This is a genomic window from Glaciecola sp. 1036 (assembly GCF_050306235.1).
Taxonomy (GTDB): Bacteria; Pseudomonadota; Gammaproteobacteria; order Enterobacterales; family Alteromonadaceae; genus Glaciecola.
This window is the reverse complement of the sequence record NZ_JBLWFH010000019.1, coordinates 1-57,671: the sequence shown is the minus strand read 5'-3', so window position 1 is coordinate 57,671 and position 57,671 is coordinate 1. Positions and strand designations below refer to the sequence as shown.

50 protein-coding genes (1 of these 50 running past the window's edge) are annotated in these 57,671 nt (G+C 39.9%); 25 read left to right on the top strand and 25 right to left on the bottom strand.

Annotation, left to right across the window (positions count from 1 at the left end; all coding sequences use genetic code 11):
- The 3 genes from trpS to ACNKW3_RS18500 form a co-directional block, all read right to left on the bottom strand.
- On the bottom strand, window positions 1-722 hold the 5' portion of the coding sequence (trpS, locus tag ACNKW3_RS18510) for a tryptophan--tRNA ligase (protein WP_427400823.1). The gene continues 298 nt to the left of window position 1, outside the view; the window shows 722 of its 1,020 coding nt (coding positions 1-722); it begins with the start codon at window positions 720-722; its stop codon lies off the left edge, out of view.
- A gap of 235 nt (window positions 723-957) precedes the next feature.
- Window positions 958-1,308: a VOC family protein gene (locus ACNKW3_RS18505; protein ID WP_427400822.1), complete on the bottom strand. Its 351-nt coding sequence runs from the start codon at window positions 1,306-1,308 to the stop codon at window positions 958-960.
- The gene (locus ACNKW3_RS18500; RefSeq protein ID WP_427400821.1) at window positions 1,305-1,724 is read right to left on the bottom strand and encodes a PH domain-containing protein; all 420 of its coding nucleotides are present in this window, start codon (window positions 1,722-1,724) and stop codon (window positions 1,305-1,307) included. The genes ACNKW3_RS18505 and ACNKW3_RS18500 overlap by 4 nt, the downstream gene beginning before the upstream one ends.
- A 203-nt stretch (window positions 1,725-1,927) precedes the next feature.
- Here ACNKW3_RS18500 and ACNKW3_RS18495 point away from each other — a divergent pair, with 203 nt between their 5' ends.
- Entirely contained in the window at window positions 1,928-2,779 is an 852-nt protein-coding gene (locus ACNKW3_RS18495) for a delta-class carbonic anhydrase (protein ID WP_427400820.1), read from the top strand.
- 84 nt (window positions 2,780-2,863) lie between these two features.
- Here the strand turns inward: ACNKW3_RS18495 and ACNKW3_RS18490 are convergent, their stop codons facing one another.
- The 6 genes from ACNKW3_RS18490 to ssb all read right to left on the bottom strand — a co-directional run bounded on the left by ACNKW3_RS18490 (window position 2,864) and on the right by ssb (window position 10,498).
- A complete protein-coding gene (locus tag ACNKW3_RS18490) occupies window positions 2,864-4,840 on the bottom strand; it encodes an alpha/beta hydrolase family protein (RefSeq protein ID WP_427400819.1) in 1,977 nt (658 codons plus the stop codon).
- A gap of 124 nt (window positions 4,841-4,964) precedes the next feature.
- On the bottom strand, window positions 4,965-5,645 hold the full coding sequence (locus tag ACNKW3_RS18485) for a response regulator transcription factor (protein ID WP_427400818.1): 681 nt from the start codon (window positions 5,643-5,645) through the stop codon (window positions 4,965-4,967).
- Window positions 5,642-7,201, bottom strand: a complete 1,560-nt coding sequence (locus tag ACNKW3_RS18480; protein WP_427400817.1) for an ATP-binding protein — start codon at window positions 7,199-7,201, stop codon at window positions 5,642-5,644. The genes ACNKW3_RS18485 and ACNKW3_RS18480 overlap by 4 nt, the downstream gene beginning before the upstream one ends.
- Before the next feature lie 158 nt (window positions 7,202-7,359).
- Window positions 7,360-8,544: a mannonate dehydratase gene (gene uxuA / locus ACNKW3_RS18475; protein WP_427400816.1), complete on the bottom strand. Its 1,185-nt coding sequence runs from the start codon at window positions 8,542-8,544 to the stop codon at window positions 7,360-7,362.
- Window positions 8,545-8,858: 314 nt separating this feature from the next.
- Window positions 8,859-9,689, bottom strand: coding sequence for a choice-of-anchor L domain-containing protein (locus tag ACNKW3_RS18470; RefSeq protein ID WP_427400815.1), 831 nt, complete (start codon window positions 9,687-9,689; stop codon window positions 8,859-8,861).
- 290 nt (window positions 9,690-9,979) lie between these two features.
- On the bottom strand, window positions 9,980-10,498 hold the full coding sequence (gene ssb, locus ACNKW3_RS18465; protein WP_427400814.1) for a single-stranded DNA-binding protein: 519 nt from the start codon (window positions 10,496-10,498) through the stop codon (window positions 9,980-9,982).
- Window positions 10,499-10,895: 397 nt separating this feature from the next.
- Between ssb and ACNKW3_RS18460 the strand changes: the two genes are divergently transcribed.
- From ACNKW3_RS18460 to ACNKW3_RS18430, 7 genes are all read left to right on the top strand, one after another.
- Window positions 10,896-11,879, top strand: coding sequence for a cupredoxin domain-containing protein (locus tag ACNKW3_RS18460; RefSeq protein WP_427400813.1), 984 nt, complete (start codon window positions 10,896-10,898; stop codon window positions 11,877-11,879).
- A gap of 37 nt (window positions 11,880-11,916) precedes the next feature.
- Window positions 11,917-13,998: a protein kinase domain-containing protein gene (locus ACNKW3_RS18455; RefSeq protein WP_427400812.1), complete on the top strand. Its 2,082-nt coding sequence runs from the start codon at window positions 11,917-11,919 to the stop codon at window positions 13,996-13,998.
- A 261-nt stretch (window positions 13,999-14,259) separates the two neighbouring features.
- Window positions 14,260-16,611, top strand: a complete 2,352-nt coding sequence (locus ACNKW3_RS18450; protein WP_427400811.1) for a sensor histidine kinase — start codon at window positions 14,260-14,262, stop codon at window positions 16,609-16,611.
- 17 nt (window positions 16,612-16,628) lie between these two features.
- Window positions 16,629-17,264 (top strand): LuxR C-terminal-related transcriptional regulator, encoded by a 636-nt coding sequence (locus ACNKW3_RS18445; RefSeq protein WP_427400810.1) that lies wholly within the window; start codon window positions 16,629-16,631, stop codon window positions 17,262-17,264.
- An 81-nt stretch (window positions 17,265-17,345) separates the two neighbouring features.
- A complete protein-coding gene (locus ACNKW3_RS18440) occupies window positions 17,346-18,938 on the top strand; it encodes an alpha/beta fold hydrolase (RefSeq protein WP_427400809.1) in 1,593 nt (530 codons plus the stop codon).
- A 137-nt stretch (window positions 18,939-19,075) separates the two neighbouring features.
- Complete coding sequence (locus ACNKW3_RS18435; RefSeq protein ID WP_427400808.1) at window positions 19,076-20,251, top strand: M35 family metallo-endopeptidase; 1,176 nt, start codon at window positions 19,076-19,078, stop codon at window positions 20,249-20,251.
- Between the two features lie 163 nt (window positions 20,252-20,414).
- Window positions 20,415-20,753, top strand: coding sequence for a hypothetical protein (locus ACNKW3_RS18430; protein WP_427400807.1), 339 nt, complete (start codon window positions 20,415-20,417; stop codon window positions 20,751-20,753).
- A 49-nt stretch (window positions 20,754-20,802) separates the two neighbouring features.
- Here ACNKW3_RS18430 and tssH read toward each other — a convergent pair whose 3' ends face one another.
- The 13 genes from tssH to ACNKW3_RS18365 form a co-directional block, all read right to left on the bottom strand.
- The gene (gene tssH / locus ACNKW3_RS18425) at window positions 20,803-23,487 is read right to left on the bottom strand and encodes a type VI secretion system ATPase TssH (protein ID WP_427400806.1); all 2,685 of its coding nucleotides are present in this window, start codon (window positions 23,485-23,487) and stop codon (window positions 20,803-20,805) included.
- Between the two features lie 34 nt (window positions 23,488-23,521).
- The gene (gene tssG / locus ACNKW3_RS18420) at window positions 23,522-24,568 is read right to left on the bottom strand and encodes a type VI secretion system baseplate subunit TssG (RefSeq protein ID WP_427400805.1); all 1,047 of its coding nucleotides are present in this window, start codon (window positions 24,566-24,568) and stop codon (window positions 23,522-23,524) included.
- Complete coding sequence (tssF, locus tag ACNKW3_RS18415; protein WP_427400804.1) at window positions 24,532-26,472, bottom strand: type VI secretion system baseplate subunit TssF; 1,941 nt, start codon at window positions 26,470-26,472, stop codon at window positions 24,532-24,534. The genes tssG and tssF overlap by 37 nt, the downstream gene beginning before the upstream one ends.
- 3 nt (window positions 26,473-26,475) lie before the next feature.
- On the bottom strand, window positions 26,476-26,976 hold the full coding sequence (gene tssE / locus ACNKW3_RS18410) for a type VI secretion system baseplate subunit TssE (protein WP_427400803.1): 501 nt from the start codon (window positions 26,974-26,976) through the stop codon (window positions 26,476-26,478).
- Between the two features lie 57 nt (window positions 26,977-27,033).
- Entirely contained in the window at window positions 27,034-27,516 is a 483-nt protein-coding gene (locus ACNKW3_RS18405; RefSeq protein WP_427400802.1) for an Hcp family type VI secretion system effector, read from the bottom strand.
- A 51-nt stretch (window positions 27,517-27,567) separates the two neighbouring features.
- Window positions 27,568-29,061, bottom strand: a complete 1,494-nt coding sequence (gene tssC / locus ACNKW3_RS18400) for a type VI secretion system contractile sheath large subunit (protein ID WP_427400801.1) — start codon at window positions 29,059-29,061, stop codon at window positions 27,568-27,570.
- A 2-nt stretch (window positions 29,062-29,063) separates the two neighbouring features.
- Window positions 29,064-29,582, bottom strand: a complete 519-nt coding sequence (gene tssB / locus ACNKW3_RS18395; protein WP_427400800.1) for a type VI secretion system contractile sheath small subunit — start codon at window positions 29,580-29,582, stop codon at window positions 29,064-29,066.
- An 88-nt stretch (window positions 29,583-29,670) separates the two neighbouring features.
- Window positions 29,671-30,756 (bottom strand): type VI secretion system protein TssA, encoded by a 1,086-nt coding sequence (gene tssA / locus ACNKW3_RS18390; RefSeq protein WP_427400799.1) that lies wholly within the window; start codon window positions 30,754-30,756, stop codon window positions 29,671-29,673.
- 105 nt (window positions 30,757-30,861) lie between these two features.
- A complete protein-coding gene (locus ACNKW3_RS18385; protein ID WP_427400798.1) occupies window positions 30,862-31,608 on the bottom strand; it encodes a DUF6090 family protein in 747 nt (248 codons plus the stop codon).
- A gap of 145 nt (window positions 31,609-31,753) precedes the next feature.
- Window positions 31,754-31,984: a DUF1272 domain-containing protein gene (locus ACNKW3_RS18380; protein WP_427400797.1), complete on the bottom strand. Its 231-nt coding sequence runs from the start codon at window positions 31,982-31,984 to the stop codon at window positions 31,754-31,756.
- A 511-nt stretch (window positions 31,985-32,495) separates the two neighbouring features.
- Window positions 32,496-32,948 (bottom strand): GNAT family N-acetyltransferase, encoded by a 453-nt coding sequence (locus ACNKW3_RS18375; RefSeq protein WP_427400796.1) that lies wholly within the window; start codon window positions 32,946-32,948, stop codon window positions 32,496-32,498.
- 98 nt (window positions 32,949-33,046) lie between these two features.
- Window positions 33,047-33,802 carry a type 1 glutamine amidotransferase domain-containing protein gene (locus tag ACNKW3_RS18370; protein WP_427400795.1) on the bottom strand — a complete coding sequence of 252 codons (756 nt, stop codon included), beginning with the start codon at window positions 33,800-33,802 and terminating at the stop codon, window positions 33,047-33,049.
- 114 nt (window positions 33,803-33,916) lie between these two features.
- Complete coding sequence (locus ACNKW3_RS18365) at window positions 33,917-34,639, bottom strand: polysaccharide deacetylase family protein (protein ID WP_427400794.1); 723 nt, start codon at window positions 34,637-34,639, stop codon at window positions 33,917-33,919.
- Window positions 34,640-34,876: 237 nt separating this feature from the next.
- On the opposite strand from ACNKW3_RS18365, the gene ACNKW3_RS18360 reads away from it, so the two are divergent.
- The 13 genes from ACNKW3_RS18360 to tagF all read left to right on the top strand — a co-directional run bounded on the left by ACNKW3_RS18360 (window position 34,877) and on the right by tagF (window position 50,530).
- The gene (locus ACNKW3_RS18360; protein WP_427400793.1) at window positions 34,877-36,868 is read left to right on the top strand and encodes a type VI secretion system Vgr family protein; all 1,992 of its coding nucleotides are present in this window, start codon (window positions 34,877-34,879) and stop codon (window positions 36,866-36,868) included.
- An 18-nt stretch (window positions 36,869-36,886) separates the two neighbouring features.
- Window positions 36,887-37,993, top strand: a complete 1,107-nt coding sequence (locus ACNKW3_RS18355) for a hypothetical protein (RefSeq protein WP_427400792.1) — start codon at window positions 36,887-36,889, stop codon at window positions 37,991-37,993.
- Window positions 37,994-38,032: 39 nt separating this feature from the next.
- Window positions 38,033-38,680, top strand: coding sequence for a peptidoglycan-binding domain-containing protein (locus ACNKW3_RS18350; protein WP_427400791.1), 648 nt, complete (start codon window positions 38,033-38,035; stop codon window positions 38,678-38,680).
- Between the two features lie 44 nt (window positions 38,681-38,724).
- Window positions 38,725-39,219, top strand: a complete 495-nt coding sequence (locus ACNKW3_RS18345; RefSeq protein WP_427400790.1) for a peptidoglycan-binding domain-containing protein — start codon at window positions 38,725-38,727, stop codon at window positions 39,217-39,219.
- A gap of 2 nt (window positions 39,220-39,221) precedes the next feature.
- Window positions 39,222-40,364, top strand: a complete 1,143-nt coding sequence (locus ACNKW3_RS18340; protein WP_427400789.1) for a hypothetical protein — start codon at window positions 39,222-39,224, stop codon at window positions 40,362-40,364.
- Between the two features lie 27 nt (window positions 40,365-40,391).
- Window positions 40,392-41,228 carry a hypothetical protein gene (locus tag ACNKW3_RS18335; RefSeq protein ID WP_427400788.1) on the top strand — a complete coding sequence of 279 codons (837 nt, stop codon included), beginning with the start codon at window positions 40,392-40,394 and terminating at the stop codon, window positions 41,226-41,228.
- A gap of 11 nt (window positions 41,229-41,239) precedes the next feature.
- Window positions 41,240-41,629 (top strand): DUF4280 domain-containing protein, encoded by a 390-nt coding sequence (locus ACNKW3_RS18330; protein WP_427400787.1) that lies wholly within the window; start codon window positions 41,240-41,242, stop codon window positions 41,627-41,629.
- A gap of 128 nt (window positions 41,630-41,757) precedes the next feature.
- The gene (gene tagH, locus ACNKW3_RS18325; RefSeq protein ID WP_427400786.1) at window positions 41,758-43,149 is read left to right on the top strand and encodes a type VI secretion system-associated FHA domain protein TagH; all 1,392 of its coding nucleotides are present in this window, start codon (window positions 41,758-41,760) and stop codon (window positions 43,147-43,149) included.
- Window positions 43,150-43,156: 7 nt separating this feature from the next.
- On the top strand, window positions 43,157-43,651 hold the full coding sequence (gene tssJ, locus ACNKW3_RS18320) for a type VI secretion system lipoprotein TssJ (RefSeq protein WP_427400785.1): 495 nt from the start codon (window positions 43,157-43,159) through the stop codon (window positions 43,649-43,651).
- Window positions 43,652-43,676: 25 nt separating this feature from the next.
- The gene (gene tssK / locus ACNKW3_RS18315) at window positions 43,677-45,005 is read left to right on the top strand and encodes a type VI secretion system baseplate subunit TssK (protein ID WP_427400784.1); all 1,329 of its coding nucleotides are present in this window, start codon (window positions 43,677-43,679) and stop codon (window positions 45,003-45,005) included.
- 5 nt (window positions 45,006-45,010) lie between these two features.
- Entirely contained in the window at window positions 45,011-46,363 is a 1,353-nt protein-coding gene (gene icmH, locus ACNKW3_RS18310; RefSeq protein ID WP_427400783.1) for a type IVB secretion system protein IcmH/DotU, read from the top strand.
- Between the two features lies 1 nt (window position 46,364).
- Window positions 46,365-49,829, top strand: a complete 3,465-nt coding sequence (gene tssM, locus ACNKW3_RS18305) for a type VI secretion system membrane subunit TssM (RefSeq protein WP_427400782.1) — start codon at window positions 46,365-46,367, stop codon at window positions 49,827-49,829.
- A 14-nt stretch (window positions 49,830-49,843) separates the two neighbouring features.
- Window positions 49,844-50,530, top strand: a complete 687-nt coding sequence (tagF, locus tag ACNKW3_RS18300; protein ID WP_427400781.1) for a type VI secretion system-associated protein TagF — start codon at window positions 49,844-49,846, stop codon at window positions 50,528-50,530.
- 32 nt (window positions 50,531-50,562) lie between these two features.
- On the opposite strand, the gene ACNKW3_RS18295 is transcribed toward tagF, so the two are convergent.
- On the bottom strand, window positions 50,563-51,342 hold the full coding sequence (locus tag ACNKW3_RS18295) for a PP2C family protein-serine/threonine phosphatase (RefSeq protein WP_427400780.1): 780 nt from the start codon (window positions 51,340-51,342) through the stop codon (window positions 50,563-50,565).
- Between the two features lie 190 nt (window positions 51,343-51,532).
- Between ACNKW3_RS18295 and ACNKW3_RS18290 the strand changes: the two genes are divergently transcribed.
- From ACNKW3_RS18290 to ACNKW3_RS18280, 3 genes are all read left to right on the top strand, one after another.
- Window positions 51,533-53,452 (top strand): protein kinase domain-containing protein, encoded by a 1,920-nt coding sequence (locus ACNKW3_RS18290; protein ID WP_427400779.1) that lies wholly within the window; start codon window positions 51,533-51,535, stop codon window positions 53,450-53,452.
- Between the two features lie 4 nt (window positions 53,453-53,456).
- Window positions 53,457-54,449 carry a polysaccharide deacetylase family protein gene (locus tag ACNKW3_RS18285; RefSeq protein ID WP_427400778.1) on the top strand — a complete coding sequence of 331 codons (993 nt, stop codon included), beginning with the start codon at window positions 53,457-53,459 and terminating at the stop codon, window positions 54,447-54,449.
- Window positions 54,450-54,565: 116 nt separating this feature from the next.
- Complete coding sequence (locus ACNKW3_RS18280; RefSeq protein WP_427400777.1) at window positions 54,566-55,360, top strand: hypothetical protein; 795 nt, start codon at window positions 54,566-54,568, stop codon at window positions 55,358-55,360.
- Window positions 55,361-55,629: 269 nt separating this feature from the next.
- On the opposite strand, the gene ACNKW3_RS18275 is transcribed toward ACNKW3_RS18280, so the two are convergent.
- Entirely contained in the window at window positions 55,630-56,589 is a 960-nt protein-coding gene (locus tag ACNKW3_RS18275; protein ID WP_427400776.1) for an integron integrase, read from the bottom strand.
- A 381-nt stretch (window positions 56,590-56,970) separates the two neighbouring features.
- Here ACNKW3_RS18275 and ACNKW3_RS18270 point away from each other — a divergent pair, with 381 nt between their 5' ends.
- Window positions 56,971-57,237, top strand: a complete 267-nt coding sequence (locus ACNKW3_RS18270) for a hypothetical protein (protein WP_427400775.1) — start codon at window positions 56,971-56,973, stop codon at window positions 57,235-57,237.
- A gap of 74 nt (window positions 57,238-57,311) precedes the next feature.
- On the opposite strand, the gene ACNKW3_RS18265 is transcribed toward ACNKW3_RS18270, so the two are convergent.
- The coding region (locus tag ACNKW3_RS18265) for a group II intron maturase-specific domain-containing protein (protein WP_427400774.1) at window positions 57,312-57,671 on the bottom strand (360 nt) is incomplete at its 5' end.

The window sequence follows — 57,671 nt, the reverse complement described above, 5'->3', positions numbered from 1 at the left end:
CCAGGATCTTCAACTCTCAAGTGGTTTGGGTCTGTGTACATACTGCGAACAGCATCTCTTATCTCTTTCTCAGAAGCGCCAAGGTTGATGGCATTGCCCATTGTTTTACTCATTTTGTTTTTACCGTCCGTGCTTGGTAAACGCGAAGCATTGCTCAATAAAGGTTTGCATTCATTAAGCACGTGTTTACCTGCCAATGAATTTACCTTTCTGACTATTTCATTTGTTTGTTCAAGCATTGGAAGCTGATCATCGCCTACAGGAATCAGCGTAGCATTAAATGCGGTAATATCAGCCGCTTGAGATATAGGATAAGTTAAAAAGCCTGCGGGGACAGAACGTTCAAATCCTTTGCTTTTTATTTCGCTTTTAACTGTTGGATTGCGCTCAAGTCTCGCGATTGTAACTAAGTTACTGTAATACATGGTCAGCTCAGCAAGGGCTGGGAGCTGAGATTGTAGGCATATAGTAGTTTTGTTCGGATCTATACCTACCGCTAAATAATCAGCAACTACGTTGAGAATATTGGATGACACTTTTGCAGGGTTGTTTGCGTTATCTGTCAGCCCTTGCATATCAGCTACAAGTATCGTTTGCTCATGCTTGTCTTGTAAGGAAACCCGTTGCTTTAGCGAACCAACGTAATGGCCAAGATGGAGTGGCCCCGTTGCTCTATCGCCAGTGAGAATAATTTCTTTTTCTGTGGTTGTTTTATTGCTCATGATATATCTCTAAGTGAATGAAGATTGCCACTGGAGATATAAAGAATTTACAAACTTAGCTACCTTCCAGCAGCAAAAGAATGTACGAATTCAGTGCCGCTCAGAGTGAGCGCCACCAGTTAAAAGAAGTAGTTTCAAGAAATGTCTTTTTCATGCTCGTAAACCTATCAAAATAATTAGTAAGCCTCAACTACTAAGGAGGAAATTCTCAAAGATTTATTGCTACAGCAGTTAATTAGCCATTTAATTCTGTAACGTGCCAAAGTTCTCCAGAAGGGCCCCACAAATAGAAAACTTTCCCCCAGCGTTCATGATTGATTTCACTATATTTAACGCCACTATCACAGTTGTTTGAGATTGTTGCAAAAGCATCTTCAATATCATTAACTATCAACTGAAACATAAGACTATTCGCCATTTCTTCATTATAAAAATGGTTTTGCAGAAATAAAGTACAGTCATCTTTAATCAAAAGCGTCAATTCTTCACCTGCACTCTCACTTTTAAAGCCTAAGGCTTGATAAAAAGCGATAGACTTTTGATAGTCTTTACAGGGAATGAAGGCGCGAATTTCACTTATGTTCATAATTCAATTCCTGTTCGCTTTTGAAGCTCAGACAGAAACTCCACTTTATTTTTTGGCGATATTAGCAGGGAAGAATTTTGCTTATATTCGATGCATAATCTATCAAGGGATAAGGCTGGACTTGAAATTGGGTTTCTGGAAGCTGTTATTTTCGTAATTGTTTTTAGATCAATTTTCCAAACAAAGGGACCCGATTTCACCACCAGCTTATCTACCGTTATCGCATAGTAAGTACTTACAAAACACCACACAATAAAGGCGCTTGTTAAAACTGTTATCCCAGAGATGATAAGAATTTCAACCAAGCTCTCTGTAAAAAAAGCAAAAACACAAGCCACTAAACAACTACCAATGGCAAACAACAACACTAGGACTAGCCAGGTGTCCATTTTCGATTTAAAGACTACTTTTGACATATTCTGCATCAGACCCTCTGTAATTTTTGCTTAGTGCCAATTATTCCAAATTTTCCCGAGAGACAAGTCATCATACGCTTTTCTAATTTTATTCATAAACTTTTAATGTTCTGCTTATGAATATTTAATTTTCTAGTTAAGTCTTATTAAATTTGACTGTTTACACTTCTAGGTTAATAGAACTAACCAAAGTGAATGTCATAATGATAAAAAAAATAAGCTGTTTAAGCGCTATAGCTAGTATTACGATTTCAATGAGTATTTACGCTGAAGAAAAAACTGTAAGTAACAGCGTAATTGCGCAACAAAAAAGTGCTTTAGCTCAAAACACCAAAGGTAAAGGATTTGGACCGCAATCTCCTCGAGATATAGACCAAACCTACGGTACCAATGAAAGGGAGTTTTCTCTGGCTCCAAATAGAAGTGAGCTGAATTTGTGTAATATTCATTTCCATAAAGGTGCTGAACACAAAGGTGGCGATTTTACTACTTATGCCGGCAATGGTGATGGACAAGGTAAAAACTCGGGTTATCTATATAATCACCCACTAAGTAAAGCCGAGCAATCAAAATACACAGGCAAAGTATGTCCTGCTAAAGGTAAAAGTCTTGAGGTAGGCGATACTTTGGAGGTTCATTATGTATTTTCTTCAGCCCAAATAAGCCCGGGACCAACCCTAGGCGCTTGCTTATCTGATTCGACTATGAATCCACAACTTCGTGTAGAAGCACAGGTGATAGTATTAACCAATGACGGCAATGGTCGAGATTTTGAGGACATGACGGAAATTGAAGTGATACAAGGCTATTATCAAGCGCCGAATATTCCGTCAAATACAGGTATTCCAGTGCAGTATTTAGGTTCAACTACAGGACCTAGTTACAATGAAAAAGGCTCGCCATTACAAGTTAGCTGGTCGGTTAGGCCTCAGGTTACCAAGGTCGATATAAGTTCAGTCGCGGAGTGGTGTGAGGACAATGAATTTAATGAAGATCATGCTCATGGCGTTAGAAACTTAGTAACCAATCCAATGTTGCTTTCCCCTATCCAATAGAAATTAAAGTACAGTCTTCTCACCGTCGAAAGAAATGACGGTGAGAAGCAATTGAATATTTTTGAGCTCAGATCCAGTCTAAACTTACCTTAAATTTGCATCCAGAAAATCCAACAAACCCTGATACATTTCCTGGCGATCTTCCTCATCAAATACGCCATGTCCAGCTTGAGAATATTGCAAATACACAGGTGGATTATTTACTTTTTTAAGCCGCTCGGCCAAGGCTTCAGAGTTAATCTCTGGAACACGTCTATCTTTAGAACCATGAATCAACATGACTTTGGCTTTAATTTTATCAACATGATTGATAGGCGAAAACTCATCCAACTTTTGCTTATCCGTGCCCAGTACTCTTTCTAGATAGGCTTGACCACCCCAGTTGTTGGGAATATCACTTTCGGTATACATGAAATCTAGGTCATAAATCCCAACGTAGCCGATGGTACAACGGTATAAATTAGGCGCCCTTACAACAGACATTAGAGCCGCATATCCGCCGTAACTATCGCCGTATGAACATACTTTGTTACCATCCACCAAACCTTGATCAATGGTCCATTTAACTGAGTCGTTGATATCTTTAATCATGGCGCCACCCCATTCGCGATAACCTAATTTCTCAAAGCGTTTTCCATAACCGTCACTGCCTCTGAAATTGACCCTCAACACAGCGTAACCTCGGTTAGCTAACAGTTGTGTTTCGGCATCATAATTCCAAAAATCTCGGGTACCAGCTTGGTGAGGTCCACCGTGGATCCTAACAACCAAAGGCGGTTTCTTACCTGATTCGCTTCCTTTTGGTAGTGTGAGATAACCGTGAATAGTTTCTCCGTCTTCAGTTGGAATCGCAACAGGCTGCATAGGAGCAAGCGTGCGGGGATCTATCCAAGAGCTATTCGCCCAGATAAACCGGGCATTGAGAGTTTCACTGTCAAACAAGAAATATTCTCCTGGATTAACATCACTTGAAACATGCACAAGCAAGGTTTTCCAATCTTTAGTGGTACTTTCTATGTCAACGGTTTGTCCTTTAAATGCCTTTGCTAGCTTTTTATGAATACTACTAATTCTGGATTCATTTTTCGCGTAAACATAATGAGACTTGTCAGGGTAAGTAATCCCAACGGCAGGCATGCCATTACTATCAAAAATGCTTTTTTCAATGTCTGTGGCATGGTCAGGAAAAATTCGATTATATTCGCCAGTTTCTAAATCTAAAATATAGTAAGTATAAACACCTTCTTCCCCATATAGGCCTGACAAATAGACCGATTTATTATCTTCGCTAATTCCCATAGGGTACAAGCCATCTACTTGTTCGAACGCTTCGTCTAGCGGGATCCATTCTGCATCATTGTTTTCACGATAAGCGGAATGAGAATAGCCTTCTTCGTCTCTCCAAACCATAAACCTAACCTGACCTTCTTTGGTTGCTAGTGCTCGACTGGAGCCATGTGGTAGACTATCTATTCTGCGCTTTCTACCACTGTAAATATTTAACTTACTGATTATTGGAGGCTTTTCTCTTTTATCGTAATACTTCCCATTTTGCATACTCCATGGATATTCAATTATGAGAATAAAATCGTCGTCATTTTGCATTAAACTTAGAATTTCTTGGCTTGCGAGAGTATCTTCTTTACTCGATATACGGGACCCTGCTTTCTGATCTCCAGCCCTATAACCATAAAGCAGTTCGTTTTTAGAGCCATCAATATTCATGGCGTAGAGTTCGCCAGTGGGAATTGGGCTATCGTAATAGAATTGCTTTTCAGCGTATTCATACATAATACGCTCGTTATTTACCCAAGTGGCACTATGAATGATGTCGTTATTCATAGGTCTTGCTCCGCCAACGACTTTCATAGTTTCCGAATCCATGATTGCAAGAAAAACTTTTCCATCGTATAAAATACGGGCAGCCAAGTGCTTACCGTCTGGAGATAAACTTAAATCTAAGTAGTCACCGTGTTTAATGAAATATTGTAATGGGAGTTGTTGCGCTGAAGCTGCTACAGTAACTACGAGTAAGCACAGTGAGAACAAGATCCTTTTCATGAGATTCCTTTTATTTATCATATCTACGACGTTTCACTACTAAAGTATAAAGCAAGGGAGGTAGTGAAAACAATTCTTGCAACTTGTATAAATCTGTATTTAAACCATTATTAACGCAATAGTTTTATGAAGCATTGATTAATCTATAACCATTGCCTCTTAAGGTTTGTATTTCTATGTCTGAGTTTGAAGGTAGTTTTTGCCGCAACCGACTCACATAAACATCCACTATGTTTGTCTGAGGATCACTATAGGTCTGCCAAACCCGACTTAAAATGCGTTCTCTAGATAACACCTTATTAGGGTTTTCTATAAAGTACAAACATAAATCATATTCTAACTTAGTTAATTGAAGCTCTATCCCTTGTACACTTGCAATACGCGACTCTTTATCCAAGGTGATATTGGCAAATGAAATCTCATTTATCGCTTTGTTATGACCCACATCTATACGACGACCTAATACTGTAATTCTGGCCAATAATTCGTCGAAATCAAAAGGCTTACATAAATAATCATCTGCACCTTTTTGTAGTCCGGACACGCGTTCTGACACTTCATCCACTGCCGTTAATAGCAATACCATTGGCGGATCAGGTAAGTGCTTGATTAATGGTACAATTTCTACACTATCTTGCTCTTCAAACATTCGATCCAATACCACGACTTGCGGCTTTACTTTTTTAATCAGGGTGATGACATCCTGCAAAACATTGGTTTTATAGCATTCGAAGCCCTCAGCTTGTAATCCTCGAAACAGAAAACTTAATAAAGGAATTTCATCGTCAGCTAATAAAACCTTCATTTGTTTTCTCCCAAAGGTAACTGCAGGGTAAAAGTGGAGCCTTCATTTGCTGTTGATGTTGCGATCACATCGCCGTTATGAGCATGCATAATGACTTTAGCGATTGATAACCCCAACCCAAAGCCCTCACTTCTATGTTTAAATCGTACAAAACGCTCAAAAATATGTTCCAGTTCTGCTGGTGCAATTCCATCGCCATGATCTCTTACTTCAATATGACAATGAGTACTATGGACTCGAAGTCTAACTTCTATTGGGCTGTCCTGTTTAGAGTATTTAATTGCATTGTCCATTAAAATGGAAAGTGCTTGTGATATTTTCTGGGCATCACATTTAATGTACAAGTCATCAAGTGCCTGCTCACAAAAATAATCAATCCGTCTTTCTGGATGTTGTCTTTGCCACTGAGTATGATTATTTTCAACCAAGTCTTTCATATTTTCTAAATTGAGCTGCAGACTCATTTGGTCTATCTCAGCTCTAGCAAGTAACAACAAGTCCTCTACTAACCGGCTCAACCCTATTGCTTGATTTAGAATGACTTTCAGCGAATCCCTGTACTCAGATTCTTTACCTTGCTTTTGCCGCAAGGTGACCTGTGCTTCACCTCGAATGATTGTAAGGGGTGTTCTAAACTCATGTGAAACATCGGCAATAAATTGGCGACGCTTTGAATCAATTTGCGTAAGTTGCAAATTGGCTTGTCTTAATTCTTGAGTTCGCCGCTCCACTTCAAATTCCAACTGCTTTCGAGATTCGGCTTGCATGTTTTCGTGCTCAGCAAGTTGAATCGCTAACTTATTTAATGCTTGAACTATGGTCTGAAACTCCTTGTCCATAGATTCAGGTAATCTATATTGATAGTTTCCTGTTGCAATAGTTTCAGTGCCGCTTTGTATAATGCTTAACGGTTGATAAAGTTGACTAAACAACCAATAACAACCCACCAAAATACTAGGCGCAGCAATTAATCCTATCATTACCGCAAACCACATTATCGTAGTATTTAAGGTGTCGATTCTTGCATTAGTGGCAGAAACTACGCGACTTTGTCTTGAAACTGCGGAATTAATTGCTTCTCTAAACTGATTGTCAATTGTCACTTCTAATAGGCGTTGCAGCCTCTCTTGCTGTCGCAGAGGTGTTGAATCATTGAGCGCAATTATCGCTTTAAATTCGGTAATAATTTCATCTATCAAACTTTCCAATTCGTCAGTATCTTCCACTGTTCCTTGGGTCTCTGCTTCACCTAAAGCTTCACGTTGACTTATCTCCAATTGACGAATTTTGGCCAGTGATATGGTAATTAATTGTCTTTTATTTCGAACTTCAGCTTGGTTTGCGTTCTGTCCAAAAATGAGTTCATCTGTTAATTGCTTAAATAGTCTATAAGAAATGCTCGAAAGTTGTTGGTGCTCCGAGAGCAGAGTTTGCGCGGTGGTACTTTGTTGCAAATTTGTACGGGTAATTTGAGCAGCTACGGCGGTACAAATGAGCGCTATCATCAAAATAGCAACAGAAATTACGCCAAACGCGTAGAGTTTATTCTTATACATGTGTCTTTAATTCAGTTACTTACTTTCGTCATGTTAAAGCATAATGCTTTTGAACTCACCCTTTGCCTTTACAACGACTGCATTCAACTTTACATATTAATTCAATTGATGGCTAAATTAAGACTAAATATCTTATGCACACCTCTTTTCGTCTACGCCTAATTGCGCTCACGCATATAAGACAAGGCATGAATCACGCCGCGTAATTCAGCAAGGCCTTTTAACCGGCCTAAATAGGAGTAGCCAGGTTTTACGTTTTGCTGACTAGCCTCATCGTCTAGCAAGTGCCCGTGATCGGGACGCATTGGAATAGGTTGATTCAAGCCAGCATCTGAGCGTTTTGCTTCCTCATTTAACAATGCATTGATCAAACCAACCATGTCGTTATCACCGTTTAAATGTTCAGCTTCATAAAAGGAACCGTCCTGTTCACGTACCACGTTACGCAAATGCACAAAGAATATCTTAGGTCCAAATTCTTCCACCATACTCACGAGGTTATTATCACCTCGCGCACCAAAAGAACCAGCGCACAAAGTCAAACCATTTGAACTACTATCAACAGTATTAAGGATCCTTCTTACATCCTGCTGAGTAGATACCACTCGGGGTAATCCAAACAATGAAAACGGCGGATCATCTGGATGGATACACATACTTACGCCCACTGATTCGGCCACTGGAATGACGTCAGTTAAAAATTGTAAAAGGTTAGATCTTAGGCCTTCTTCACCCAACGCAATAAATTCTTCTATGGTGATTTTGATAGACTCTCGAGTATAAGAGCCTTCGCCGCCAGGCAATCCCGCAATGATATTACTTTCTAGTACATCAATTTGCTCTGCGGTCATAGCGCCAACTTTTTCCTGAGCTTTGGCCACTAGTTCATCAGGATAGCTAGCAGAGGCATTAGTGCGTTCTAACACAAATACGTCGTAAGCAACAAAATCCACCATATCAAAGCGTAATGCTGAGCCAGTATTTTCCAGCAAGTAATCAAGATTGGTTCGAGTCCAGTCGACGACTGGCATGAAGTTATAACACACATATTTAATGCCAGCCTTACCGACATTTTCAATGGAAGTCTTATAATTTTCTATGAGCTGTTGGTAGTTGCCTTTTCGCGTTTTTATATCATTATGTACTGGGATACTTTCAATTACGTCCCAAGAAAGACCAGCTTGTTCGATCATGGCTTTACGCTCAAGTAAATTTTCCAATGGCCAAACTTCACCGGTTGGAATTTCGGTCAACGAACTGACAATACCAGTCGCACCTGCTTGGGCAATTTTCTTTAATGTAATTGAATCATTGGGATCAAACCAACGCCATGTTTCTAACATCTAACTACCTATCTTTGATTCAGTGCGGCGCTTAAAGAGTGACTAAAGTGCGCGACAAATTGAGTCCTGATTAAAGGACCGATAAGTATTAGAGGTTAGCATGAAAATCCGATCTGATGTAAAAGCCAATAGCGACATTAATTAAATAAATAAACAGAAAATCAGTCTTCGTAATCTTATTAAGCAGAGATGCTGATAAGGAGGGTTCACAACTTGATCAAAATACTTAAATCAATACAAGATAGGGCCTAAAACAATTATCAAAGGCCCCACTATCAACTTATCAATACCAGATGTATTTTTTGCTATAGGATTTATATTTTCCTTTTTGGAAATACAAAGGCGAGCGCTAACAATATAAGGATAAATATCGCCGGAGCGGGAACAGGCCTTGGGTTAACGCCACTAAATGAACCTGCTTCTATGAAGACAGCACTATCCAGTTCATCGTCAGTGGCATCACTAATAGCAATTTTCATTGTATGGGTTCCTGCACCTAAACCGGTAATCATGGCGGTGAACACATCAGTAAAACCATCGTATTCTATATCGAATAATCCTAAATCATTATTATTAAAGAAACTGCAATTAGGCCCCGTAATATCTACGCCAGATTCGCCGCAGTTTACCGTACTAACAGCAATGGCTTGTCCATCTGGCGCTAAGGCATAATTGACACCGTCTACAAATAATCCAAAAGGGTCTACAAAGTCCAAAAACTCGTTGTACTCCTCTGATGCAAACACAAAATCAAAAAATAAATCTCCTGTAGGTGTGGTAAATTCAAATTCTAAAATATTAGCATCGAAGGTTGCTACTCCAGCTACCAGATCGGAAAGATCACTGTCGCCCCCCGCCCCTAGTTCAGTAGTCGTTGAAGTACTCGTATTTGGTCCTGCAGCGTCAGCTGCTGTTCCACTGGTTAAAATAATCCCGGCGTCAATACCAATTCCAGACGCAATTCCCCCTGTAAAAGTCCCTGCTTGTGAACTACTTCCTACATAGTTGATAGACGAAAAATCTATTGATACGTCAGATCCCTCAATATTACTCGCAAGTGTGCTGCCATCATCCACACTGGTAATCACAATGGCATTAGCGTGTGTACAAATCAGCAGAGCCAGACAAGCATAAAGCTTTTTCATGTTAATCTTCCTTTTAATTTTTGCTGCGATAATCCACACAACTGCCGTGGCAATAATCCCAAAAGCAAATTTTATTCCTAAAAACTATACTTTTGTTTAATATGGTTTTTTCTATTATTTTTGCTGTTTCTATTTTTGAATAGCGCACAAACGGGGCAATGGCTGCACATTTTTTGAGCAGCTATTGGTGACTTGGAAAATAAAAAACCCAGCATTTAGCTGGGTTTGATAGTTGCTCAGTGTTAACAGATTTTATGTAAGCACTTATAAAAGTGTTGTTTCCTCAGAAATTAAAAGGGAATATCGTCATCATAGTCAAAGTTTGGCTCAGACATTTTCGGTGGCTGTTGCGCAGGTCTTTGCTGTTGTGGAGGTTGTTGATAACCTTGGTTAGGCTGTTGCTGATAGCCACCTTGTTGAGGTTGTTGTTGACCGCCTGACGGTTGATAACCGCCTTGATTGTCGCCTCTAGCGCCACCACCTAGCATTTGCATCTGGTCTGCAATTATTTCTGTGGTATATCTGTCATTCCCTTGCTGATCTTGCCACTTACGGGTTTGTAATTTACCTTCGAGATAAATTTGTGAGCCTTTTTTCAAGTACTCACCAGCAATTTCTGCAAGTCGACGATACATGGTAACGCGATGCCACTCTGTGCGCTCTTGTTGTTGCCCTTGTTGGTCTTTCCAACTTTCACTGGTCGCAATGCTTAAATTAGCTACTGCGCCGCCATTTGGCATATATCGTACTTCTGGATCATTACCCAGATTGCCAACTAAAATGACTTTGTTTACACCTCTAGAGGCCATGTTTATCTATCCTTTTCTATTACTTTTCAGATCCATTCCCAGACAGCCCAGGCACTGACAACACCAGGCGGCGTAAGAAATCAATATTCGGGAGGGAAAGAACTGCTTTATCGCTATTTATTTTTATAGGTAAAGTGTAACGCGATTCCCCCTAATTTTACCAGTGAAAACACAAGCTTTACTTTAGATAAGTTTTAACTACCAGATTAATCATAATTTTTATTCTCCTGATCAGCTACTGATCTTTGGGTAAGTCAATCTTAAACATACTCACTTGCATCTATTCTTGTTTTCGAGGTGCAACTTCCGACAGAAACAAATCGTAATGTTGAAAAAGACGCTGTGCTTGAGCTTTAAGCATCAAACTTACCTAAAAGATTGAAGGTGAATACTAACCATGCAAAAAAACGCACATTTCGCTATTAAAGCATCCATGATTTTTATAACGATAAGCATGGTGGGTTGTGCTTCAGTATACGGACTAAGAGATAAAATTCCCGGTCTGGATCGCATAATAAGTAGCTTTAGCTCCGCCCAAGTCGGCGCCGTAAAAGATGACCAAGGAAAGGTAATAGAGGGCACGCAAACCGGATTTGACGTTGAACCAAGTTTATCGGAGCCCGAGCAAGCCTCTAATCAAATACCTGCGGCTGAGCAAACACCTAGATTACCTCAAGAACCTATAATTTCTAATCGTACAGAAGCCGCAAAAGAGGTCATTACAACCCCTAATGTTCCTGTGGCCACCCAACCTAAATTAGGTGCTTTGTCAGGCAAGATTAGCGTGATTACAAATCAGGGGAATCTGTCGGCTGAAGGCATTATTGTCAGTGTAATGCGAACGGATGGAAAATCTCTCTCAAGTGCTCAAAACAACGCTGTGCATGACGTGGATATGGTCAATAAAGTCTATACACCTGGCAACATGGTCATTCGCAAAGGTGATGTGATTAATTTTGTGAATCAAGATGAAATTCAACATAACGTTTTCTCTACTACCGGTGAAAATGCCTTTGATTTAGGTACCTTTGGTGGCGGATTACAGCGAGCGGTTAAACTGAATAAAGAAGGTATTGTAAAAGTGTATTGCAATATTCATCCTGGAATGGCGGCTTATATTGCAATCGATGACAAGGGCAAATCGCAAATCATCGATTCTGAAGACGGTTCATTTGAGTTTACTGAATTACCAGAGGGGGAATATAGCCTAAATTTATGGAGTATTAGAGGTGAACAAAGCCAAAATTTCACGATTAAAGACAAACAAGTTGAAACCCTGAATCTTATCTTCGATACACGCCAATTCAAAGCCATTGAACGGCGCAATAAGTTCGGCGAAACCTACCCGCAAAAAGCAAAAAAACAAGGTGATTATTTTTAAATTGTTCAACATCAAAGGCTAAGTTTGGAGTATCAAGATGAAGTGGTTATTTAGCATTAGAACCAAGCTGTTCTCTTTTGTGTTTATCGCATTTTTACTCTTTGTCGGTATTATATATTGGCAAATTGAAAACAAAGCCAGCAGTATTTCTCAAGAAGTTATTGATCGTTCGTTAAATCAATCAAGTCGCATATTAGATACTCGAATCGATAGTCGTTATCGTTTCATTCAAGAGTTAGCAAATGGCATTGCACGAGATGTGCGCGTCTTGCCTTTAGTCGCGGACCAAGACACTCTAACCTTACAAGATCTTAGTCTTGAATACGTCAGAACATACGACTTTGATGTGTTGTTTTTCATGGATCAATTTGGCAATGTGCTTGCTAGAGCTGACCAACCTGATGCCATCGGTATCAATTTAGCTGGGCGAAGCTCCTTACTAGATGAAGCTTTAAGCGGTCAAATTAGTTCAGGCTTTTTCTCCAGTAATGGAAAATTAATGCAAGCCATAGCTGCCCCTATCTTTGATAATGTGGCAAAAGATCTGGTAAAGGGAGCTGTCGTTCTCGCCTATGAATTATCAAAGCAAACCGCCCAAGAAATAGTTGCCCTTACCCAAAGCCAAATCGGCATATTTACCTTTACACGAGATGCCAATGGTGAAGTTACAGGCATAGAGCTTAACTATATGTCAGATCTAGGATTATCTGAGTCTAAACTGTCTTACTTTTCAGACCATCCAGAACTTTGGAAATCAGTGTTAACGTCCCCAGATGCGCTGATAAAAAATCAATTTACTGTTAACTCTCAAATACAGCACACAGTTTTTCGCCGTATTGATAGCAATGATAATAATCCACTAGGGTTTGTGGTCGCTATGCGCTCTGCTGAAGACTTGCAGCGCCCCTTTAAAGACATTCAGCAAGCACTTTTGCTTACAGGCGCATTTTGTTTAATTTTAGCGTCGTTAATTGCTTTATTCATGGCGATAACCATGAGTCGCCCAATTATTCGATTGGTGGAAATAACCAAACAAATTCAGGCAGGGTTATATCCAGAAATAAGTGCTAAAAAACACCCAAAAGATGAAATTGGACGCCTAGAAAAAGCCTTGCTACAAATGAGCACGGATTTAAAAGAAAAGGCAGAATTTGAAGCCTATCTTGCAGAACTTTCAAGCGAATTAGAAAATGATGATAGCCAACATTTAAAAAATAATGCGGTTTTGGATCTAGAATCAGATCCGTTATCTCAACCTAACTCTCAGGCAGATCATATCATTGATAACCGATATAAAGTCATTTCAGAACTTGGCTCGGGAACTATGGGAACTGTATTTTTAGCCCAAGATCTTGAGTTAAATGACAAGGTCGCTATAAAAGTAATGCAAAAATCATTTTTTGAAGATATCCAAGGCTTGAACGTAAAAGAAGAAATTCGACTTGCCAGAAAAATTACCCACCGTAATGTAGTGCGCACATTCGATTTTGGTGTAAATGAGAGTGAGTTGTTTATTACCATGGAATACGTCCACGGCTATGATTTAGGTCAGTTGATCAAGAAAAAAGGCGCTTTGGATATTGCCACTGGAGTGGCAATTATGAAGCAAATTTGTTCTGCCATGATAGCTGCTCACCAACTGGGTGTTATTCATCGAGATTTAAAACCTGGCAATATGATTATCAATCGCCAAGGGATTCTTAAAGTCATGGATTTCGGATTAGCTATGCAGGTTGAATCGGCATTTTTAACCTCAGACGACGAGGCGGATGAAACAAAAATTTTGACGGAACCAGAAAGACCTATTATGGGAACCCCCAGATTTATGGCACCTGAACAGTTTAGTGCATCTGGAATTCTGGATGAACGAACAGATATCTACGCCATTGGGGTTATCATGTACAGTATTTTTAATGGAAAGCCGCCTTTTTCTGGCACAAACTTTCAGCAACTGGCCCTTAAGCACTGTCATTCAGAAGTGCCCCAGATGACAGCTAGAAAAGAACCTTTACCGGAAAATATTAATTCCATCATTCTAAAAGCACTGGCCAAATCTCCTGAAGATAGATATCAAAGCGTGAGAGAAATGTTTGATAAGCTGCTATTAATTTCATATTAAACGAACCTCTAATAGATTTAGCAAATGTAATCCATAAACTTAGCAAGTTTGTGTTTATTTTCTGCCACTTCCGTATAGAATGATGTCTGATAGCTGAAAGCTAATAAAACTAGCATTTCGAGAATTATACCTACTGATGTCGGCATGATTGCTGCAGAATTACCACATAACGGTAACTTTAATGCAACCTAACTTCAGCAAATTGAATTGGAAATTGTCTTGTTAAAAAAGAGTCTCATTATTTTAAGTTTGCTGTTGGGAATGTATTTTTTAACTGCAGTTTTGCTCGACCTAAGTGCCCAAGAGACGGTAGCTAGGGAACATGAGCAATCCTTAATATTGGATAATGAGCAAACCATATATCACCTCAACTCTGCCATCCAAACCACTGGCTTTTTCCCGATACCCGAAGAAATTCAAGCGCCAGCTATGTTTGAATATGCTAGCTCTGTTAAAAATAGCGTACTTTCCAAAAAACCTAAAACCGAACTTTCCACACGCCCGGATTTTTCAAAGTCTACTCGTTATGGAATGCTAGTAACCCTGAATAATCAAACTAATAATCAAGATTGGCGGGTCCATGTTAGCCACTACATGGTGAATGACATTCAAATTTATACTCGCTCGGGGCCTCATCTAGCTCACACAGCAATTATTCCCAATGAGTCACAATCACCTTCATATAGCGTCAACATGTTGGGCAGATCCTCGCCAATTCAAATAAGTTCAGGTGAATCTGCAGAGTTGATCATTGTATTAAAAGAAGTAAAAACTCGGAACCCACTTTATATAGGGTTAATGACTGAGCAAAAGTATCAGTCTTGGACCCGAGACATGGATTTTGTTTTTATTATTGCCATAGGCATAGTGCTAGGTTTCGTCATGCTAGCACTCACCAGTTTTTTGCTAACGTTTGACCAAACCTTCCTTTGGTTTGCTTTGTCCACTAGCTTTTTACTAACTATTTCCCTACTGCGTTCTCCATTTGCTGTTTTTGTCATAGAGGGTCAAGCAGGCATCCCCTATTGGCTGTGGCTAGTAGTTGGCGGCATGCAGTTAACTATTTTGCTGTTTGTCTATTCATTTTTTTCCCCTGAAAAAAGCAGCAAGACTGGGCGAGTTTATCAATTAGTTATATTGCTAGTAGTAATGTCAATGCTAGGCAGTTTGTTTGTTGATGCAAATACCAATGGGTCTATTTTTTCTATTTCAAGCCTACTCGTTATTATTTTGGTAATTACTACCAGTATTGTAAAAGCTTATTCTCATGGCGCACTGAATCTCATTTTTATGCTAGGGTGGATACCTCTGCTGTACTCTATTGCCACTACTATACATCTTCAATATTCAGTGCCAGAACCAAACCAAATCACCTTGCAATATGGCAATTTAATGAGCCCCTATTTTCAAGTGTTGCACTTTTTTATTCATTTCGTGGTGTTGGTGCTTAGGGTGTTAGAGATCAAACGAGAAAAAATTGCGGCAGAAACTGCGAGCGATGCAAAAACGTCTTTTCTGGCCCAATTAAGTCACGATTTAAAACAGCCATTGGACGCAATGGGACTCACTTTGGCGCATTTAAAAGATAACAATAAGGACAAAGATAACGAATTGTTGATTAACAATGCTCAGAATATTCAAAAAAATATGCAAGATACCTTTAGCGCCTTGCTCGATCTGGGGCAATTACAAACAGGTAAGATAAAGCCGGTAAAAAGTCTGGTTAAATTAAATAAACTTATAGACGAATTAGCGACCACCCATTCTGCCAACTTCGATAATAAAAATTTAAAATTCAAACTGTATTCCCAAGATGTAACCATTGAAACCGATAAGACATTATTGCAAAGAATCCTCAACAATCTTATTCATAATGCACTGAAATTCACCGAAAACGGTGGCGTATTAGTGTCCTGTCGAGCCCGTAAAGCAGGCATCCTTATTCAAGTTTGGGACACGGGTTGCGGCATTACCGATGAACAACAAAAACGTATTTGGAGCATACTCAAACAAAGCAGCAAAAGACTGCATACCAACTCTCCTGAACAGGCGTTAATACAACAATTGGGTCATGGCATAGGGTTATCATCTGTGCAGTATTTATGTAGTTTGATGGGATACGCGATTAGCTTTAGTTCGGAACAAGGCAAAGGAAGCGTATTTAATTTACATATCCCCTTATTAACTTCTCCCTCAAATCGACCCGCTCAAACGAAAAAGCCAAACGAAGCAAAAAAACAAGTAAATATATTTTGTGCTATAGATGATGTGAAACTTGCACAAGCACTCCAAGGCTACCTAGATCAATGGTCTTATCCATATCAACCTATCAGTCTAGGTCATAATGATTGTTTTTCGGTAGACGATACTGAAAAAAGACTTATTTTAATCGAGGCCGAGGACATAGAAGATTTACGCAACAAAATACGTGATCTGAAAATTCAAAAGCCTGAAAATCTCAATTCCAATTTGGTGTTGGCTTGTTTTTGCATTACTAACGAAAATTTAAAAAGTACTATTCAAATAGGTACATTCAAAGATATTCTGCTCTTGGCAAACCCAATAAAGCCGGCACAGTTAAGATCCTTGCTAAATTTCATTGAAATAAAATAAGCGGTTCAACAATTATTATGTCTACCCTCACCCCAATAACATTATCGACGATTTTAGTGGCAGAAGACCACGAACTCTTTGGCGATGGGATTAATTGGCTACTCATTGAATTGTTTCCCGGAACCCGCATTATTCGCGCAATGGATTTTGACCAAGCCTGGATTACTTTGCAGAATAACAATGACATAGATTTAATTCTGATGGATCTCAAAATGCCAGGTACCAAGGGATTAAATGGCATTAAAGCGGTGAAAAATTCATTTCCTTGCCATACATTAATTATCCTTTCTTCCTTGGATTCAACCATAACCGTGAATCAAGTGATGGCACTTGGTGTAAACGGGTTCATTTCGAAAAGTACGCCAAAGGTGAGAATCAAAACAGCCCTGTTTGACGTGCTCGACGGCAAGAATGTTATTGAATCCCCCAATTACGATGAAAACACTCATCCACTTTCAACTCGCCTACAACAGACGCTGCAATTAATGTCTGAAGGGAAAAGTAACAAAGAAATTGCTAAAGAGATGAATCTGTCGCCTTACACAGTAAAAGAATATGTCTCAAGTGTAATCAAAGAGTTAGAAGTTGAAAACCGAACTCAAGCTGTGCAAAAAGCCGAGCAATTGGGTTTATTATTTGATTCTGACTATTAATTCCCCCCATGTGAGGGGTATGTAAAGCTCAAATACCAAGCTATTCTTACTGCTAACGGAACTCAACTTTTAATTTTCGACATGACGTTAGAAATTAACCTGTTAGGCGAATTATCCCTAACATTGGATGGAAAAGCACTTTCGCTGGTAAAGTCGAAGCGTACTCGTGCGTTATTGTCCTATATGGCAATGACTAGCAGACCACAACGCCGAGAAAGCCTGTGTGATTTTCTATGGGATGAGCACAATGATCCAAAAGGCGCGCTGCGCTGGTCATTAAGTAAAATCCGGCGCTTAGTCAACGAGCGTAATGCTCAGCGGTTAATTTCAGATCGTGAACGTGTCATGTTGCTAACTAATGACATTGTGATTGACGTTCATCACTTAAAAAATAGACTCGACGCAGATCTTTTAACCATAGAAGAACTAAAGCAACACCTGAATAAACTTGAAGAACCTTTCCTTGCAGGCATTGATATCCCAGATCAACACAGCTTTCAGCGTTGGTTAACCGCAGAACGTCTTGAAATCGATAGGCTTTATTTACAAGTGTTGGAAAAATTGTGGGAACACCCTCATACAAGTCCTGATGACAAACTCAAGTACATGAAAATTGGGCTAGCCAAAGAGCCATACAACATGGGGCTTTGTCATGGCTTAATTAGACAACTTGATACTATGGGTTTTATTGCGGATAAACAAAAAACCGAGAAATTGTTTAAACAACGATTTCAAGATGCAGGTATCAAATGGCAAGATTCTCTACCTAATTCAATATTTACCAGTGACCCACAGCATCCCAGTAAAGAAGAAGAAAAAAGTCGAGATTTGCTTAACCGCCAGCAAGTACGATTTTGTAAAACCAAAGACAATACACGAATTGCATACGCTAGCGTCGGCGAAGGTTATCCCATCGTTAAAGCGGCCAATTGGTTAACTCACTTAGAGTATGACTGGAATGCGCCTATTTGGAGTCCTTTGTTTAGACAATTGGCTCAAGATCATAGAGTAATTCGCTATGATGAACGAGGAAACGGTCTTTCAGATTGGCAAGTCAAAGACCTGTCGTTTAATGCTTTTGTGGATGATTTAGAAGCAGTTGTTCAACAGACAAACCTAGAAAAATTTGCACTTTTAGGGATTTCTCAAGGCGCTTCAGTTTCCATTGATTATGCCATCAAACATCCAGACAAAGTCAGCCACTTAATTTTATTTGGCGCTTATGCCTCAGGTTGGCGAATTAACGCTACGCCAGATGAAATAAAACGTCGAGAAGCCGTTATTACGCTTACCGAAAGCGGCTGGGGACAAGACAATCCGGCTTATCGACAAATATTTTCTAGTACTTTTATGCCCAGTGCGAATAAAGAAGAGCTCGATTGGTTCAATGAATTCCAACGACAAACCACAAGCCCAGAAAACGCAGCTAGGTATTTGTCCACTTTTGGCGATATTGATGTAAGAGATAAACTTGCCCACATTAAGGTGCCCACTTTGGTTATTCATTCCTTGGGAGATCAGCGTATTCCACTTGAAATAGGCCAAGATATAGCTGCACAGATTCCAAATGCTGAATTTGTAGGGTTAGAAAGTGATGGGCATTTATTGTTAGGAAGAGAAGTAGCTTCCGATGTATTTGTGAATACAGTTAAAGACTTTATTGCTCGAAACTAAACATCTTAATTCTCTCTGAAAATATTTACACTTGCGCCATTATCAGGTGCAACTTATCCCTATTGCCTGCCGTAAGCTTCTTATAACGCAAACTCAGTTTAGCCTAGTAAAAGTCATTGTTCGGCGGAAACCTATTTATGTCACACCTTTTTGATCATTATTCATTTTCGAAAGAATACAAAAAAAATCAGCGTGTATTGAGCCACCCTTTCACTCAATATGACGCTCCTTTGACTCATACCATGAATTTTCTCAAAAGTATCATGGGTGACAGTGGATTTGATCGAAAATATGGTGTAATGCTGGGCAGTCTTAGACACATTTTAAAAGGTAAAGAAGCTCAGGCCATTCTTGATGCTGTGGGCTTTTCCGACGAGTCTGTGACTACCAGTGATAGACATGGCATGCGAGTTAATTATTTAAGTGATGAGCAAATTAAACGCGCTGCCGCAATCAAGTTACTCAGGCATGTGTATATGGTTCACGTACAAGGTAGTACGGATATTTGGGTCGTATCAACACCCAAAAGCTACCAGCGTTTTATCTCAAAAGAGCTTGAGAAAACCAGTTCTTTGTCGCTTATGCAGCGGGCAAAATTGGAAGATGTAAATGAACACTTTAGTGAACATCAACGCAAACTAATAGGAGCATCTACCAATGAAGCCAGGCGACTAGTTGCAAAAACAATAATGTTATTGTGTATGGATAGAAATAACGCGAATTCCCGTATTCACAGAATAGTTAGACGATGGTTTTCAGGAGAGAGTGTAAGTGCAGCCAGTGTTAAAAGTGATATGAATAAAATTTTGGCTGGCTTGAAAAAAATAGAGAACGTTATCAATTCCAATAAATTGATTTTTACCGACATGCCTTATCTACGCACCGGAAATAGAAAAGACGATCAATATTTTTATAATTCTATCGCCTTTGTGTTCGGATCAATGGCAGAAAAAATACCTATCATTTACGTGGAAGATGCCTTTTTTAACGCTTCACATACTATTCTTGGCGACAGTTTGCACTGGACCAATACCATTATTCATGAAATTAGCCATTTGATTTTAGGCACTAAAGACCATAGATATCGGTTTGAAGGATTATCTCCAGACCACCATTTAATGCCTCATGAAGCCATGAATAACGCTGATACTTGGAGCATTTTTTGTCTGGATGCATGTAATATGATGACTCAATATCAAAAGGCTTATTTCAACTTCGGTCGTAGCTTACGTCCACCAGTAGCGCCTCCAGTGCCACCGAAAATTCCCAAAGTGGCGAAAATTCCGAAAATTAGTAGTAAACCAGGCCCTTAATCGGGCCCAACTATTAATGAGAACAGCAACTTTGTGGATTATCAAGTTTGTTGTAAGCTACTATTTAATGTTCTGTGTAGCACAGTGTAGCTTTGCAAACCCCAGCCTTTTTAGACTAAGAATTGAAACCAATTACACAGCTACCAGCAAAGAGAATAGCAATATGAATACTCCCAAACCCAACCGGTTACCACCACCCTATATAGAGCCGGTTACTATAGATGAAATTCGCTACTATTTAGACAATATTAGAAATTCGGAAGTATCTTTTTCAATTACGTATTTGTTCGCTGTAGATGCTAACTATGATGAAATATGGCGGATACCAGTTTATGTTACTAAGTTCGACACGAGCATAGAAACAGATGTACAAGAAGTTTACCCCATCAGCTTAGATTACAATCGAGACAAACATTCTTTTGTGATAGAAAATGAAGCCGGCGATATTTACACCTTTGATCTTTCGAGCATGGAAGTGCAAAAGGCCGAAATTATTAAATAGTAGATAGCACTAAAATGGCGCTTCTGTACTAAGCGCCCATGCCTATTTATTAGGAAAATTGGTAAGCAAACTCATTGTCAGCGATATCAACTTGAATAGCATTAAGCGTTTCTTGCTTCAGCATTCGATTTAATATTTGGGTACTCAATTCTGGCAGTAGAGTATGCGTTAATATGCTATCAATCATACGACCGCCACTTTCGAGCTGTTTGCATCTCGCCACCACCTGCTGAACCACATCTTCACTGTAGTTAAACTGAATATCTCTTTGTGTTTCGATACGCTTTTTAATGCGTTCCAAGTGTAATTTGGTAATGTTGCTTAACATCTGCGGCGAAAGCGGAAAATATGGAATAGACACTATGCGACCCAAAAGCGCTGCTGGAAACACATTCAGTTGGGGTTGACGTAATGCTTCAGTGATCACCTCTATATGCGGTATCGCATTAGGATCAGCGCAAAGAGTCATAACTTCTTCACTACCAACGTTTGACGTAAGTAGAATTAGGGTATTTTTAAAATCGATTTGACGTCCTTCCCCATCTTCCATAATGCCTTTATCAAACACTTGAAAGAATATCTCATGTACATCGGGATGGGCTTTTTCAACTTCATCCAATAATACGATTGAATGAGGGTTGCGTCTTACTGCTTCGGTTAACACACCGCCTTCCCCATAACCAACATAACCTGGAGGTGCACCTTTTAATGTCGATACTGTATGAGCCTCTTGAAATTCGCTCATATTGATGGTGATCACATTTTGTTCGCCACCATACAGACTTTCCGCCAGCGTCAAAGCAGTTTCGGTTTTTCCAGTACCGGAAGGACCACAAAGCATAAATACCCCTACAGGTTTGTTTGGATTATCTAAACCAGCCCGAGATGTTTGAATACGTTTTGCTATGGCTTCCATAGCATGGTCTTGACCGATCACACGCTGTTTCATCGTATCTGCCAAGTTTAACACCGCGGCTATTTCGTCATTTACCATCTTGCCAAGAGGTATACCTGTCCAATCTGAAACCACAGCCGCCACCGCTTGTTCATCACACTCAGGTAAAATCAATGGAGACTCCCCTTGAATAGCGCTTAATTGCTCTCGTTTTTGGCTTAACGATTGTTGCATGTCAGATAACGAAGAGGCATGGGTTTCTGATTGAGGGTCTTGATCTTTTTCACTATTGACCGATGATTTAATTTTGCCGTTCAGCGCGATAATTTCATCTACTAGCGTTTTCTCCTGTTCCCAAGTTTCTTCTAGTTGTAGTTTAAGAGAAGTGGCCTCTGCAAGTTCTTGTTCTATAGTGGTAATGCGTTTTAGGTGATTTCCACCGGTGATAGTTTCATCCTGCAAAATAGCCAACTCTTTTTGTAAATTTGCCAGCTGCTGCACACAATTTTCCAGTTTTGCTGGTGTAGCATATTGGCTAACGGCCACGCGAGCAGCCGCTGTATCTAATAAACTCACGGCCTTGTCTGGTAGTTGTCGGGCTGGAATATAGCGGTGGGATAGCTTTACAGCGGCTTCTATTGCATTATCGAGTACAGTCACTTTATGATGTTTTTGCAGAATATCACCGATATTGCGCAGCATAAGAATGGCTTTTTCGGGACTTGGCTCTTCTACTTTTACGACTTGGAAACGTCGAGTTAGCGCAGGATCTTTTTCGATGTGTTTTTTATATTCCGCCCAAGTAGTGGCGCCTATAGTGCGGAGCTCCCCTCTTGCCAATGCCGGTTTAAGCAAATTTGCAGCATCGCCAGTACCAGCACTACCACCAGCCCCAACAAGCGTATGGGTTTCATCGACGAACATGATGATAGGTTTAGGCGAAGCTTTCACTTCTTCGATCACTTGTTTGAGTCGGTTTTCAAATTCTCCTTTCATACTAGCGCCAGCTTGCAACAAGCCTATATCCAAACTTAATAAACGCACGTTTTGCAAAGAAGGCGGCACATCTCCCTTATTTATACGGTGTGCAAATCCTTCTACGACAGCAGTTTTTCCAACCCCAGCTTCACCGGTTAAAATGGGATTATTTTGTCTTCGTCGCATTAGAATATCGATCAATTGTCGAATTTCATCATCCCGTCCAATAATGGGATCAAGCTTGCCTTGAGCCGCCTGTTCCGTCAGGTCTGTGGTAAATTGTGATAACGCTTGTTGTTTGCCCATGGTGGCTGGTGACATGGCTTGGCTAGCTTCCCCAGGCTCTGTTGAAGTTGAGCTTCCATTACTAGCACTAAGACCATCCTCGCTAGAACCTTCGATAATCTCGTGAAGCTTGTCACTCAGGGTTTCCAATTTAATTTTGCCGAATTCCGGTGACATTTTAAGTAATACATTTTTCAGCGGCTTAGTATGTAACATGCCTAATATCACATAAGCCATGCGTACTTTGTTATCCCCGTAGGCCAGTGAGCCATATACCCATGCACGCTCCACGGCATCTTCGATGTGGCTAGATAAATCAGAGATCGAAGTAGCGCCCTTAGGAAGCGACTCAAGCGCCGTACTCATATCCCTTGCTATCAGGGAGCTATCCAGCCCAAAATAGCGGATAATTTTGTGTAAATCAGAATCCTGTAATTGCAGAATTTGTTGAAACCAGTGTGCAAGTTCCACATAGGGATTACCGCGTAATTTGCAAAACACGGTTGCACTTTCAATGGCTTTGTAACTCAAGGTATTGAGCTTACCAAATAAATTCACTCTGCTGATTTCAGCCATTTCATTCTTCCTCTTTAAAATCTTGGTTATTTAGTCAATCACAGGCATATTCGTATGCCACAACAGGCGGATTTACTTGCTGATGAGGCTGTAAATTGCCCTCCAAAGGGCCCGCCAACCAAGCGTTTGTTCCTAAACGGCTAGGTGTTGTTTGCTTGTTATTGCTTTGAGGGTCACTACCAGACGCTCCCAAGCGCGCAGTTTGAAAGACGTTTGCATGTAATAACAATTTAATGCTTAAGTTAAATTCACTCCCTGTATGGCGAACGGCCAATTTCTGGATTTGTTTGAAAATATCGGGATTTTGAATAAAACAGAGATAGTCTTGGTACTTTAATGGACCAATTAAGACAGAATAGGAAAACCCTCTTTCAAAAGTACTGTCACCAATCAGACAATCCATGCCTAATTGCGAATTAGCACAACCAAGTTTGTTTTTATGGGCTTCTGGCAAAGAGTACCATTTACCTTCAAATTGACTAATGGATACTCGTTGATGCAGATGCTGAGACAATAATTGAGCTAAAACATCGGCACTTTTGTTTTTGTGGCTCAATAAGCCAGCCAGATAACATTGTTGCTGCACGTCAGCGCCGCTTAAGCTAGAGATGCGTTTAGCAAATGTATCTTTATCTGGTCTGTCGTGACTCACGGCGGGTTGAGATTCAGCCCATGCACGATAAAAAAGCGAAATAAATCTATGATGAAAAATATCACAAAAAGCGGCTAGGGTTTGATCTTGATGGCGATATTTTCTTTCAATGGCATATTCGGTTAAATGTAAAGGCAGAGGACCGTTAACCCCAAACATTCCCCAATACACATTATTAAGTTTGTACAGACCAATTTCTTTTAACAAGCGCAAATCCGAAAATGCGGACGCATGAAAATGCATGATAGGTTTTTGTCCGAACCTAATGGGGTCTTGTTTTAGAGATACTGAATAACCAAGTCGCTCATACAGGGGAGAATTTGCATCCACATAACGCAATAAAGACTCAAAGCCCTCTTCATAAAGAGCTTTGCTGTCCTTTGATAAATCGCTTAAATAGCGCTGTGCGTGCCGGTTCGGATAGGCCATTGATGGATCTCTTGACCGTCATTGGTCATTAGCACTAATTGAGAAAAGGAATTTATTCCAACAAATTGCGCAAAAAAAGCATCTAAAACTACGCCAAGTAAGAATGGGCTGCTCCCTTCATATGCGGTTTCGTCCAAGGTAATAGTGATCTTTACACCTCGAACAAAGCATATAGGGCCTTCTACTGGCAAGCGCCCTGTGGTTGCATCTATCCGCATGTCCACTATGCCGTCTATCTGTTTTGATTGTGCTTGCTTATTCCTGTCACTCATTAAACTAAGCAGCTTTTTAAGCGCAACTAAGGCTTGCTCATTTTCATCCCGGGTAAAACCAAGAAAGTTTATCGATAATAAATTAATCAAATCCCAGGCAATATCACCATTATTCAAAGGCGGAGAAGGACGAGTTGGCTCGCCAACACAACGCACAGCGGCACATGGCAAACCCACTTCGATACTAAAATCAGTTTTGCCTTTTCCTAAGGGCATCATTAGCGGTAAATCACGGTTGCTACACATGGTATCTACCGCCAATTGCTGCAACTCCTCGGAATAAGGCGCGGCTTTAGGGTCCACTAAAGAAATAAAAACTTCACTGCCAATGTAACTTGATCTGTGGCCAAATTTACGTTCGTTTACACTTAATGTGCGGCTGGTTCGCTTACTCGTAAAAAAGCCTGAGTGTTTTGTAACGCTAGAAGCAAAACTAAATGGATTTTCAGTGGGTTGAGCAAACAAACCGCCTTGGGAGAAGCTTTGGCTTTGAGCATGTTCTTGGCTATATAGCGGTAAAATTTGATGCTGCGCATCAATACTGTTGCCAATACCTTTGACCCCCTTAATCGAACAGACCTCAAAATCAAGGGGACGTAATTTATCTGGAACAACATGAAACTCAGTTAACTTTTTGTCCAGTTGAATACGTTCTGCTCTTTTAGGAAATAAATTTATACAGGGCGCGCAATGCAGTGCGAAATGCTCTTTACTTAGCACCTTCTCCAATTTGCTATTGGTTTCATCTAACAAAAAAACCAATTCAAGCTTGTGGTGATTGCACAGGCTTATGCTCGGATTAAGCTGGTCAATATCAAGAAAAAGAAAACGCTGTTGAAAAACAAAAAACTCGCGGAGTAACCTAAATCCATCAAATTGACGATTATTATAGGGGAGTAAGGCATCTTGTTGATTAAAGCCCACAGGCGAGAGTTTTACCGGTGATTGCGCATGTCTCCACAATGAATCCCCGGTTTTATAGAGCATACCCGAAAAATGTTTGAACAGAGTTTCAAACACGTAAGTAGGAAAAGATTCTGTTCCACGAAAATGCAGCCTTAGCTTGTCCATGGACAATGCAGAAAAAGTCATCCCTGGCGGCGTTTCCAGCACCAGTTTTATCCCAGCTTTTGATGAATACTGACTGCTCATCTCATTGGTAAGACCAATTAATTCTTGCCCATTTAGATATTCAGCGTGGGTTAGGCTGATTGGCCAAATCTGAGTATCTTGAACAGTTTTATATTCGCATGGAGTTTGTTCGTCTTTGCCTAATTGGCTGATGAGCGACGTGTCTCTGTCTACATTAACCCCAGATACTAGACTACCTTCATCAAAATCTGGATGAAACTGTACAATCAAACATGAAGGAATAGGCTGCAAAAATGTGGGAAACAGCAAGTTTAAAAGATGCTGGGTAAATTCTGGATAAGCAGCGTCTAGTTTTCGATGTACTCGTGCCGACATGAAGGCAAAGCCTTCTAATAAGCGCTCCACGTATGGATCTGCACAATCGAAGCCCTCCAGTCCTAATCTACCCGCTATTTTAGGATACTCTTTGGCAAACTCTGCCCCAGACTCACGAATAAATTTGAGCTCCTGATTGTAAAGCTGTAAAAATTTAGAATCCATAATCTAATGCCATTGATTAACAGTCACGATGCCGTTTTCAATATCGATATCCGTTTGCAAATACAACTGCAATGGCAGTGGCTGGGCCCAAAGGTCTGCATGAATGGTGACAGATAATGTATTGCCACTCATTTGTTCAGATGCCACCTTTACGTCTACTTGTAACGTCTTAGGAATGATGCGCGATTCAAATCGTTTTATTGCTGACACAACTTCTCGTTCTAAAGAACGGGTATTTAATGACTTAACATTAGAACCTGACAAATCTGGAATACCGTAATTTAGGGTAGAGTTTTTAATGTAAGGGTAATCATCAAAATTGTTTGTAGTTTGCGATGCTACCGCATTTAACAACCACGCCAAATCACGTTGAACTAACTCTTTTAAACGGGACACAGTTATCACTCGCTTGCTACGCGATTCACTTTTTTTGTCCGGCTCATCGTCGGTCAATCTGTCTAATAATGACAGTTGCAAACGCTCTTTTTGTGATAATTCAGGCATGGTGTTGAACTTCTAAAAGTGGATATCATGGCGCCTTTTAGACGCCATGATTATTGCTTAGATTTTCTTGTTTTCAGGAATATTGAAACCAAAATCAATTTTTGCGCCACCAGAACCATCTGGTTTTTGCGGCACGTAAGTGAGTTTTACTTCGGCAAAATTCAAGGTGATGGTTTCAGTAAGTAAATCTTCACCTCCAGAACCACCTACAGAAATAGAACTTACTAAAATATGCTTAAATTCCATTACAATGTATTCCAGTGGCTTGCCGCCAGCTTTTCGAACTACCAACTTACCCTTATCAATGTGTTTACCTGTGGCAACATATTCCATTAGGGTTACAGATGATTTATCTGTATATTTGGTAATGCTAATGTCTTGAAAGTTGGCTTTTCCGATTCCACTTCCAGTGCTGACATGGGTACTTCCCGACTGAGATAAGCCCCAGCTCCAGGTGATAATATCAATATCTTCTTTATGATCTTTATCTCGGGCTTCGCCCTTGATTTTGTCTAACTCTAAAAACATATCTACAGCCATGATCTTCTCCTTTTGAGGTTAATGGCAAAATTTAAACTAAACTGCGAAATCCTAGCCATTTCCGGCTGGTAACTTAGAAACCAAGCGCAAGGAGGCAGTTAATCCTTCCAGTTGGTAATGTGGTTTTAGGAAGAACTTAGCGCTGTAATAGCCCGGCTGTCCTTCTACTTCATCTACCGCAACATCAGCCCCAGCCAATGGTTTACGAGATTTAGTTTCATCACTTGATGTGGTGGGTGCACCATCCACATAGTCATCAATCCAACCTTGTAACCATTGCTGCATATCTTGTTTTTCTTTAAACGAACCCACCTTGTCACGCACAATACACTTGAGGTAGTGAGCAAAACGGGTAGTCGCGAACAGATAAGGCAAACGGGCCGCTAAGGCAGCATTTGCTGTAGCGTCCGGATTGTCATATATGGCTGGCTTTTGTAAGGTTTGCGCGCCTATGAAAGCTGCCATGTCGCTGTTTTTGCGGTGAATCAGTGGCATCAAACCACAGGCTGAAAGTTCAGCTTCGCGACGGTCACTGATAGCAACTTCGGTAGGGCACTTCATATCAACTCCACCATCGTCACTGGGGAAGGTATGCACAGGTAAACCTTCCACTGCACCACCCGATTCAATCCCGCGAATACGTGAACACCAACCGTATTCTTTAAATGAACGGTTAATATTTACCGCTAAGGAATATGCAGCATTGGTCCAAGCATATTTGGATTCATCAGGACCACTTACGTCTTCCTCAAAATCAAAGGCTTCTACTGGATCTGTGTCTGCGCCGTATGGTAAGCGTGACAAAACTCTTGGCATGGTCAGTGAAATGTATTTTGCATCTTCTGTTTCTCTTAGTGAGCGGAAAGATGCATAGTCAGGGGTAGAAAATACCTTGGTTAAATCTCGGGGATTGGTTAATTCATTCCAACTATCCATTTGTAATAAGCCAGGCGATGCTGCACTTAAAAATGGTGAATGAGATGCCGCACAAACCTTGGACATTTCAGTAAGTAAGTTTACGTCTGCTGGGCTATTGTCAAAATAATAGTCGCCAACAATTGCGCCAAAGGGTTCGCCGCCAAACTGACCATATTCCTCTTCATAGAACTTTTTGAACACTGGACTTTGATCCCATGCTGTTCCGGCAAACTTTTTAAGGTTCTTACCGAGTTCTTTCTTCGAGATATTGAAGACTTTGACCTTCAAATATTCGTCCGTTTCCGTGTTATTCACTAAGTAATGAAGTCCACGCCAAGTACCTTCTAATTTTTGATAGTCTTGATGATGCAGAATTTCATTGATTTGCTCACTAAGCTTTTTATCAATTTCAGCAATAATAGATTCAATGGAATTCACTGTGTCTTCAGAAATCTTATTAGCGTCTTGCAACGCAAAACCCGCTAATGTAGTTACTGCTTTTTCTACTTCCGATTTGGCATGATCAGACTTAGGTTTGAATTCTTTTTGCAACAAAGACGCAAAAGAATCACCGTCTAGCTCTGACAATCCAGTTTCTACATTAATGTCAACTTGACTCTCAGCCATGGTTATTGCTCCTCTTCAGCATTGTCAGATGCGGCAGCTTTAGGCGCCGCGCTTAGGGTTTCAAGCAATGCTGGATCTGCAAGTACTTTTGCAATTAGCTGCTCGGCGCCTTCCTTTCCATCCATATAGGTCACCAAGTTGGCTAATTGCGTGCGAGCTTCCAATAATTGGCGTAAGCCGTCTGTTTTCTTAGCAATTGCCTCGGGAGAAAAGTCATCCATACTTTCAAAGTCCATTTCCACCGATAAATTTCCTTCACCTGTTAAGGTGTTTGGAACGGTAAATTGCACTCGCGGTTTAGCAGCCTTCAAACGATCATCAAAGTTATCAACATCAATCTCTGTAATCTTACGTTCTGAAAGCGGCGCAAGCGGCTCAGTAGGCTTTCCACTTAAATCAGCCATTACTCCCATAACAAAAGGTAATTGGACTTTTTTCTGGGCGCCGTACAATTCCACGTCGTATTCAATTTGCACTCTAGGTGCTCTGTTTTTTGCTACAAATTTTTGACCGCTTGACACTTTGCTTCTCCTTCTGAACAGCCTCTTTATTTACTTACTAATTGCAGCGTTTTCACACTGCTTAATCTGTTTGAGTCTGGTTGCTTTGCTACCAGTCATCATCTTTTTCTGTTTCTTCGTCACTCATGCCAGCTAGACTTTGCACTGTTGCCAAAGCATCCGGATAAATGTCTTGCACTATGGCCATGAAATCTTTGTGTACTAACTTCAATGCCCGGTTTACCAACACAGGAATAGGGCTCGAAGGCTCGTAGTTCGCGTAATACGCGTTGATTAAACCTAAACACCACTCAACATCTGCTCTTGAATGAATTTGGTTTGGCACTTGACCACCTTCTGTTTTTCCTTTCATTCCAACGTTTTGCGATTCACTATCTCGCTGGCTCTGTTTTTCTGCATCTTCCGTTTCAACGTATTGATCGTCGTCGCTCGAAATATCATCTAAAGCTTCGGAATCCATTTGCGCATACTTCTCTAAAGATGCTTTAAGTCGATGTAATACAGATTCCAAAGCAGAGAAATCTAACGCGTATTCATAACCAGAGTTGTCAATGAAGCATTGATTAATCTGCTGCAAACTTTCTAAGCTATACGCCAAGGCATCATAGAAAAGTTGCACCTCGTCAGAATTTAATTCCCCAAAAACCCCTTTTATTTGGCTTAGGCTGAATTTTGCGTCTTCACTGTCGTTTTCTGCTGCTTCAATGTCTGCCAAGGTGATATTGCCGGCTCCTTTGGCACTGGCCAAAGACATTGACTTTAAGGGGGTAGTAATAAATGGCGTTGATAAAAAGGATAGACCTGCGACTCTTTCTAGAGGGTCTCCGTCGTCTTCATCCAGTAGGGGATAAATATCTTGCCAATAGTCTGAAACTAAATCTGCAATTGCTTTCACACACTGAGAAAATGCAATCAGACCTTTAGTATTCAGTAGGCTTTGGCTATAAACACTGATTAATTTGAGATCTTTGGTTTGCTGTAAAAATACCGCAGCTTCTTTTTCTACTTGGCGCCAATCCGGTGGCTCAGCGGCCAGTGTATTACTGCCATCAAACCTTTCCGGCGTCCCTTGGGCCATAAAGAAAAAGTTTTGAAATGCTGCATCATCTTCAAGGTTTTCACCACAAGGTGAATCCTCTGAAATAGGTTCAAGCAGTTTTTCTGTGTAATCCATCCGAATACTTCCTTAGCGGTTAATGTGTATAGCACATCAACACATGATCTCTTAGTGACCATTACGGCATGAGATCTTTGGAAGTTGCGGTGGAAAGTAAATATTTTATTGCGTAAGTTTATCTAACTCTTTTTGAAGTTCTTGTTTTACTGGAATTGCATTTCTTTCTACTTGAGAAGAAAAATAGGCACTGCCACGCCATGGTAGAGAGATTCTTGAAAAACGGTTTATAAACACAGGATGCGCCGCCATTGCGTCAAAATCGAACTTATTGGTTACTTTTAAAATAACAGGATCTACGTAAGATCTTACATATTTATCAAAAAGAGAAAGTTCTTCATAAACGCCTTCTCCCAAGGTTTTATAAATAGAGGCAACGACAAAAAGATAACTATTAAACTCGGCAAGATTATTTCTTAAGCTGATAGAATAAATTAAGTCTAATTCGCCATTGCTTTTCATTTCTTCCCAAGTGGGTAGTTCTGGTTGTTGATAGTTAAATCTTGAAAACCTTAACAGTGCACTATCAAGGTCTGCTTGATTTTGTTGAGTCGCTATCTCGCCTTTCTCAAGTACAGCAACTGAATTGGTAATCGCGGTAAGTGTTGTGTTAGCTCTTTCGTTTAAGGTTTTAGCTCGTTCAATCACTCTATCGACGTCTTCTATCAATCTGGTATGGAACACAATAGACTTTTGCTTATCCTGAAGATTGTTGTTCCAAGTATTAATTTGCAAGGCGATTAATATTCCAATCACAACGAGTATGATTTCACCCAAGGCATATTTTAGATAGTTGGCAACTTTACCTTCTTCAATTAGTTTTTTTCGAAGTTTACGATAAAAGTTAATCATCTTGCTTTAGACTTTTTGCAGATTTTTTAAGCTATTTATTAGCTTGATAACACAGTCTAGCTGCATTTAACACCCAAAATTCATCATACGCTTAGAGCTAACAGCATTTTCAGCTTAATTTGAATATTTCAAATGGAGTTAAAAGCTAATGCCCTTTAACAACTCGAACCTTTGAGGCTGGGTGATGCAACAGTTTTTCGGCGGGGCGTATGGGTCGTTGTACCAAATTGCCGCCACAATTCGGGCAAATATTGTTGAATCTTTGAGTTGCGCAGTCTAAGCAGAAAGTGCATTCAAAGCTACAAATGAGCGCAGAAGTTGACTCTGGTGGTAAATCAACATTGCAGCATTCACAATTTGGGCGAAGTTCTAACATTATTTGGGGCTCCGAATGTCAAAAAATAACAGTTAGAGCACTATATTGAGGTTTATTAAAGTTGAATACGGATAAATCTGCCAACTTTCAGGAAAATACTGCAAAAGGCTATTTGCTGTCTATTAAGATGCGTTTTTTATTTCTTTTAGTTGATAAAACAACGCCGAGTAGCCCGACAACAAAAATATAATGGGCAAACAAATAACAAACCATGGTGAGGTTTCGGCGATATAAAATTCTGGTTTGTAGTAATAAAAAGTTACTACTATATACCCAGTATTGACTATACCTATCAAAACAAATGAAGCGCTAGTTAGCCCTTTTGTTATCAATCTGGAAAGATAATAGTTAAACAGCGAAAAAATAAACCCTGGAACAAAAATTATTAGGCTTGGAATAACCAGCAGTAAAGAAATAGCCTCATAAACTTTAACCATCTTATTGATTTCATATTTAGAAGACTGGGAACGCTTGTTTTGCAACGCGTTAGAGAGACGATCAAAGGGGCCATTCATGGTGATGTTTTTATCTCCATAGGTTGAAATGAAACCCCGTTCTTAGTCGCTTTTTCGCCACAAATTATAAATCCTAATTTCTGATACACAGGCACAGCATACACTGAAGAACGCACAGTTGTTGGCGTTGATTTACTTAAAAATGGGGATAAAGACGTCCATAACATACGTGCTATGCCCCTTCCGTGAAAATTCTTATCCACAAACAAATGATAAAGATGACTTTTTTCTTTTAGTGCAATATAACCCACAATTTTATTATCGATAACACATACCAAATTGACATAGTTATCATCTGTTAATCGCCTTTCAAATGCTGAAGTAGTCAAGGTTTCGGCCAACCATAAAGGCAAATTATCGGTATCTTGGTCTATATAAAAGTGAGCAAGTGACCTGACCAAACTGGCTAGATTTTCTGCGTCTTCTAAAGTTGCGGCGCGAACTTTCATTTAATATCCAATTTATAAATTAGTGTTTAAATATTAAGACCTAGTTAGCCAATCGAAAATAACAGCATTTTTATCAGATCATGGGGTTGAACCCTAGTCTACTTATTCTGCTCCATCAGTAATATCATTTCTTTTGCAACCAAAGCTGCCGAAGGTAAAAACATGGTAGACACTATTCTATTATCAATCACCACTTGGTGTTTGTCGCTTAAGGTTTCTTTATTTTCTGCAATCGCCCCATTTTTTTTCAATTGGCTTTCAATTAAAAATGGAAGCAAGGTACCCTGTTTAGCCCAAGGTTTGCTGGTTTCAGTTGAATTGGGAAAGCCTGCTATTCTTTTGTCTTTTACCAAGTATTCTCCGTTGGGAAGTTTTACATTGATAATGCTTGCAGTGCCGTGTCCACCAGCTCCAACTATCCCCTGATTTTGGTAAATCTGCCCAATGATAGCTTGAATCTTTGCATCTTTTGCCACGTCAAACATCACCCCATAACCGCCGCCAGTGAACACCCCTGAATATTTTGAAGGGTCTACTTCTTCAGGTGTTAAGGTATTTGCGGTTTTGTCGAGAAAACCTTCATACTTAATTGTGTAACTAGAAATGCCCAAAGGTTCACGCATAAATTCCACTTTGCCACCTAGGGGAGAAACAAAGTCTACTTCATAACCATGGCTGACAAAGACATGGTACGGCGGCGCAAATTCAAACAAATCGTTTCTCGCTTCATGCTTTTCAGGATCGCCCATATCCAGCATATTGGATGCGATAATAAGTACACCTTTGTTGGTTTCCCCTGATGCTTCAAACGCAACGCCGAGAGCAAAAATCACTACTATAAGCAATACACGCATAATTTATCTCCTAATGTAGAAAAGCCTATAAAGTCGCAATCAAAGTACAAAAGGTTTACACATTGATAGTAGTTTTTTTATTTAAGAAACAAATTGAGGATTTTGAAAATAGCGTCAACTAACTGTCGAAGATGTCTTTTTGCCCAGTAATTCACTTAGCGTCACAAATCGAAAACCTTTTGCTCTAAGCCCCTCAACTATAGGTTTAAGTGCTTCTCGAGCCTGAGAGTTTCCACTACCAAGGACATGCAAAAGAATAATTGAACCTGGTACTGCGTTCTCAATCACAGTGTTAGATATATAGGAACTCGTTTGACCAGCCCCATCGAATGTTTCTGGCGCCAGATCCCAAGTAACTGTTGTGATGTCATGTTGTTTTAGATAGTAAGGCAAAACAAACAATTTGCTACCGTATGGTGGTCGAAAGTAGATGTCATTCTCATAGCCAATTTCGCGTATTAATGCATTTGTACTTTCAATTTCATTTTTTACCGTATCAAAACCTTTGAACACAAGGCGTTGGTGCGAGTATCCATGATTACCAATTTGATGTCCCGCTAACACCAAATTTTTAGCCGCATCAAAATTCTGTTCAATGCCTCTGCCGTTCAAGAAAAATGTCGCCTTAACATTTAAGCTATCAAGGGTTTGAATCACATCTGTGGTGTATTTTATATTCCACGGCCCATCATCAAAGGTTATCGCAACAATCTTTTCAGTTGTATCGACGCTTGCCACAATTTCCCCAAACAGTTGGAAGCTTGTCGATCTACTGATTTGCCATAAGCTATAGGTTGCTAAAATAAGCAATAGACCTATGGTGATATACTTTTTCAAATTACTATTTCCCTTTCTTTTATGGGCTATTGCCCTAATTTGTTTTAATTCCCTAAAACAGCGATCTTCTTCACATTATCCAGCAAACCTATACAACACAAATTCATCTGAACTTGCAACCTCTAGTAAATCGAGAACTTCATCAGTTAGTAAAAAACTCATCATCAGGTGCAACATAAGTTGAGCTTGCGTCGTAAGGGTAGAAAAAGAGAATCAATTCTTATTGTTGGTGAGAAAATGCCCGTTCAAAAAAGACTTGTCAGTATGAGTACGCCGTTGCGAGACGATACTTTAGTGCTCCGCCAAGCAAAATTTAAAGAAGCCTTAGGTCAACCTTTCACCCTAGAAGTTGAAATGGTGAGCAACGACGAGTCGTTAAATTTCACCGATATATTAGGCAAAACACTGACTGTTCACTTAGAAACAGAAAAGCATACACGTCACATCAATGGCGTTGTTACATCCTTTGAGCAAAAAGAGAACATCAAACAAAACGCAGCCTATGTTGCTGTCATAAGACCTTGGATTTATTTATTAAATCTGAGTAAAAAGTGCCGTATTTTTCAACAAAAATCCTATCCCGAGATCATAAAAACTGTATTTGACGAATTGGGCTTTTCAGACTACGAAGACAAGCTTTCGCAGAAATATGCTAAACAAGATTATGTGGTGCAATTTGGCGAAACAGACTTTGATTTTATTAGCCGCATCATGCAACAAGAAGGTATTTTCTACACGTTTTCCCACACAAAAAGTAAACATAGCCTTATTCTGCATGACGATAACGCCCGACTACAAGACATAGGCAAGATTCCATATTTTGAATTGGTTGAGCAGAACAAACACCTTGGCGTAGAAGGCATAAAGCAGTGGGAAAATAAGCAACAAGTAAAAAGCGGTAGCTTTAGCCTTTCCAGTTATGATTTTGAATTGCCGAATAAAAATCTACAAGCCAGCACTAAGGATCCTAAAGTAAAGCAACTGTCCCATTTTGAACGCTCGGAATATCAACTAGGTTACAACGAACGTAAAACTGGTGAACACTACAGTAAAGTTCTAATGGAAAGGGAAAATACATCGTTTTCGCAAACTTGGTTTTCCGGCGACATACGAACCCTTGAATCTGGGGTCAAATTTACTTTAAAAGACCATATGCGAGAAGACCAAAATGCGCAGCATTTAGTGACTAGCATCGAGTGTGTTATTCGTTCGGATGAGTTGTTTGAGCAAGATGAGCTTAATCAGCACTCATTATTCGAATTTTCCGCAACTGCCATGCCCGCCCGTTTAAGCTTTAGGCCACCAGTAACAATACCTTCGCCAATTATGCGCGGCCCACAAACGGCTACTGTAGTGGGTAAAAACAAAGAAGAAATCTGGACCGATAAATACGGCAGAATCAAAGTTCAGTTTCATTGGGATCAGTACACTAAAGGCAATGAAAACAGTTCTTGCTGGATTCGTGTTGCACAATCCATGGCCGGTAAAAATTGGGGAAGTGTGTATATTCCCAGAGTTGGGCAAGAAGTTCTTGTAGACTTTTTACAAGGAGATCCCAATCAACCCATAGTTGTGGCCTGTATTTACAATGGCAGTAACTTACCTCCTTATCCTCTACCGCAGCATTCCACAATGTCAGGTTTTCGCTCTCGCACTACTGGCAATGCAGGTACGTTTAGTGAGATTCGCTTTGAGGATAAAAAAGGCGATGAACAATTATTTATTCATGCAGCTAAGAATCAAGACATCTCCATAACTCAAGATTGTTTTGAAACCGTTGGTGGCGATCGCCATCTGACGGTTAAGAAAAATCAACATTCCAAGGTTCATAATAATAGATTTGACAGTATTGATGGCGATAGTACCCAGAAAGTGGGTAAAGACTTCAATCTTTCGATTGAAGGTAAGGAAGCCAAAGAAGTTGGCCAGTCTATTTCTTTGAGTGTTGGGAGCAATGGAAGTTATGACTATGCGGGGAATCTGTCGATTAATTCGGACAAAGACAGTTATTTAAAAGCAAAAAATATCTGCTTAGAGGCTAGCAGCAATATCACATTGAAAGTGGGTAACTCTTTTATTGCCATTGAAAGGGGCGGGATCAGCATTAGTACATCGGGCAATATAAGTTTAGATGCCAAAGGCAAACTGAGCGCTAAAGCCAGTAGTGCTGCCGATATCAAAGCGGGCGGCCCAGTTAGCATTAAAGGCGCAACGGTAAAAATTAACTAAAAATGGACATCGATAATCATGCAAGCTAAAACAGGACAATTGATTAAAACCATATTACCTGCTTTTCCAGAGCAAGTGTTTGATGCTGATAGTCATATTTTAAAGCAAGCCTTGGAAAATAAAGCGCAACAGATTGCGCAAAAGATAGGTAAATACGGTAGCGCCAAACTGACACAAGTTAATCCTGAAGAGCTACTAGCACTGGCGTCTACCACCGCACCTACTGTTCCCAATTTGGAAATACCTGCTGTGGATTTAGAGCTAAGTGCGCAGCAAGCCTTATTTGCCAAAGGCATGCAGGATTTAGCATTAAATGAAGAAGTATTATCCACCGCAGCACTCAGTGAAAAATTATCTAACGTTGGAATATCCCCTGAGCAAATTAACAACATGCGCGGCATGTCACCGTCTCAATTAACAGCGGGATTGGATATTACACCTCAGCATTTAGCTGCTTTGGGAATTAACGCTTCAGCGTTTGCCAGTTTAATCAAGCTTAGTCCTGAGCAAATGCAGATAAGCGCTAACGTTTCGCCTGAAAAATTAGAAGCTATAGGCATAACTCAAGCTCAGCTTTCAACCTTAGCCAGTGCGTCGCCAGAACAGGTTATAGCGGCAACGGAAGTATCTTACGAACAGTTAACCGATGCTGCAGTAACGCCTGAGCAATTGCTGATAGTGGCTAATTCAAAAAGCGCGCAAGCAGAACTGCTCGCTACCCAATCTTCAGAGCAATTTAATAATGTCGGCGCTAACGATGAAACAGCACAAGCAGAGACCAATGCAAACATTGAATCTTTGAATGCGCTAATTAACACCCAACAATCAAAGACATCGCTAACGACAGCAGAAACCTTGGTCACAGGTGCAGCAATACCGTCTTTAAAAATGCCAAAACAAAATGAAAAATCATCCAGTGATGGCACATCTAAGGCAACACCAATATCAATCCTAGTACAAGACCAAGCTGGGCACCCCCTGTGTGGGCAAGTGTATGAAGTCGTATTACCTGACGGTCGATGCATTAAAGGGACTACGGATGAAAAAGGACAAGCATTTTTACCCGCTTTAGACACAGACGAATGTTCTATCACATTGCCAAATTTGGAGGCAGACGCATGGTAATTTGGCAATGTATTAGGTGTTCATTAGGGGTTATGTGCAATGCATAAAGTGATCGTCAAATCAGGCGACTGCTGCGCAAGTTTAGCAAAGCAGTTTGGCTACAAAGATCCAACTAGCATTTACCAAAATCAGGCAAATGAAAAGTTACGCAATTTGCGGCCTAATATGCACTTGTTGCAAACCGGAGACGTGGTTTTCTTACCAGAAAAAAAACCAAAGTCTATGCCTATTGATAAAAGTGGAAAAGTACAGATTACTGTTAAAGGTCAAGTCACTCAATTTAAGACTCTGATTCAAGATAATTTAGGTAACCCGTTGGCAAATAAACCTTTTGAGATAGAAATAAAAAACCAAACCATTAATGGTCTTACCAATTCTATTGGGGAGATAAAGGTAAATATTGACGCATCCGCAAAAACCGGAATTTTGCGCATTTTTCTAGACAGTGTAAAAAAGAATACGTTGACATGGCCTTTGGAATTTGGCGCTCTGCCGCCCCATGATTCAATTATTGGTGCTCAAGCCAGATTAAACAACTTGGGATTTTATTGTGCTAATGAAGCAGGAGAAATAGACCAGTCAACTCAGGATGCAATTTGTTCGTTCAAAACAAGCCAAGGGTTAAACCCTGATAGCAACCTCGATGAGCATTTTTTCAATGCATTACTCGAGATTTATGGATTTTAATATGGATAATAATTTGCTCGTGGCAGCTAAAAAGGATTTTAAAAATGGCTAAAGTTGCTCGTTCTAGCGGTAGTATAAGCAATGTCAATACCTTGGTATTCCATCGTTTTAAACTACATTTTCAAACCCATCCCGGTCATTGGGGTGATGCCCAATCTCGACATATATCGAGTTTATCTGCCACCGATTCTAGCGCTGATATTGAATATACATTACGTATTAACCAAGAATTTGCTCAATCAGGACAATTAAATTCAGACGGAAGCCTTGAGCTTTTGGTTGCAGCAGGACATAAAGCAGAACTGGATGTTCTTGGCACAATCTATGAACTTAACAGTTTGCCAAGTATGGCATCTATACACACTCTAGTTGGTATTCAGCAACGCTTACAGCGACTAGGTTATTTGTCAAATACCAAGAGTTCCGTATGGGATGAAAGCTGTGGTAGCGCTCTACTTAGCTTCCAAGCAGATCATGATATTACGCCAACGGGTGAAGTCTGTGACAAAACCAAACAGATGCTTGAGTCGGAGGACTAGGTTTGAAAATCCAATTGTCCATCAAAGATAGCATTCGTTTGGTACCCGTGCATTTTGAACGAGGGATTAAAGGCCCTGCGGATGCCCAATATCCCGAAGTTGATAATTATGGATTTAGGGGCCGAATAGCTGGACTAGAAAATATTAGTTCTCAAGGCTTGGCGTGTGCAGCATTGAGCTTATCGGAAAATAGCCAAGGTACGATAAACTTAGTTCGCGATAATATTGGATTACAAGCACCTCTGTTCGTAATTTCTACAGAACCAAACTTATTGGAAGTAGTATCAGCCAATCCATGTAAACCCGCTCCCACCGTACCTATTCAGCTGAGAACTAAAAGTACTCAAGGCAAGCACATGCTTCAGTGTAATTTACAAGTACGATTTGGCAGCGAAAGCGGGCCTGTTATTGCTAATCTGCTGGTTTGCGTGATGCAAAGCCTTATTGTAAAAATACAGCCTCATATAGTGCAAATAGACAGCAAAACTGGCAACGCTGGCGAAATACCGCACCTTGAAATGCAGAGCCTGTTTAAACAAGTACAGGCCATTTGGCATCATGCTGGAATACATTTACTTCTAGCCAAACCTACAGCAATAAAAGCGAATTTACATCAAGCTAATTTAATGGCTTGTAACGCTGAACTTAACGAAATGAATCAAATAACCTCTCTAAGATGGGAGGCTGAAAGAATAAATATCTATTTTCTACAGTGTGTTGAAGGCAATAAAGATTACTGTATCAACGCACAAGCTCATAAGCTTATTGGCCTTAATCATCCTGGGATATTTGTCCCTTTGAATATTAATACTCATGCGCGGACGCTAGATGTAAACCAATTTTCGAACAACATCGCCCATGCCATCGGTCAATTTTTTAGCCTAAAAACACTAAAAGGCGCCGCTTCAATGGCTGATACCTGGTCTATGGGCAATCTGATGTATCCCCAAAATCCAGTCGTTATTACGAATAATGAAAACAAAACCTTGGTGCCAAAAGATTTAGGCTATGGGCTAAATGCGCAAGAGCAAGCTTACAGAGGTGCTTTTATTCCATTAAAAACGCCTATGAATGTCCAAACTTCAGGGCCACTGATTGCTGCTCGACGTTACATCAGTAAAGGCTTTAAGTACTTGTACTCATAATTACATCAACATCGGAATGTGAAACCTATGACAGTTCAACTTAGCCAAGCGATTATTTCCAAACAGCCTTTTGCAGCTGACATCGCAATAAGCATGGGAAAGCCTGCTATTGCAGAATTAGCCGCGCTCACCCAACATTCCCAAACCAGCATTCGCATGGATGCCCTCAGAATCTTACAAAATTTTGATCTTCAAGATAGCTACAACATCGTTTTTGCAGCGTTAGAAGAACAGGATATCAATATCGTACACACTGGGTTATCGATTATAGAAAAACATCAAAGCCAAGTTTCCAGCACAATTTTAGCTGCTTTACTGGAAAAGTTGCATTTCGAATCGGCAAAAATTAGCGTACTTCTTATGTTGGGAACTAAACTAGAAAATACACCCGACGCCCAACACCTAAACGAACGTCAAATAATGCAGCAATATTGCAGCATTGAACATGGAGAAAACTTGGCGTTACATGCTGTAACGGCATTAGCAAAAGCTGGCGATAAGCGACGAAGACAGCAATTTTCAGCCTATGTAAATTCCTTGCACAGTAGTCTACAGCAATTAGCCAGTGTAATGTCCCTAATCGACTATATTCGACAACCGTGGTTGCTTCCAACCTTGCGCCAATTGCTGCAAAATAAAAAATGCTTACATGCGCTTGAGCCCTCTATACCAGGAACTCCCAAAGAACTGCGAGTTTGTGATCTTGCTGTATTAGCAATTAGCCAAATCTGTCATCAAGCTTTTAGTTTTACTCCTCATCCGCTAAAGAATTTTAGCGATGTGCAACTTGAGGAGGCAGCTAAAGTCGCTAGCCAAATGGGTAGCAAACTTTACGCCCATAACGTCAATCAAACCAGTATCTAACGAGGTCTAGTATGCCACTTCAAGTTACCATGGGAGCTAATTTAATGTGTTCACAAGGATTAGCACCCAGTACCCTCATAGTTCCGCCGTTAAAGCGAGTTTTGGTTGAAGGTATGCCGGCGGCAACTATCATGGACAAAATTCCTATGGTAAATATCCCGCCCTTCGGAATGTGCCGCTCAATGGCTAATCCACAAGTCGCTGCAGCCACTTCGGCGGCCATGGGCGTTTTAACGCCCATGCCATGTATTCCCGTTTTACCAGGTCCATGGCAGCCCGGCGCTAAAAAATCCACCCTAGGTGGACTTCCCTGTTTGACTCAAAACTCAAAATGCATTTGTGCTTGGGGCGGCTCAATATCCATTACCAAACCTGGGGCAACAAAAACTCAAGTAAGCTAAATATTTCAACCTTGCTGCAACTTTCCAATTTTTTCCGCGTAATCCTCAGTAATACACGACTTAATCAGCATTAAACATGCAAATAAACTGGTTAAGTGATTATTTTTATTGAATTTTGGTGAGATTTTATGGCGAGTTTGCAACTCACATTGTTAGAGGGAAACGCACTCAATGAGCGCTCCGTTTTTACGGTTTCGCATACGGGGGCTACTGTCGGTCGCTCGAGAGATTGTGATTGGGTATTGCTCGATAATGACCGCTTTATCTCTAATAAACATATGCTGATTTCTTTCCGAGAAAATCAATTTTATATCAACGATTTAAGCAGTAATGGGGTATTTGTAAACGGTAGTCAAGACGCCATTGGTAAAGGTAACAGTAAGGTTGTTGAAACTAACGATATCATTACCTTGGGTAAGTTTCGTATTTTAATCAGCGATATTGAATTGGAAAAAGCGGCTGATGCCTATCCTAGGGTAAGTTCAAATTACAATTATCATCAACAGCAAGCGCCTTCAACTGGCTATGATCAAAATAATAACGCGCAAGACAATGACAGTGCTGTTGGTTTGTTTGATATTCTGAACAACACTCCCGCTGAAGAGCAATCAAGTCAATCTCAGCAAGACGTTTTTGAGGCACAGTTCGATAATTCAGAAAAAGGCCAAGAGCAAAAACAAGCTTCAAATTATCAACAGACCATACCTGACGATTGGGATTTTTTAGATCTAGCGCCCTCTGAATCGGACCATGATGATTCGCCAATGCAAACTTCGCGCAGTGCTAATTTCGAACCTTCGCAGCAGTCTGAGCACGCAGTTGAAGCTAAGGTGGAAATCGCACCTGAAGTGACAAAACAACTTACGTCGAATAACTCAGATAAAGCTGCACCTGAGAAGACCCACAACAAAACCCTAGAAAATCAGAGCGATGATTTCTTTGATTATTTATATCGAGCATTAGGGTTGCCTAAAGAATACAAACATAGTGTTGATAAACACACCTTTGCAGATGATTTGGTTTCTATCTTGCTCACCAGCACTCAAGGCATTATGGCTTTACTCGCTGGCCGTTCCTTGTTCAAACAAGAATCTCGACTTAATTTGACTATGATAAAACCTCAGTCAAATAACCCCATAAAGTTCTCGTTAGATCCTACTGACACCCTTGAAATGTTATTAGTGAAGAAAAAGCCTGGTTACATGTCAGCACAGTCTTCTTATAGCGAAGCATTAAACGACATTCAGATTCATCAAATGGCATTTTTAAGCGGTCTACAGGCCTGTCTTGAAGGCATGGTAGAACGGATGAATCCAACCAGAATCGAGGCTTTAGCTGAGAATCAACCAACGTCATTAATAGACATCAACAAAAACGCAGCAAAGTGGAAAGCCTTTAAGGCGCAGCAAGAGCGTTTAAAAAAGCAGGTAAATGAAAATTTAAACGACCTGCTTTCGCAATATTTTTCAGATGCTTATGAAAAATACATCCAAGAACATCATTCAAATGAGGCTAAGTAGAGACGTTATGCAATCACTTCACCGTATCTTAGTTGTACTTATTTTCAGCCTATTTATGAGTGGCTGCTTGAGTACAGAACCAAGCGAAAAGACACGTGATTTTTCATATGAAATTATCGCATCAGAGAATATTAACCCAGATATTAACCAACAAGCATCCTCTGTTTTGGTGCGAGTGTACCAACTTAATAATCGAGTGAATTTTGAAAAAGCCAGATATGAAGATTTATTCGATTCAGACAAAAACACTTTGGGTGCTGAATTTATCTCAGTCAACGAATACTTAATTGATCCTGGTACTTCTAAAAGTCTAGACGCAGATGTATCTGCAACTACTAAATTCATTGGCATTGCTGTGGGATTTCGAAGTGCCAATGCAGTGAATTGGCGCACTATCGTTAGCATGCCTGAAAAGTCCTCCCTTGATCCAATGGGTTTATTTGGTTCCGGCGGTGTCCAGATCATCATCGATGACCTCAGTGTAAGAACAACTGAACTTTAACCAGCGTGTAACAAAGGAATAAGCAATGACTTGGGAAAAGCGCGTAGTATGGTCTGAAGGCATGATGTTGCAACCGCAACATTTTCAACAACAGACTCGTTATCATGATGCCCAACTAAAAAGTACGGTAACAACGCTGAACCCTGATCATTGGGGATTAACCTCTTTTGTTATTGATTTGGCCTTGTTAAAAACAGGCAAACTCAGCGTGACTCAGGCTGAGGGTATAATGCAGGACGGCACAGTATTCAGCTTTCCACAACGTGATCATGCACCTGCAGTGATTGATATTCACCAAGAAAACCTCGGTCAAATCATTTATCTTTGCGTGGCACTGAGCCGCGAAAACAATTCAGAAGTTCAGCGTAAAGAAGCCGATTTAACGCGATTCAAGCTAAGCGAGTTTGAAACTCGTGATATCGCAGGTTTTGGAAATAAAAAAACCCTGTTAGAAGTCGCGGGATTGCAGTTTACATTACGTACTAGCAATCAGAACAACAGTGAGTTTTTGTGTATTCCTATTGCAAAGATTGAAGATGTCAGCCCAAATGGTGCAGTTTCCATCGTAAGCGATTATTTACTTCCATCAATAAACATTAAAATATCTAAACATGTGTGTAGCTTTATAGATGAATTGCAAAACTTGCTTTCTCATAGAAGCCATGCGATAGCCTCACGGGTTTCAGTAGCAGGTAAATCTACAGCTAACGAATTAGTCGAATTTATGTTGCTACAAGCGTTAAATCGCCATTCTGCTGTGGTAAATCACCTAGCGGCTGCAGCCTTCGTGACGCCGTTTTATCTTTTTGAAAAGCTAAGTACATTAATATGCGAATTAAGTACTTTTATTAAAAGCAGTAAATTGCCGGACGCGCTTCCAAGCTATCAGCACGCGGACCCAAACGCTGTATTTAAACCTCTCATTGAAGAAGCTAGGCAACTGTTTAGCGTCGTACTGGAACAAAACTCAATTAACATTCCGCTACAAGAGCGCAAGTTTGGTATTCGAGTCGGCACAATTTCGGATAAAACCTTATTTCAAAATGCGAGCTTTATCTTGGCTGTTAGTGCTGATGTGTCGCCAGATGAAATCATCAAACATTTTGCTTCTCAAACTAAAATTGGTGCCGTCGAATCAATTAAAGAATTAGTCAATCTTCAATTACCTGGGGTGCAATTAACCCATTTGGCTGCAGCCCCTAGAGAAGTCCCCTATCAACGTAACTTTGTGTATTTTGAGTTAGTGCAAAGCGGCGAATATTGGCAAACACTCACTCAATCTGGCGGTTTAGCTTGCCATGTCAGCGCAAATCTTCCTGGTCTAGTGCTTGAACTTTGGGCGGTTAGAGGTTAAGCGGTATGAATAATTTTGATGATAATGACGATTTAGATCGCACAATGCTAATACCCAATCCGGGAGGGCGTCGTTCTACTCAATCAAATTATACAACTGATACTAATACAACACCGCCACCATCGGTTTTTAATCAAACACCTTCAAGTAGCAGCACAGATCATAAGGCATTTGAATTCGAAGCTGAAAATAAGCTACTCGCCTACGCCGCAGAGTTAATCAATTTGGCGAGTAATCTTAGAACCCTAGAACCGAACAATAGCGTTGATCAATTACGACACGAGATTGAGGGGCAGATAAACCAATTTGAAACTCGTTTGCAAAACGCCAACCTAAGTCCCGAAATAGCAATGACAGCTAGATATATTTTATGCTGCCTTATCGACGAGCTAGTACTTACTACCCCTTGGGGAATTGAAAGTAATTGGAGTCGACAGACTTTGTTAAGCAAATATCACAATGAAACCTCTGGTGGCGAAAAGTTTTTCGTGATTGTGAATAAAATCATGGAACAGCCGCAACGCAACATCGATTTGATTGAGCTTTGTTATTTGTGCCTATCCATAGGCTTTAGAGGTAAGTATCGTCTATCTACTACCGGCGAAATTGATATCGTTCAACTTTGCATGATGATGCATCAGGCCATTAGTTTGCACCGGCCAGTGAGTCAAGAGTTGTCACCTAGTTGGCGAGTGCCAGACGCTAATAAACCTAGCATCGAAAAACGCGTACCGCCGAGTTTATTATTCAGTATCTTGGCCTTTGTTTGTATTAGCGTTTATATTGGATTCTTATCCAATTTACACGCAAAAAGCGCTCCTTTGTTTGCCAAGATTGAATCTATCGGCTGGGATCAATCTTTCGATCTGTCAGCACCAGATTCTTCAACTAATATTGTTAATTCGCCAAATAAAACACGAGAAAATCGTCTAAACGCACTGTTCACTGATATTCAACAACGCTTGGGTAGTGCCACAGCGCAAGGATTGGTCGAGCTAGTAAGGCAACCTGATTTTGTGATTATCAGGTTTATTCATCCTCAACTATTTCGCTCTGGGAGCATAACCGTAGATCCTGCGTTTTTACCTAACCTTGACTCGGTATTAAGTGCCATTGAAGGTCATAGCAATTCAGTCGTGATAGTGGGTCATACTGACTCAACAGGGCGAGCTGAATCCAATTGGGTTATTTCACGCCAGCGAGCTGAATCTATCGAAGCATGGCTCAAATCAGGCCGTAGACCTTTGTTCCAAACAGCCACCAGAGGTGTTGCAGATACTCAAGCTCTAACCGCAAATAAAGAAGATAGCCGCAATAGACGAGTTGAAATATTAATCTTTGTGGATTCGGGTAAATAACATGGATAAGTTAACAACAATCTGGCAGAAACCTTGGGTAAAACCTGCCCTTAGCCTGTTTTTTATAAGCTTAATTATACTAATTGCTGGGCCCTATATTGCGATTGCCGGTTTTGTGCCACTTGAAAGCATTTTCACTCGGCTCGCAATCTGCATCTTATTGATAGCAAGCTACGCACTCTACCGCTACATCAGGCATCTTAAATTACAAAGCCAACAATCCCAATTAGTCGAAGCAATGAGTGGTCAGGACGATGCCAGTAGCGCAATAGATGCTGAGTCTCATGCCCTTAAAGATAAATTTACCCAGGCATTTGAATCGTTGAAACACACCAAGGGCGGCCGAACCTCATTAGTTGAAATGCCCTGGTTTATGATAATAGGCTCACCCGGCAGCGGAAAAACAACCTTATTGTCTAACTCTGGCTTGTCTTTCCCACTTGCAGATAAATTAAATACTAAACACTTTAATGGTATTGCTGGCACTAAAAACTGTGACTGGTGGATCAGCAACAATGCGGTGTTATTAGACACCGCTGGTCGATATACCTCTCAAGACAGCTACCAAGAAGTAGACGCCTCTGGGTGGCAAAAATTTCTATCCTTAATCAAGCGATATCGCAAAAAGCCCATTAGTGGATTGTTAGTAAGTATTAGCATGTTAGATATTTTGAACATGAACGAATATGAGCTAAGTCAACATGTTAATCAATTAAAACAACGAATTAGCGAAGTAAATCAATATTTTAAAACCCAATTTCCTGTGTATTTACTATTGACTAAAGCTGACATGTTGGCTGGCTTTACTCAGTTTTACGACACCTATTCGCACAAAGAAAGAGAACAAGCTTTTGGTTTCACGTTTGAAAAACAAAGTCAGGGTTCACAGCAACAAATACCAGATATCGACGATCAGTTTGAACAAAAATTTTCACAATTATTGGCGTCTGTCACTCGCCGACAATGGCAACGAATGTCCCTTGAGAGAGACGCTCAGCGAAAAGCAAGTATTTACGCCTTTACTGATCAATTAGCGTCCTTACAAGCTACGATTAAAAACCTTGTTTGTCAGCTTAGTTCTCAAGAATCAAATATTCAAACCAAACTCACTCCAGGCTTAGTACGCGGTGTCTACTTTACCAGCGGTACTCAAAATGGCGCACCAATAGACCGCATGATGGCTCATGTGTCGCAAAATTTTGGTTTAAGATTGACTCGTCACGCGAGCTGGAATAAAGATGAAAGAAGCTACTTTATAAAAGACTTGCTGGAACAAGTTGTATTTAAAGAAGCAGATCAATTTGGCACCTTATCCAGTTATGAGAATCGTAAAAAGCGGTTGAAACAAGTTGCTTTGGCTGGACTTACAGCAATCTCAATGGGCTTGTGCTCGCTTTTTTATACTAGCTTTGCATTGAATGCTGAGTTTATCGAGCAAACTGATTCGGTCGTCGAGCGTTGGCAAAATGATTTTGCTTTGTCGGGAGAGGCATTTTCCAGCCCAGTAGATCGACTGATTGAAAATCTGCCTTCGTTACAGCAGTTAAACAATCAAATTCAAGGATTAAAATCTGCCCAGTCTAATAGCCTCGCTGGGTTTGGATTGAATCAAGCAAGCTCAATCAATAATGCGCTACAAGAAAGCTACGAACGTTTATTAAAACAGATTGTTTTACCACACATAGAACGCCAATTAATTGCAAACATGCAAGACCCCAGTTCTCCGGTTAAGCAATACAAAGCGCTAAAAGCTTACCTAATGTTTACTCAGCCAGAGTTTGTTGATCAAGCCTATCTGACCCAATATTTACTAACCGAAACCAATCAAGACAACAGGTTAAATAGTCAAGAATTTCAGGCCTTAATACCCCACTTGAACGCCTTAGCGAAGAGTGAGCTTTTATTTGACCAAGTCAATAACGATTTGGTTGCCAATGTTCGCGATGTACTAAAATCACAAGAACTAAGTGATATTTATTATCAAGAATTCCGCGACACTTATATCTCTAGACCAGGTTTTTACCTTTCCATGTCGCAGTTGGCAGGCCCTGATTGGCGAGGTGTTTTAACTAGTTCAATAGACGAAGTTAGAACACTTTCAAGGCTTTATACACCTGAGGTGTTCGATCAAATTGAGCAACAAGGCAAAGAAGATTTTGTTCAACAGGTAGAGAGAAATGCTTGGGTACTAGGTCCTGACAATTTAATTGATACCAAGGGTTTGAAAAATAAATTTTTATCTATGTATGCTCAGGACTATGCAAATCAATGGCAAAATTTACTTGCTTCGATTGCTGTCAGAAATGATGTTAGTTTGGCTGGTCTACTGACAATGCTGCCCATATTAACTGAAAATTCTAATCCTATGTTTACTCTGTTAGAAAGTGTAGCCAAAGCAACTGATTTATCTAACTTCGACCTTCCAACATTGCCAAACACATCCGCAACTCAACAACTAAATCAAAGCCTTAGTTTTGCGAAATCAACATTGGACGGGCAAAGCCCCACAAATTTTGTCAGCTCGAGATTTGAGAAACTTCACCAATTGATGAAAAAGGAAAAACGTCAAGCTGTGGAGCAACGTATGATCGCCCTACTACAAGAAGTACAAATTGCACTTAATTTACAACAAAATGGAAAAGATGGCGGCAATACAAATTCTTTAATCGCTTTAGAGGGTTTTGGTTTTATTCAAGACGCTCCGTTAAATCGCTGGGTCGAACAACTTACATCTGCAATCAAACGTGGGCAAAGCCAAATTCGTAAAGATCAGTTGGCGAATATATGGAAAACCCAAGTTGCGCCTATTTGTTCTGCAATTACCAATGGCAAATATCCTTTTGCATCAAGTGCAAATACGGATGCTAGTTTGCAAGACATAACGCAATTATTTAGTAGCAAGGGCGCCATTTTTAGCTTTTTCAATCAGCATCTAGCCGAATTAGTAAATACGCAAACTCTAAGGTGGCAATGGTTACCAGGTGTGCAAGAAAAATTCAATTTTGCTCCGGAAGTCCTGGTATTTTTTCAACAAAGTTTTGAATTACAACAAAACTTGTTTGCTAAGAATCCTAATACCCCTAGTCTAGAATATATTTTTACCCCAGTATTTTTAGATCCTTCTCTTTCTCAAGTGCGTCTAGAAATATTCGATACTTTAATGAACTATCAATTTGGTCGTCCAACCCCTAAGACTGTAAATTGGCCGCCACAAAATCCGCTAAAAGATAGCAAAATTATATTCATTCGCAGAGATGGGAGTGAAATTTCATATGGGCAATCAGGTTTATTTTCGCTGACAAAATTACTTAAAGATTCCGAAATCAAACAACTGTCATCAAATAAAGTGCAAGTCACTTTTACTCATCAAGGATTTTCAACAATTTATGAAATCGCAAGTAGTAATGGTGACAATCCTCTTGTTTTAAACCAATTGGCTAACTACCAATGTTTAACCGATATTTAGCCAAGGATTAAATTATGAGAATTGGCTATTTTGGAAAACTCCCCGCGTATGGAGACTTTATTCAGCGCAACATTAATCCAGCAATAATTGATTATTTAGACAATTGGATTTTGCAAGCTTTTGATAATTCGCAAAATACGTTAGAAAAAGGTTGGCGAAATGCATATTTTACCGCACCGATATGGCGATTCTATATTGACGCAGGAATAGTTAGCCGAAGTGCTTTGACCGGATTAATGATGCCAAGTGTAGACAAAGCTGGTCGTTGTTATCCATTTTTTGTCGTTGGAGAATTTTCGGAACACACAGATATTTTTAAACTTGCGATTTCTGCAGAACTTCATCATCTAGATTGTGAGGATTATTTACTGCATTTGCTCGAAACTGAACACACGAACTTAGACGATATCACGAAGACTTTAGTGAAATTATACCAACCATTAAATAAATCTTTGTTAAAAAAAGCTGAATATATAGACCCTAATTGCCCCAATGAAATATTTAAATTTTCACCGCTACAAGAAAATTCAATTTGTGAGATTAGCCAAGAATGTTTGTCCAAAGTAATAACTGAACATTACGCGGGGATCAGTATTTGGCATCGCAGTCAATCTGAGAAAATATTACCGCAATACCGTTTTTTTAAGGGAATGCCTACCATACAAACTTATCTTGAATTTCTGGCTGTTGACGAAAACTAACTCATAGTTTTATTAAAATGTTTTTCGAAAAACTATGAGTGTAGCGGAAGCGTTCGATCTAATGGCAGTGTAGATCTAAGTGAATTTTCATTATTTAGTTTATGTTTCACGACTAAAACAGTGACGTTATCTCTCGCATTTCTTTGTAATGCAATATCAATCAAATCTTCGGCAACTTCTTCAAAAGTACTTTGCTGTACAAAAGTTGATAATTCTTTATCAGTCATAACTTTGTTTAATCCGTCACTACATAATATAAATTGATCATTCTTTTCAATATCATAACTACAAATTTCAAGTTGCAGTTGATCATGAGCACCTACCGCTCGAGTGATTACATTGGCTTTCGGATGAGTTTCAGCTTCTGCTTGTGAAATTAATCCTGCATCTATCATATCTTCCACTTGACTATGGTCTCGTGTTAGGCGTAAAAGTTGATTATTTCGAATGCGATAAATTCGGCTATCACCCGCCCATATACAATGCGCTTTTTGATCTTGAATAAACAAAATTGCCACTGTACTTCCAACCACAGATTGTTGCCTCTCTGCAAGTTGAATTAATTCAAAATTTATCTCTTGAACACAACGTTCAATTAGCTGCAAATTTAACTCAGAATTTACTTGTTTCACAAGTGAAAAAAGGTGCTCAGTAATACGGCTACTTGCTAGGTCTCCTTTTTCATGTCCACCCATGCCATCTGCCACACACCACAAACAATAATCAGAACCATCCAAAAGCGCATCTTCATTGACTTTTCTGACTGTTCCGATATCTGTTTTTGATACACAAACCCAATTGTTTTTAGCCATTTTTTGTTCCTTTAAAAACCCCAAAAAAAGGTTAAAAAAAGTCCTTTTTTCGGTGAAAAAACCATCCAAATATAGTACTATAAAAACCTTTAAAAATCGACTAAATCATGCACAAAAAAGACCTCTATTTATTGGTATTTTTCACTTCAAAAAATGAATGATTTGCATGAAAAAATAAGAGGGAAATTAAATGTCTAATTCGGATAAAATGCTGAATAAAAAAATAGGACGATATGAGCTTAAAGAGATAATAGGCGAAGGTGCTATGGCAATAGTTTATCGAGCCTATGATCCTGAAATTAACCGTTCAGTTGCCTGTAAAATTTTGAAATCAGAGCATTGTGTTGATGAAGAATATACCAGTCGATTTCTACGAGAAGCAAAAGCGGCCGGTAGTTTAAGTCATGCCTCTATAGTTACTGTTTTCGATGTAGGTGAAATCGACGGAGCACCTTACATCATGATGGAATTAATTGAAGGCACTGATCTCGGAAAACTTTTAGAAGAAAATCATAAGATTACTCCCGAACGTGCACTAACTATTACACTCCAATTAGCTAAAGCTTTAGATTACGCCCACAGTAATAATATTGTACATAGAGACATAAAGCCCGACAACATAATGCTGTTAGAAGACAATGAAACGGTAAAGGTAGCTGATTTCGGTATTGCTAGAATTAGTGAAAATGATGAAGCACATAAAACCCAAGTCGGTTCCGTATTGGGTACTCCCAGGTACATGTCGCCAGAACAAGCCCTGGGTCATGAATTAGATGGGCGATCAGATTTATTTTCGGTCGGTGCGATTTTGTATGAAATGTTGACCGGCAATAAAGCGTTCGATGCTAAAAATATGGGGACCTTGATGATGCAAATATCCCAGCAAGATCCTCCTACACTGAAGTCGATAGACCCGACTATTCCGGTTGGAATTCGTCAAATTGTGCAAAAACTTTTGCATAAATCACCGGAAAAAAGGTTTCAAACAGGTGCTAATTTAGCCCAATCATTAATCGCGGAATTGAATGCTCTGCGAGAACAAAAAGAAGAGCAAAGGCAACATAAATATATCCCACTTAAATATAAATTCACCTTGGTCGCAGTGGCTATTGTCAGTTTAGTTTTACTTATAAGCATGAATATAATTTATAACAAACAAACCCAAGCCATGACACAATCTGCCGTTGACTCGGGATCGTCTTTTGCAAAATTTATCGCCATAGAAACAGCAATCCCCCTTTTAAGTGAAGATTGGATAACCCTAGAAACCTTTATTAATGATGCCGCCAGCAGAGATACTTTCAGTTACCTCATTGTCACCGACCGAGATGGTATTATTAGAGGTGCAAGCGATATTGGTTTAGTTGACCAAGTTTACATAGAGGATGCAGATGCAACTTTCATTAGTAAATCTAATGAAGTTCATACCACAAGTTCAACCTTAGAAGACGGCTCTGAAGTTTTCAACATTACTACACCTATTCTGTTTCAAAACACAGAAGTAGGCCGAATTATTGTTGGGATTTCTCAACAAGGTTTAGAAGAGGTAAAAAGCACTACTGCCTTATTGATGTTTTTCTTAGCACTCATCACTATATCTGCTGTGGCGGTTATTATGTTTGTATTTGGTGGCTTGATTTCTAAACCATTACGCACCATCACGCGGAATTTAAAACGTTTAGAAGAAGGCGACCTAGATGCCCGAATTTCCTTGAATCGTTCAGACGAAATTGGCCGTGTAATCATTGCATTTAACAAAATGGCCTCTGCCATACAAACACAATACACAAGAGTGAGTGATGAACTTGCAAAAAGTGGCATCAACATAGAACAAAACGAGCCATCAAATCCATCACCGTTAGAGGTCTCTCAGGGTTCTTGCGATGTCAGCGAAGAGGTTGAAGATGCAACCATAGTATCTTCTAGCGTAATTAAAACAGTTGAATCCGTTGAAACTGCTCCTGTAGACGATGAAAACAACAGCGAATCGAAAGCTAACACTGTCGAAGCACCAAATGATGATGCCGATGATCAAGATGAAGACGCTACTGTAATTGCTTACTTGTCAGATAATCCAGACTCATCTCAAGACGTTTCAAAGGGAAAATGACCTCATGAAGTCCCTACTAAAAGTAGCACTACTACTGAGCATTTTCTCGTTGTCTGCTTGTGCAACTAAGCCAAACAATCAACGTATTATTAATCAAAATGAAGACTTTATTTTGGTAAAAGTGCAAGAAAACGATAGTTTTGAAAGCTTGGCTCTCGAATTTATTGGTAGTGCTAAGTACGCTTCCTTAATTAAACGATATAACCCCGAAAGCTTATTAAGCTCAGGCGGTTTTATTGCTATTCCTCGCACGCCACAGAACATGACATCCGTATTCTATGACGGTTATCAAAAGGTACCTATTCTGTGTTATCACCAATTTACTCGGGATAGAAGTAGCAGTAATCCAATGGTGGTGACAGAAGCTGAATTTACCCAACAAATGGCGTACCTACACGAAAAAGGTTATCAGGTCATAAGCTTGCAAGAGGCTAGCGAGTTTGTCCGCGGACAACGAGAATTACCTGACAATGCAGTGGTTATCACCATTGACGACGGCTATCGCAGTTTTAAAGATATTGCTTTGCCAGTGCTTACAAAGTACCAGTTTCCGTCAACAATGTTTATTTATCCTGAGTTTATCGGTGGGAAACTTGCCTTATCTTGGCAAGATGTTAAATCACTAGTGAATCATCCTTTGGTAGAAATTGAATCTCATTCAACGACACACAGTAGTTTATCCCGAAATCCATCAGGAGAAGACATTAGGGGTTATCAGACTAGAATTCGAGGCGAAGTTGAACAAGCGCAGCAGCGTATTTATCGAAACACTCATCAAAAAGTAAGGCATTTTGCATATCCATATGGCAATACTAGTGCCGAATTAGTTGGTGTGTTAGAGCAGCATAACTACCAAACCGGTGTTACCGTGCAACGGGGAAGTAATCCTGCTTTTTCTTCCCCCTATTTACTCAACAGAACCATGATTTATGGTGGTGATTCGATGCAAACTTTTGTGAATGCATTGGATACGTTCGAGTCGACAAACTTACAATGAAAACCTTAATCTTGTGCCTAGTTATTTGTGTATTAAGTGCTTGCTCGAGCACCACCCCAAATTCACAAATTAGTTCCAATGTTCAATCAGATAACCGCTACATAATAGCAGAAAGAATGTTTGAAAAAGGGCAGTTAGCCGCCGCATTGCAACAATGGCAAATATTGCAACTGGGTTATCCTGACAACGACGAAATAGCGCACAAGATAGCTTTGTTACGCCAGTCAATTGCTAAACAAAAAAGCGATTTAATAGATCAGCTGAGCCAATTAGCTAATCATCAAAATTCCCAAGCAAGACAAATAAAATTAAAAATTTTGGCGTTAGATCCTAATGATGCGGACATAAAAGCTCAACTTTCAAGCCTTGTCTGGCAACAAGAGCTGGATAATGCGAAGAAGAAAACTAGCGCTATTGCCCAAGTTTATAGACAAAAGAAACAAAAAGCTCGCAAGAATGAAAAGTTGCAAAATATCTTAGAAAATGCTTCGATTATGCAACAAAATCAAGATTTCGATGCTTTATTGAGTCAAATTGAGAAGTTAAAAAACCTTTCTCCTACGCATCCCAAAATCGCATCTTATTCGTTTGCTGCTCATTTAGGTTTAGCTGAAAATTACCTACAAAGCTCTCAATACCTTGACGCCATCCAAGCCTTTAATTTAGCCATTGCTTTTGCAGAAGACGAAGCAGAAAAGACCAGAATTGAAACCAAGATTCAAAACATTAAAAACGAACAGGCAAATCATTATTACCTAGCAGCGTTACGTGTATTTAAACAAGATATTGAACAAGCCATCGAGTATTTGCGACAGTCTCTAAAGTTCGATCAAGATAATCCCAAAACAGTACAACAACTAAAGATCGCTCTTAAAATTCAGGAAAACCTAAGCCGTATTAACGAGGGTTAAAGGCTTTGCTGCCCATTTTTTTGGTAAACGAAATTAGAAATAAGCTTAGGTTAAATTTCGGCAGTTCAGCTCATTCAAGATTGAACTATTTGACAGTTCGCTTTTACGGATAGGAGGCACTTGAGCTTTCCTGTTGACCGGCTCTTGTGTCGGATTTATGCCGTTGGCTCATTGCAATTTTAACGGCAGCTATGAGCGATAAGCGGAAATAAGCAGTGCTTCTTTGAACAAGATGAATTCACTGATAGCGGACGTTAGTCCGCCATACCTCATCTATCTAACGGGCTTTTTGTACCAGAATGGTGCTGGCCTATAACGTGAGTGTATATTTGAGTTGTACGTAGGTCATTATGCCCCAGCAATTCCTGTACGGTTCTGATGTCTGCTCCTGAATACAAAAGCTGGGTCGCAAATGAATGACGAAACGTATGAGCGGTCACATGCTTAGTTACCCCCGATTTTTTGACAGCCACCCTTAACGCTTTAGTTAATGCAGTCCAATGCAAGTGATGACGACAAAAATACCCATCTACAGGATGCTGGCATCGCGATGTTGATGGGAATAAATATTGCCATTTGAATTCTTTAATAGCGTAGGGGTACTTCCTAGCTAAACCAGAAGGTAAGCTAGTCTCGCCGCCACCCTCTGCTAGATCGTTTAGATGAATTGCTCGAACCTTTTCAATCTGATCTTCGATAGCCATATGCAGAATATCAGGTAGCATAGTCGTTCTATCTTTATCGCCTTTTCCTCTGAATACGAAAACACTTTTATTTTGGAAATCGATATCTTTAATTCTCAGTTTCAGCAGCTCAGCTTTTCGCAAGCCACAACCATAGAGCATAGAGAACATCAGTCGATACTTGTCACTCATAAGATTGATGATGCTTACCGCTTCCTCATGACTTAAGACAGTTGGCACGCGCTTGGGTGCTCGTGCTCGCACAGCATCTGGTAAGAGAGTTAGCTCTCGCTCAAAAACATGTTTATACATAAACACAATTGCACATAACGCCAAGTTTTGTGTTGAAGAGGTAACGTGGCGTTTAACAGCTAAATAAGTAAGGAATTGTGTAACTTCCTGCTCACCGAGTTCTTTAGGGTGTTTTTTATTATTAAAGAGAATAAAACGCTTTATCCAGAGTAAATATGTTTTCTCTGTTTGAATTGAATAATGCTTCGTTCGTAGAATACTCCGAACATTTTCCAGAAATGGACTTTGAGCCATAAAAAATCTCCAATTTTGACAATATGTAATTACTGAGAATTCTCAGTAAAAAGCATTGTAAAACTAAAGAAATGCTAATGAATGCCTTACCATTGGCGGGGTTATGTATAAAGAGGAGCTGGGATTATTAAGAATTCTCAATAATTACATACAACTAAGGTGAAAGTTAGTTAAAGCATTGTTTTTATGTAAATATTTTGAATCTTTGAGGCGTTTTTACTGAGAATTCACAGTAACACTCAAATAAATCATTGGAAACTAGCCCTAAATCAGGTGTAAGCTACTGTTATCAATAAATTATGTAGAGAATTCTAGTGTGAGTATGACTGCGTGTTACTGTGAATTCTCTATAATAAGATGTTATAACTACTGAAACATCAAATGAAAAAGTTGGGATCTGTAGCTCTTATACTGCTTATTGTTTTGGTACTGTTTATTAAGACAGTAGGCACGTTCACTCTTTGTGGTGGTACGCTGCTTCAAAATTGGCTCGGTGTTGGTGCTTGCTCTAACAGCCAGAATCAATTCATTGGTTTTGGCAATTTCAGAATGGAAGGCGAAGACTTGGCTGGTGTAGTATTTTTGTCTGTTGCTCTGGTAGTTATAGGCCTTATCTACAAATTGGTAGTAAGCAAACGTGGAAAGTAGTTATAATCGGGTAGCCAAGGGTCTCTAACCCTCAGCCCCCACAACACCCTGCATGCGGCTCCGCACAGGGCGTTTCACTTAGGATAGTGAAGTGCGATCCACCCATCGCGTAGCGAATAAAGCCCTTCGGATGCTAAATAATCAAGCGATAAAGCTTGGTTGATCCCCGGGGATTTAGCACTTCGCCATGGTCCTTTGCTGGTTAAGCCACAAGCCACTGCGGCCTGAACATGCACACCTAATTTCATTAAGCTTCTTACTTTAGTTCGTGGCTTACGCCATTGTCGCCAGTAGGCCATTCTCACTCTGCGTCTGATCCAATGATCGAGTTCGACACACCGTTGATATCCACTGGCGATACCAAAGTAGTTTATCCAGCCTCTTAGATATTGGCTGAGCTTAAAGATTTGGTATTGCATAGACACACCCCAGTT

What these genes read in the sequence shown, in the direction of transcription:
- ACNKW3_RS18280 (WP_427400777.1), top strand. Translation starts at nt 54,566, where the DNA reads ATGTTTGAAAAAGGGCAGTTAGCCGCCGCATTGCAACAATGGCAAATA.
- ACNKW3_RS18375 (WP_427400796.1), bottom strand. Translation starts at nt 32,948, where the DNA reads ATGAAAGTTCGCGCCGCAACTTTAGAAGACGCAGAAAATCTAGCCAGT.
- ACNKW3_RS18355 (WP_427400792.1), top strand. Translation starts at nt 36,887, where the DNA reads ATGCAAGCTAAAACAGGACAATTGATTAAAACCATATTACCTGCTTTT.
- tssC (WP_427400801.1), bottom strand. Translation starts at nt 29,061, where the DNA reads ATGGCTGAGAGTCAAGTTGACATTAATGTAGAAACTGGATTGTCAGAG.
- tssF (WP_427400804.1), bottom strand. Translation starts at nt 26,472, where the DNA reads ATGGATTCTAAATTTTTACAGCTTTACAATCAGGAGCTCAAATTTATT.
- ACNKW3_RS18455 (WP_427400812.1), top strand. Translation starts at nt 11,917, where the DNA reads ATGAAGTGGTTATTTAGCATTAGAACCAAGCTGTTCTCTTTTGTGTTT.
- ACNKW3_RS18370 (WP_427400795.1), bottom strand. Translation starts at nt 33,802, where the DNA reads ATGCGTGTATTGCTTATAGTAGTGATTTTTGCTCTCGGCGTTGCGTTT.
- tssM (WP_427400782.1), top strand. Translation starts at nt 46,365, where the DNA reads ATGGATAAGTTAACAACAATCTGGCAGAAACCTTGGGTAAAACCTGCC.
- ACNKW3_RS18275 (WP_427400776.1), bottom strand. Translation starts at nt 56,589, where the DNA reads ATGGCTCAAAGTCCATTTCTGGAAAATGTTCGGAGTATTCTACGAACG.
- tssH (WP_427400806.1), bottom strand. Translation starts at nt 23,487, where the DNA reads ATGGCTGAAATCAGCAGAGTGAATTTATTTGGTAAGCTCAATACCTTG.
- ACNKW3_RS18460 (WP_427400813.1), top strand. Translation starts at nt 10,896, where the DNA reads ATGCAAAAAAACGCACATTTCGCTATTAAAGCATCCATGATTTTTATA.
- ACNKW3_RS18385 (WP_427400798.1), bottom strand. Translation starts at nt 31,608, where the DNA reads ATGATTAACTTTTATCGTAAACTTCGAAAAAAACTAATTGAAGAAGGT.
- ACNKW3_RS18470 (WP_427400815.1), bottom strand. Translation starts at nt 9,689, where the DNA reads ATGAAAAAGCTTTATGCTTGTCTGGCTCTGCTGATTTGTACACACGCT.
- ACNKW3_RS18380 (WP_427400797.1), bottom strand. Translation starts at nt 31,984, where the DNA reads ATGTTAGAACTTCGCCCAAATTGTGAATGCTGCAATGTTGATTTACCA.
- ACNKW3_RS18285 (WP_427400778.1), top strand. Translation starts at nt 53,457, where the DNA reads ATGAAGTCCCTACTAAAAGTAGCACTACTACTGAGCATTTTCTCGTTG.
- ACNKW3_RS18405 (WP_427400802.1), bottom strand. Translation starts at nt 27,516, where the DNA reads ATGGCTGTAGATATGTTTTTAGAGTTAGACAAAATCAAGGGCGAAGCC.
- ACNKW3_RS18445 (WP_427400810.1), top strand. Translation starts at nt 16,629, where the DNA reads ATGTCTACCCTCACCCCAATAACATTATCGACGATTTTAGTGGCAGAA.
- tagH (WP_427400786.1), top strand. Translation starts at nt 41,758, where the DNA reads ATGGCGAGTTTGCAACTCACATTGTTAGAGGGAAACGCACTCAATGAG.
- ACNKW3_RS18505 (WP_427400822.1), bottom strand. Translation starts at nt 1,308, where the DNA reads ATGAACATAAGTGAAATTCGCGCCTTCATTCCCTGTAAAGACTATCAA.
- ACNKW3_RS18350 (WP_427400791.1), top strand. Translation starts at nt 38,033, where the DNA reads ATGCATAAAGTGATCGTCAAATCAGGCGACTGCTGCGCAAGTTTAGCA.
- ACNKW3_RS18435 (WP_427400808.1), top strand. Translation starts at nt 19,076, where the DNA reads ATGTCACACCTTTTTGATCATTATTCATTTTCGAAAGAATACAAAAAA.
- ACNKW3_RS18500 (WP_427400821.1), bottom strand. Translation starts at nt 1,724, where the DNA reads ATGTCAAAAGTAGTCTTTAAATCGAAAATGGACACCTGGCTAGTCCTA.
- tagF (WP_427400781.1), top strand. Translation starts at nt 49,844, where the DNA reads ATGAGAATTGGCTATTTTGGAAAACTCCCCGCGTATGGAGACTTTATT.
- ACNKW3_RS18490 (WP_427400819.1), bottom strand. Translation starts at nt 4,840, where the DNA reads ATGAAAAGGATCTTGTTCTCACTGTGCTTACTCGTAGTTACTGTAGCA.
- ACNKW3_RS18290 (WP_427400779.1), top strand. Translation starts at nt 51,533, where the DNA reads ATGTCTAATTCGGATAAAATGCTGAATAAAAAAATAGGACGATATGAG.
- ACNKW3_RS18430 (WP_427400807.1), top strand. Translation starts at nt 20,415, where the DNA reads ATGAATACTCCCAAACCCAACCGGTTACCACCACCCTATATAGAGCCG.
- tssJ (WP_427400785.1), top strand. Translation starts at nt 43,157, where the DNA reads ATGCAATCACTTCACCGTATCTTAGTTGTACTTATTTTCAGCCTATTT.
- ACNKW3_RS18270 (WP_427400775.1), top strand. Translation starts at nt 56,971, where the DNA reads ATGAAAAAGTTGGGATCTGTAGCTCTTATACTGCTTATTGTTTTGGTA.
- tssK (WP_427400784.1), top strand. Translation starts at nt 43,677, where the DNA reads ATGACTTGGGAAAAGCGCGTAGTATGGTCTGAAGGCATGATGTTGCAA.
- ACNKW3_RS18345 (WP_427400790.1), top strand. Translation starts at nt 38,725, where the DNA reads ATGGCTAAAGTTGCTCGTTCTAGCGGTAGTATAAGCAATGTCAATACC.
- ACNKW3_RS18440 (WP_427400809.1), top strand. Translation starts at nt 17,346, where the DNA reads ATGACGTTAGAAATTAACCTGTTAGGCGAATTATCCCTAACATTGGAT.
- ssb (WP_427400814.1), bottom strand. Translation starts at nt 10,498, where the DNA reads ATGGCCTCTAGAGGTGTAAACAAAGTCATTTTAGTTGGCAATCTGGGT.
- ACNKW3_RS18360 (WP_427400793.1), top strand. Translation starts at nt 34,877, where the DNA reads ATGCCCGTTCAAAAAAGACTTGTCAGTATGAGTACGCCGTTGCGAGAC.
- ACNKW3_RS18485 (WP_427400818.1), bottom strand. Translation starts at nt 5,645, where the DNA reads ATGAAGGTTTTATTAGCTGACGATGAAATTCCTTTATTAAGTTTTCTG.
- ACNKW3_RS18295 (WP_427400780.1), bottom strand. Translation starts at nt 51,342, where the DNA reads ATGGCTAAAAACAATTGGGTTTGTGTATCAAAAACAGATATCGGAACA.
- icmH (WP_427400783.1), top strand. Translation starts at nt 45,011, where the DNA reads ATGAATAATTTTGATGATAATGACGATTTAGATCGCACAATGCTAATA.
- tssA (WP_427400799.1), bottom strand. Translation starts at nt 30,756, where the DNA reads ATGGATTACACAGAAAAACTGCTTGAACCTATTTCAGAGGATTCACCT.
- tssG (WP_427400805.1), bottom strand. Translation starts at nt 24,568, where the DNA reads ATGGCCTATCCGAACCGGCACGCACAGCGCTATTTAAGCGATTTATCA.
- ACNKW3_RS18480 (WP_427400817.1), bottom strand. Translation starts at nt 7,201, where the DNA reads ATGTATAAGAATAAACTCTACGCGTTTGGCGTAATTTCTGTTGCTATT.
- ACNKW3_RS18450 (WP_427400811.1), top strand. Translation starts at nt 14,260, where the DNA reads ATGTATTTTTTAACTGCAGTTTTGCTCGACCTAAGTGCCCAAGAGACG.
- tssE (WP_427400803.1), bottom strand. Translation starts at nt 26,976, where the DNA reads ATGCCTGAATTATCACAAAAAGAGCGTTTGCAACTGTCATTATTAGAC.
- ACNKW3_RS18495 (WP_427400820.1), top strand. Translation starts at nt 1,928, where the DNA reads ATGATAAAAAAAATAAGCTGTTTAAGCGCTATAGCTAGTATTACGATT.
- ACNKW3_RS18330 (WP_427400787.1), top strand. Translation starts at nt 41,240, where the DNA reads ATGCCACTTCAAGTTACCATGGGAGCTAATTTAATGTGTTCACAAGGA.
- uxuA (WP_427400816.1), bottom strand. Translation starts at nt 8,544, where the DNA reads ATGTTAGAAACATGGCGTTGGTTTGATCCCAATGATTCAATTACATTA.
- ACNKW3_RS18335 (WP_427400788.1), top strand. Translation starts at nt 40,392, where the DNA reads ATGACAGTTCAACTTAGCCAAGCGATTATTTCCAAACAGCCTTTTGCA.